Origin of the sequence: Salinicola halophilus, assembly GCF_003206155.1 — a bacterium.
Lineage (GTDB): Bacteria > Pseudomonadota > Gammaproteobacteria > Pseudomonadales > Halomonadaceae > Salinicola > Salinicola halophilus.
This window is the reverse complement of record NZ_PZJV01000001.1, coordinates 1,310,218-1,354,622: the sequence shown is the minus strand read 5'-3', so window position 1 is coordinate 1,354,622 and position 44,405 is coordinate 1,310,218. Positions and strand designations below refer to the sequence as shown.

Sequence of the window (44,405 nt, the reverse complement as noted above, 5' to 3'; positions counted from 1 at the left end):
CCCCTCTGCCCCTCTTTGATGTTGATATCGACCTATGCGCTCCCACTCGTCCAGTTTGGCGGCGAAAAGCGGGGAGAGCGATATGATGCCGGCTTTGCTCACTAGCACGTCGATTACCCTCAGAGGCCCAGCGCGGTCTGGGCATAGGCGGTCGTGCAGGCGCGGTCGCGCATCCGTGCCGACGTCTACTTCATGGGCGTGACAGTCGTGCAAACTACGGTCGGTTTGAACACGGAAGATCTGTGAAAAGCCTACGTGAAGCGAGCGCTAGCCAACGCCAGGATCACGATGGTGGTGGCATGAATCAACGCGAATGGATGGGCGGCTAACTCTTTACCACGTTCACATGCTGCCGGAAAGCGTCAGCAGCCTTGTTCACTGACGTGTCCGTTGACCGAACCAATCCGAAGGTGCGATCGACAGACGGCGACAGCGGAAGTGCGCGAAGCCCTTTCATCTGCTCCGGCAGAAGGGATTCAGGCACCAGCGCAATGCCCATACCTTCTCTTACCAGCGCGCAGGCGCTGTCCCAGCTTTGGACGCTGACGCGAATATCCGTCAGTTCCAGCGAGCGCGAACGGGCGAGACTTTGGGCATGCACCGAGCAACCGCCGGTCGCGAGGATGAACGGTTCATGCACCAGCTCGGAAAGGTCGACTCCCTGGCGAGTCGAGCGACGCGATAGGGGATGCGTTGTCGGCAACAAGGCCACCCAAGCATCACGGCCTAGTACGATGGCGTGGCGCGCCGGTTCGGGGTTGAGCACGACGCCGAAATCGATGTGCTGATGATCGAGCCATTCTTCGACCTCTTCATCGGTGCCTTCCAGCGCCACGACCTCGATATCCGGATACCGCTGGTGAAAACTGCGAAGGATCTTCGGCAGTAGCGTCGAAATGATCGACGGGAAGCTGCCCAGTTTGAGCCGAGCGCTTCCGGGCCCGCCAAGCCTGTTCGCCAGATCGCGGATAGCGCAGTGATGCATGAGCATGTTACGAGCCTGCTCGACCACCTGTTCGCCAAAGGCAGTGACCACCATTTGGCGATGCGAGCGCGAAAAGAGCTTCATGCCCAGATGCTTTTCCAGCTGTGCGAGTGCCTGGCTGGCTCCTGACTGGGTCATGCCGACGTTTTCGGCTGCCTGAGAAATGGTGCCCGTGTCAGCAATGGAGACCACCAAACGCCAGTGGGTAAGGTTCAGCAAAGTAGTAGCTCAGCTAATAGGTTGTCGATGAGGCATTAATTTTACAGTGAATCAGGGCGAGCCACAGACTGAGCCCGTTCGGCCATGGCGCTTATCGAGCCATTTTTCTCACTGTGGATGCCTGCATGAAACTCTATTACGCCCCTGATACCTGCTCGCTATCGCCTCATATCGTCCTGCGGGAGCTGGATTTACCCTTCGAATTGATCCGTGTCGATAACCGCACCAAGCGAACGGAAGACGGGCAGGACTTTCTTGCCATCAATCCCAAGGGCTATGTCGCAGCGCTTGCGCTAGAGGAGGGGGCCATTCTGACCGAGGGGCCGGCCATTCTGCTTTATCTCGTAGATCGGGCCGCACCAACGAACCTTGCGCCCTCCGCGAAAGGGATCGACCGATACCGGCTGCAGGAGTGGTTGGCCTTCATCAATAGCGAAATCCATGCCGGGCTGGCGCCGCTGTTCAATCAGGCGTTACCCGCGGTGGCGCAAGCCCTGTTCCGTGACAAGGTCGCCAAGCGTTTCGACTACGTCGAAAGCGTGCTTCGAAACCAGCCATACCTGATGGGGGAGAGCTTCGGCATTGCGGATGCCTATCTCTATACGGTGCTTGGGTGGTGTCGCTTCTTCGATATCGGCTTGGACGCTTGGCCGTCCATGGCAATTTACTGGCTGCGAATTGGTGAGAGACCTGCGGTTCGTGCCGCCTTGAAAGCCGAAGAGGGGTGACGCGCGATACCTTCGGCATGGAAGAGACGTTCCGGCCCTACATCGAGCGCGGCGAGCTGATGACGCTGCTGGATGACTGGCTGCCGCCTTTCGCCGGCTTCTCGCTCTACTACCCGAGCCGGCGCACCGTCACGCCCAAACTGCGCGCGCTGATCGACCACGTTCGCGACTATCGCTAAGGCGTGAGGCCTCCTGGGCAAGAACGCAAGGTGATCCGTCGGTGCGCTGGCAGGCGGCAATGGCGCCCGCCAGCGCCAACGTTCCCCGTCGTCGTTCAGTCGTAAGAGACGATCTCGACCCAGTTTGCGTTGTCTCCCGTGGCGGCGCTGTCGACCTTCTCCAGCCGGCCGTTCTCGGGATCGATACGGTAGAGCCCCAGTTCGCCGTCGAGCTGGCCGGAGACGACCATGTAGCGCCCGGTGTCGTCGATACGAAAGCCACGGGGCTGGATCTCGACCGGCAGGCTGCGCTGGTAGGTCAGCTCGCCCGTCGCCGGGTCCGCTTCGAAGGTGCTAATGAGGCTGCTGGTGCGCTCCGAGATGTAGACGTAGCGCCCATCCGGGGTGACCTGAATGTCCGCGGCCCAGATGCGTAGGGTCTCGTCACCGTCCGGGATGTCTTCCCGCGGGATGCCGTGGGCCAGATCGAGCGCCTCGGGGACGCCCTCGACGGTGCCCTGGCGCGTCAGCGTGCCGTCGTCGGCATCAATGGCGTAGGTGGTGACGGCGCCGGTGAGTTCGCCGAGCACGTAGAGATGGCGGCCATCCGGGGCGAAGCGGAAATGGCGCGGCCCGGTGCCTTCCGGCGTGTCCACGGTGGCGGGCTCGTTGGCGCTGAGTTCGCCCGAGTCGGCGTCGAAGCGGAACTGGGCGATCCGGTCGTCGCCGAGCACGGGAACGAAGGCGAAGCGGTTGTCCGGCGAGGTCTGGATGGCGTGGGCACGCCGGCCGGTGTCGACGGTCTGTGTCGAATCCCCGGCCACGCCGTCGGCGTCGATGGGGCCGACGCTGACCCTGTCGGCCGAGTAGGAGGCGCCGAGCAGATAGTTGCCGCTCTCGTCGGTATCGATGTAGGCCATGGAAGAGGGCAGTGACCCGCTCCCGTCGCGCGTCAGCTCGCCGCTCTCCGGGTCGACGCGGTAGGTCAGCACGCGGTAGGGCTCGCTGCCGATGCCGGCGTAGAGATGCTGACGGTCCGGGCTGAGTGCCATCGGCATGACCGAGGCTTCCGCCTCGGTGGTGGTCAGCGGCGTCAGCGTCGCGCTGTCGCGGTCGAGCGTATAGCTTGCGATGACGCCGTCGTCGGCGTTGGAGACATAAACGTAGGTCGCCGCCTGGGCGCTCAGACAGGCGGCGAGCAGGGCACTACCCGTGAGGCAGACCGCGGCTCGTGTGATCATCCTTGGCATTGTTCCTCCTTGTTCGGCGATAGCGTGTGGGCCTCTTCGGCGCATGGCGGCGAGACGCCGGGTGGTAACACGGGCAACCGTGAGGCTGCGAGTCAAACTAGGCCGCTGCCCGCCATTCCACAACGCGACCTTAAGCTGAGGACCCTGCCGCGAGAGGCGACCAGTCACGCCGCGCAGCGGTCGATGAACGTGGCTCACGTTGCGGTGAAATTAAATCACTACACCTCATGCAGAGGCTCTGTCATAAAGAGCCCAATGTTTTTCGGTCACCGGCGCGGTAAGCGTCGGTGAGAGAAAGAACCAGACAAAGCGGATCGATTCCTGAAGTGGAGTCGGAATCGATCCCCGTGATCAGGGTGTGCGCCAACGATGAGCCAGGATTTTACGTTTACCGTCCGCAGCGTCGCGTTCGACGAGGACTACCGTCCCGCCGAAGACACGCGTACCACGACCAATTTCGCCAATCTGGCGCGCGGGGAGCGGCGTCGTGAGAATCTGCGCAATGCGCTGACGATGATCGATAACCGCTTCAATAGCCTGGCGCAGTGGGACAACCCGAACGGGGATCGTTACGCACTGGAACTCGAGATCGTCACCGGTGAAGTCCAGGTAGGCGCCGAGGAACGGCAGCATCGGTTTCCGGCCATCGAGGTGCTGAAGACGACGATCGTCGATCAGCAGGCGGGCAAACGCCTCGCGGGCATGGTCGGCAACAACTTCTCCTCCTACGTGCGGGATTACGACTTCAGCGTGCGTCTGGCCGAGCACAATCGAGATCGCGCGGAATTCGGCCTTCCGGAAGGGTTCGGCGATCTCCACGGCCAGCTCTTCAGACGCTTCATCGACTCCGAGGCGTATCGAGGCATCGCCGGCAAGCCGCCGGTCATCTGCCTCAGTGTCTCCAGCAGCAAGCAGTATCGGCGTACCGACAATCACCATCCGGTGCTGGGCGTGGAATACCAAAACGACGACGCCTCATTGACCGACTTCTACTTCGGCAAGATGGGGCTCGAGGTGCGCTATTTCATGCCGCCGAACGGGGTCGCCCCGCTGGCGTTCTATTTCGCCGGCGATCTACTCACCGACTACACGACCCTCGAGCTGATCAGCGCCGTCAGCACGATGGAGTCGTTCCAGAAGATCTATCGGCCCGAGATCTACAACGCCAATTCGCCGGCGGGGCCGTGCTATCGCCCGAGTCTGGAGCACGCGGACTATTCACTGACGCGGGTGGTCTACGACCGGGAAGAGCGTAGCCGGCTGGGCGTCGAGCAGGGGAAGTTCGCCGAAGAACACTTCATCAAGCCCTATCGGCACGTCTTCGAGCGGTGGTCCGCCAACGGCGCCGTCGATCAATCCAGGAACAAGGTCGCGTTTTCATGAAAACATTGTTACCCACGTCGACGGCGGGCAGCCTGCCCAAACCCGCCTGGCTGGCAGAACCCGAAACCCTCTGGTCGCCCTGGAAGCTGGAAGGTGACGCCCTGATCGAGGGCAAGCAGGATGCGCTGCGACTGACGCTGGCCGATCAGCAGCGGGCGGGTATCGATATCGTCAGCGATGGCGAGCAGACCCGCCAACACTTCGTCACCACGTTTATCGAGCACCTGAGCGGCGTCGACTTCGAGAAACGCCAGACGGTGAAGATCCGCGATCGCTACGAGGCGAGCGTGCCCTCGGTCGTGGGGCCGGTGGCGCGTGAAAAACCGGTGTTCGTCGACGACGCCCGGTTCCTGCGCCAGCAGACCGACCGGCCGATCAAATGGGCGCTGCCGGGGCCGATGACCATGGTCGACACGCTTTTCGATGGCCACTACAAGAGCCGCGAAAAGCTCGCCTGGGAATTCGCCCGGATCCTCAACGAGGAAGCCAGGGAGCTGGCGGCCGCCGGCGTCGATATCATTCAGTTCGACGAGCCGGCATTCAACGTCTTCTTCGATGAGGTCAACGACTGGGGCATCGCGGCGCTGGAGCGCGCCATCGAAGGGGTGACGTGCGAGACCGGCGTGCACATCTGCTACGGCTACGGCATCAAGGCCAATAACGACTGGAAGAAGACCCTCGGGTCGGAGTGGCGCCAGTACGAGGAGACGTTCCCCAAGCTGCAGGCGTCCAACATCGATATCGTTTCGCTGGAGTGCCAGAACTCCCACGTGCCGATGGAGCTCATCGAGCTCATCCGTGGCAAGAAGGTCATGGCGGGGGCCATCGACGTGGCGACCCAGACCGTCGAGACGCCGGAAGAGGTCGCCGACACGCTGCGCAAGGCGCTGCAGTTCGTCGACGCCGACAAGCTCTATCCCTGCACCAACTGCGGCATGACGCCGTTGCCCCGGCGTATCGCGAGCGCCAAGCTCGAGGCTCTGAGCGCCGGCGCGGCCATCGTTCGCCGCGAACTCCAGGCAGGCTGAGGCTCGGCAGAAAGCGGGGCCCGACGCGCACCTCGCCGGGCGGGAAGCGTCACGTGCCTGTCGCCGGCTATCTTTCGAGAGGCATCCTTGCGGGGTATCTTTCGAGACGTATCGGGTGCAGGGTGACAGCCTCTCGAGACAGCGCCGGCCCATCGGGCCGGCGCTTTACTGCCTGCCGGAAACCTCGCCATGACCAGCGTCGCCATCTTCGTGGATACCCAGAACGTCTACTACACCGCGCGTGAAGCCTACGGCAGGCACTTCGACTATCGCCGGTTCTGGACCAAGGCGACGGCGGGGCGCGAGGTGCTCACTGCCCGCTGCTACGCCACCGACAAGGGCGACGCCAAGCAGCGCGGCTTCCAGAACACGCTGCGCACGATCGGCTTCGAGGTGAAGTTGAAGCCCTTCATCCAGCGCGCGGACGGCTCCGCCAAGGGTGACTGGGACGTCGGCATCACGCTCGACGCCATTGAATACGCGGCGCGAGCGGACGTCATCGTACTGGTCTCCGGCGACGGCGACTTCGACCTGCTGGCGCAGAAGATTCGCGAGGTGCATGACAAGCGCGTCGAGGTCTACGGCGTGCCCCGGCTCACCGCCAATTCGCTGATTCGGGCGGCGAGCGAGTTCGTGCCCATCGAGGGCGATCTGCTGCTGGGGTGAATCGTTGGCCTGGCCCGGTTGACTCCGCCTGGGCTCGTCACTCGGTTAAGCACTCACCTGGCCCGTATGCGCCGGTGGCCGCCAACGCCATCTGTCTCGCCGCGAAGGCTATCTGTCTCGCCGCAAAGGCCACTACAGCGTCGAGCGAAAGAACTCGGCAACGTGGGCGAATATCTCGTGGCGCTCGACACTCTTTTGCTCCGGCGCGTCACTTCGAGAGACATGCATCGTCCGCGGGCCGTCATCGTCCAGCGCGTTGCGATTGAAGAAGCCGTGCCCCAGGCCTTCGATCAGCCCCAGGGTGGCCGGGTTGTCCGTACGTGAGAGCGCGTCGAACAGTAGCCGGCTTTGCTGCCATGGCACGGCGGTATCGCTCAGGCCGTGCAGAATCAGCATCGGTGGCAGACCGGGTTCCACGTAGGTGATGGGGTTGGCCGCAGCCACGCGGTCCGGCGCCTCCTCGATCGGCGCGCCGATGAATAGCGACTCCATCGAATCGGCATCGGCGCTGAACTTGCCCGGCGGCATCTGGATGGATTCCGGATCATCAGAGGGTGCGCCGTCGGGGTCGCGGAACGCATCCTGCTGCAGAAAGTCGGTCGGGCCGTAGCCATCGACCACCGCTCGCACCTGTTCATCGAACTCGCCGTACTCGTTGCCACGAAATCGCTCGGGGCCAGCGGTGACGGCCAGCGTCGCCAGATGCGCGCCGGCGGAGGAGCCCCATAGCCCGAGCCGCTCGGCGTCAAAGCCGTAGGTGTCGGCGACGGATTTCACCCAGCGAATGGCGGTCTTGACGTCTTCGACCGCCGCCGGGAAGGGCGCCTGACCGGACAGACGGTAATCGATGCTGATCATGGCGAATCCTTCGCGGGCGAAAAAGCGCGACAGATCCGGGGCCAGTTTGCGATCGCCGAATCTCCAGCCACCCCCGTGCAGAAAGAGGATCACCGGTGGCTTGGCATCTCGCTCGGGCAGATAGAGGTCGGCCTCGAGCGCTACCTCGTCGATCGTGGTGTAGGTGACATCCAGCACGGTTTTCACGGGGCACTCCTCGAGAATCGATGCATGTCGTTGCGTTGAACGATGGCCCGGCATCGGTTCATGTCGCCGGTCCGTTGCCCTGGCCCAGCGGCTGCAGATCCAGTTCGTCGAGATGCTCGAGCACGCGGTCGAAACGGAAGGCGGGCGGGTTCAACGGGAACACATGGCCCTCGTAGGGTTCGCCCAGATAGCGAAAGAAGGGCTCGAAGATACCCGGCACCAGCCAGCCGAAGAAGCGGGTGTAGGGGGCATCGAGCCGGTAGGCGTGGACATGATGCGCGGGCACCTGCAGGTAGTCGCCGGGCAAGAGCTTCACCTCCTGACCGTTGACCCACATGGTCATGTGGCCATCCAGACAGAAGAAGTTCTCCGTGTGCTCGCGGTGGTAGTGCGGCGGAATCGCCTCGCCCTTGGGCCCCTCGTTCATGATGGCGATGAATCGATCGCCGCTGGAGGCCTGGGTCTGCAGGAATGAGAACAGCTGTTCGGCGGCGACCAGGCGTTCGCCGGTACCGGCGGCCAGCACATAGGAGATCTTTTCGGTCGGCACCTGATCGTTGGTCACACGTGCCGCGGGTGTATCCGGGATGGTGACCTCGACGAAGGTGACGTCGGCGGCGGCTTCGGCGGCGCGCAGGCGCTCCTCGTCGAGCGAGACGTCGGCGTTCTCCGGTTGAACCGGGCGCGAGAACGCAACGCCCAGGGCCGGGTACATGGCGGCGACGCGTTCGCCGGTGGTCCAGGTCAGAAAGCGGGTGCGCCAGTCGATCAGCGTATGGGCGTAAACCGTACCTGCGGGCACGTAGGCGTAATCGCCCCGGCCGAGCAGGTAGCGCTTGCCGTCGATCAGCAACTCCACGCGACCGTCGAGCACCAGAAAGGCGGCGTCACTCTCGGCATGCGAGTGGGGCGGGAGGTAGGCGTCCTTGCCACCGGTAACGACGGCCGCCTCGAACTGCCCGCCGGACTCCTGCCCGCGAGCGATCAGCGTCACGACCTGGCCGCCCACCCGATAAAATTCACCCTCACCATCGCGCAGCGCGTAGAGCGCTTCGCGACCGGGCAGCGTGCCGTTGGCCAGCAGCGCCGCTTCCGGGCCGGAGACCGGACCTGTGTCTTGCGAGTCGGGGGTAGTGTTCTGAGACATGCCGAAACTCCTCTTGCCGTATTCCGATGATCGCCGGGAGGATAGTCAGCCCGCAGACTTCAGTGAAATAGATTGTTTTGCCATCTGTGATCACTCAGATTGATCGGAACATGCGAGAGAGTGAGCAGGGAGGGGGAGTGGAGTTACGACATCTGCGCTATTTTCTGGCGGTCGCCGAGACGCTGCATTTCGGCCGCGCCGCCGAGCGGCTCAACATCGTTCAGCCGGCGCTCAGCATGCAGATCAAGGCGCTGGAGTCGACGCTGGACGCGCAGCTCTTCAATCGTAACCGCCGTCAGGTCCGGCTGACGGCCGCCGGGCGGGCCCTGGTGCCGGAGGCGCGGCGAATTCTCGAGCAGGTAACGCACGCCGAGGAGGTGATTCGCCAGACGGCGGCCGGCGTCCTCGGCAGCGTACGCCTTGGCTATGCCGCCAGTGCGCTCTACGCGGGCGTCCTCGGTCGCGTCGTGAAAGCGGTTCAGGCGACCTGTCCCGATATCGAACTGCAGGTGAGCGAGCTGCATCCGCACAGTCAGCAGACGGCACTTCGCGAAGACCGTCTGGATGCCACTTTCGGCCCGATGCTCTCCCTGACGCCGGACCCCGAATTCGACCAGCGCCGATTGGCCGCGTTCCCGCTGCGGCTGGCGCTACCCCACGCACACCCGCTGGCCGAGCGCGAGACGCTCACGTCGGAGGACATTCGTCATGAGCGCTTCATTGGCTACGTGGGCGAGCACGACGACGAGGGTGGCTATCTGATGGCGCGAGCGCTGGGGTACTCGCCGGTGATCGGCATGCAGGCGCGAAGTCCGGTAATTGCCCTGGGCCTGGTCGAAGCGGGGCTCGGGGTGACGCTGGTCTCGTCGATCCTCGCGCCCCGCTTTCCAGAGGGGGTGGTCTATCGAACGCTGGCCGACGTCGATCTGGAACTCGATGTCACGCTGATGATGCGACGCAATGAGCCAGGCCCCGCCGTGCTCGCCTTTCGCCGGGTGCTCGACGGGCTACCGTTTGAGATGGACGGGCGGTGACCATGGGCGCTCCGCCATCGGGAGCGCCTGATGCCCGGTTCTATCGATGCACCCAGTCCAGATGTTCGAACGCGCCGCGGGCGTGGTCTTCGCAGAACAGCGCGTGATCGCGGCGCACGCGGTCGGCGGCTTCGGTGGCGAAGTCCACCATGTCCGCCGCGAAGAGCTTGGGCGGACCGATGGCGTCGACGATGGCGGGCTCGATGTCGTAGTCGATCTTGCCGAGTTCGTCGGAGAGGGCGTGCACGGTGGCAAGCACCCGACCGCAGAGGCGGGCGTACTGCTTCCATTCGCTCTTGGAGAGCTCGTCGAGATCGATGTCGTCGCGGAAGGGCGCGCGCTCTCGCGAGAGATAGCTTTTACCTTCGAATTCGACGTGACCGTAGAAGACGTCACCGCGAACCAGATGCACGGCCTGGGCGTGACTGACCCGCTCGGCGAGGGTGTCGACCTCATAGCCGGTGGGCGGTACCAGCCCGGAGAGGGCGGAGCGCCGCGCCTGCTTGTACTCGATGATCAGATCGTCGGTGCCATCGCCTTCGGGGCCTTCGATCAGCACGTAGTAGCGGTCGAGGCCGAGCGAGGCGGTCCCCTGACCGAGCCGGATGGCCACGTCCTTCACCCGCATGGCGGGTTTTCCGCTCTGAGCTTTCTTTTTACCCGGAGCTGACTTTTTACCCATGGTGGCCGCGGCCCCAAGGGCACGGTGCGGCACCTCGATGGCGTTCTCTTCGACCAGCCGGTCGGTGAGCCGCTGGAACGCCTCTCGCCGCGAGGAGATCGGCACCAGCTTCTTCGTCGGTCGAAAACCGCTGCGGGTCTCGTCGAGGTAGTCGTCCATCAGCCATTCGTCGCGGGCTTCGTCGGCGTCTTCGAACAGCTTGCGAATGAGCTTGGGCGCATTGTCGTGACGCATCTCCTCGTCGCGCTCGGTGCCTTCCCGCGATAGCCGCTGCATCTCCTCGACATAGCCTTTCACGAAGTGACGCACGACCTTGGCCTGCTGCTTGCGTTCGAGCTTGCCCTCGGTCTCGGCGGCGATCATGAAGCCGGTGGCGCCGCGCTTGATGTCCCAGGTAAAGGGGGCGTAGTAGGCCTCGTCGAAATCGTTGACCGAGAAGATCGGCACGTTGTCGGCATTGGGCATGACGCCGAAGTTTTCGGGGTGGACGTCGCCGAGCGCGAGCACGGTGGGCATCCAGGCGTCGTCGCCGGCCATGTCGCGATAGAACAGCAGCGCCGTGCCGCGGAAGAAGGAGAACATCGAGCCGGCGAGCTTATCGAACTTGTCGCTGGCCTCCTCGCAGCCCTCGGCGATGCGCGTCTGGTGATCCTCGCGCAGGGTCTGACGCAGATGGCGGCGGCGCTCGTATCCGGACAGCGCCCGCGGGCGCAGCACGAACTCGCCGCTGGCCACCGCCTCGGCCAGGCGCTTGAAGGTCGCGTAGCGCGAGGCGATCTCCGGCGCCGGGGTTTCTGGCGCGGGGGGCTCTGGTGTCGATGCCTGCGACGCCGGTTTTGCCAGCGCCTCGGCGAGTTCGGCCTTGGTCATCGAGGCGCGGCCGGGAATCTCGCGCTGCTGGGCTTCGGCGTAAAGCGTCTTACGGGTGGGTTCGGTTTCTCGTGTCATGGTTACCCCGTGCGTGTCTCATCGGCGGTCGTTATCACAGCGCCCGTGAAGATCAGGATGGCTCAAATGCGAGCGGGGCGCCCATGACTCGCGACCCGGAACGGGAAAGGGCGAGGGCATGACGAAAAAACACCCCGAGGCCAGGCCCCGGGGTGTCGTCGTCTCACGCCCTGCGAAGGGCGATCAGTCCTGCGGTGCGATCCGTTGGACGGCCGATGCGATCAGTTGGACGTCGAAGTGCTCTCGTCGTCCGTCTCCATCGCGTCGGCTTCCGCCGAACTGTCGCCGTCAGCGGCCGAAGTCGCTTCCTGGCTGTCGGCATCGGTGTCGGTATCGGTATCGACGTCCGACGCCGCACTGTCATCGGCATCGATGGAGACGTCGTTACCCGCAGCATCGTCACCGGTCGTGGCGCTATCCGCATCGTCGCCGGTCGTGGCGCTGGCGGGCTCGTTGCCGGCATCGTCGCGAGTGACGCGCCAGATGGCGTTGGTCAGGTCGTCGGCGATGATCACCGAGCCGTCGGGCGCGACTGTGACACCCACCGGCCGGCCACGCGTGGTGTCGTCGCTGGTGAGAAAGCCGGAGACGAAGTCGACCGGGTCGCCCGCGGGCTCGCCGTTCTCGAACGGTACGAAGACGACCTTGTAGCCCACCGGATCGGCGCGGTTCCAGCTGCCGTGCTCGCCGACGAAAACGCCGTCGGTGAACTCGCCGCCCACGGCGTCGTTGGAGAAGGCGATGCCCAGCGGAGCGCGGTGCGAGCCGAGACTATAGTCCGGCGAGATCGCCGACTCGACCAGCGCCGGATTCTCGGGCTTCACTCGGGGATCGACGTGTTGCCCCCAGTAGCTGTAGGGCCAGCCGTAGAAGTCACCGTCCTCGATGGAGGTGAGGTAGTCCGGCACCAGGTGGGGGCCGAGCTCGTCACGCTCGTTGACGACGGCCCAGAGTTCGTCGCTGTCCGGCTGGATGGTCAGCGCGGTGGGGTTACGCACGCCGGTGGCATAGGCGCGGTGCGCACCGGTATCGGGGTCGATCTCCCAGATTTCGGCGCGATCGACTTCCGCTTCCATGCCCCGCTCGGTGATGTTGCTGTTGGACCCGATGCCGACGTAGAGGTGCTCGCCGTCCGCACTGGCCGTCATCGCCTTGGTCCAGTGGTGGTTGATACGCGAGGGCAGCTCCACCACCAGTTCCGGTTCGCCGCTGGCCTCTGTCTGGCCTTCCTGATAGTCGAAGCGGACGAGCGACCCCTGGTTGGCGACATAGAGGTCGTTGTCGATCAGCGCGAGACCGTAGGGGGCATCGAGACCTTCAGCGAACACGGTCTGCTCTTCATAGGTGCCGTCGCCGTCAGCGTCTCGAAGCAGCGACAGTCGATTGCCACCCTTGACCGACGTCTTGCCTTTGGCCTTGATCACACCGGCAACGAAATCCTTGGGCTTGAGCTTGGGGGCGTGGCCGCCGCTGCCTTCCGCTACCAGGATGTCGCCGTTGGGCAGCATCAGCGTCTGCCGCGGAATCTGGAGGTCGGTGGCAATGGCGCTGATGCTGTAGCCATCCGGCACGGTGGGGAGTTCGTCGTTCCAGGGCTCCTGGACCGGCACGCCCATGTTGGGGAGCAGGCCGCGCTGCGGCTCGGGCAGGTCCGGATTGGCACCGTACTGGACTTCGTTGTCCTGAGCGTGGACACCGCCGGCTAGCAGGAGAATCGAAAGCGGGGCGACGTAGCGCATGTGAACAGGCTTCATGAATGACCTCCGGTCTTGCGGCTGGTGAATCCGATCCAGATGGCAGCGAACGACAGAACGGTGACGACGATCGACAGCACCATCCCCGAGGGCATCATGGCCCAGGCGTCGCGAGCGTGGATCAGCGCGTCGATGAACCCGAGTATCCAGGTCACCAGCAGCAGCACGAAGTAGGCTATCGACAGCCCTCGGCTGGCTGCGGGCCGAAAGATCCCGATCAGGGCACAGATCAGCGCGAGTCCGCTGAACACCAGGCCGCCGGCGATCAGCCAGGAGGAGAAGGTCTGCCACTGAATGTTGTAACTCGTGGAGTAGGCGTAGTCGCTCAGCGCCGCCCCCAGAAAGAGCGGAAAGGCACCGGCGAGCAGCATGCCATGGAGCGGATTCGGCCCGCTTCGATACGGTCGTTCGGCAGTCGCGTTCACGACGAACTCCTTAGGCTGATCCATTGAAGAAATGAGAGAAGGCGTCATTCTCCGCCGCCTTCGATTACTGCCTGGATGGCGATTATCGTCTCGGCCGACCTTGGAGGTACCCTGGGGGGCGCCTCGCGCAACGGGACCGAGCCCTACGTTCTACACGCTAAGTTTAGTTGAGTGCCAGAGGTTTACCTCTGTCATTACAGGGGTTTTCTCTCCGAACGCGGCTTTCGCGGTCGAACTCGCAGCCATGCCCGAGGTCCCAGCGAGGGGAAACGACTGACAGGAACGCACCGGTACGTCTCAGCGCTACCCTATTATCGATCCGGCCGGATCGACAAGACGCCGGCCATCGATCGAATCATCCGTCGACCCGGACATTCACCGATCGGTCCATGGCCGATCGCCGGACTTCACCTCTTCCAGGAGCGATCCGTGGCGCATCGCAAACCCGACCTTCCGACCAAGCTATGTCCCGTCTGCGAGCGGCCTTTCGCCTGGCGCAAGAAATGGGCGCGGGACTGGGAGCGTGTGGTCTACTGCTCCGAGCGCTGCCGGCAGCGCTCGGTCGTAGGCGTCGTGAGCGGGGATAAGAGGCGACGTCGAGGGTTTTCTACACATGGGTTGAATCGTTGAACGACGCGGACGGTTAAGCTCCCGGCCCGCGCGCCAGCAGCGACGGCTTGCGCGCCAGCGAGCGCACGCTGGCGCGTGCGAAGCACCGACCGGATCGGCCACGATCCGCCAGGGCATCATCAGAAGGCCCAAGGACACGATAAGAGATTATGAACACTAACGATTCAGGGCGGGCGTGGTGGGTAGCCATGCTCGTCGTCATTGTCGTCATGCTGGCGAGCACCTCGCTGCAGGCGCAGGTCAGAGAGGAGGACGAGGGCAGCTGGTACGCTACCGATGCCATCAATCAGGGGCTTGGCGAGGTGCCCAGCACGGTCAATCTGCGCACGCCCCGCGAAGCGATTCGCAGCTTTCTCGACCTCACCCAAGCCGGTAACTATCCCGACGCGGCCCACGTTCTCAACCTTTCCGATCTCTCTCCGGCGAAGCAGCGCGAGCGCGGTGCGGAGCTTGCGCGCAAACTCTCCGAGGTACTCCGGCGCGGCGAGTGGCTGACCTCGCGCAGCCTCTCCGGACGGCCCGATGGTGCCACCGAGACGGTAACCAAACAGAATACGCAGACCAGCACCGCCCGGCGCAACATCGAACTCGCCTCGCTCAGCGTCGGCAAAGACGCCTATGACATTCGTCTCGGCCGTTACCGGGTGAACGACGAGGAGCCGGTGTGGTTGATCATGCCGGCCAGTGTGTCGCCCATTCCGATGCTCTACACCGAGTACGGCCCCTCGGCGTTCGAGAACTACATCCCCGATCGCTTCAAGAACACCTTCGGCATGCTGCGCATCTGGGAGTGGATCGCCCTGCCGATCGTGCTCTGTTTCGTCGGCCTGATCGGCTGGGCGGTCTACAGCCTGATGGGGCTGCTGGCACGGCTGCTGCCGTCCGGCTCGAGCAGCATCTTCACCGGCCAGATACGCACGCCCCTGGCGCTGATCGCGATGTCGATGACGACGCAGACGCTGCTCGACTACGTGGTGTCGTTCTCGGCGGCGGCGACCACGACCCTACGCGTGATCCTGATGGGAGTACTGGCCTGGGGTGTCGGCACCATCGCCCTGCGGGTGGTGGATACCGTCATGCTGAAAATGATGCGTCGGCTGATGGGCCAGATCGACGATCTCAAGCTCAAGGACGATCGCCGGCTTCTCACGTCGCTCTACGCGCTGCGCCGGGTCATCATTCTGATCACGGTTGCTGTCGTCTCGGTTTACGTACTGGGTCAGGTTCAGCTGTTCGAGACGCTGGGGCTGTCGATTCTCGCCTCCGCGAGCGTGCTGGCGGTACTGGTCGGTGTCGCCGGGCAGGCGGTGCTGGGCAATATCATTTCCTCGTTTCAGCTGTCGCTCGCCAAGCCCATCCGCATCGGCGATCTGGTGATGTTCGAAGGGCAGTGGTGCTACGTCGAGGGCATCTTCTACACCTTCATCCGTCTGCGCGTCTGGAACGAGCGCCGCATCATCGTGCCGGTCATGTATTTCGCCTCCAAACCGTTCGAGAATCTCTCCTCCAAAAACGTCAAGGAGTATCGCAACCTGGAGCTCTCGCTTCACTTGAACGCCGACGTCGCGGTGATCCGCGAGCGCTTCTTCGCCTACGCCAAGGAAGAAGAGAGCGTCATCGAGCATCACAAGCTGCTTTGCTACGTCACCGCGCAGAACGGTACCTCGCAGACGATCACCTGTTATCTGATGACCTCGGACCCGCTGTCGGGGTGGGCGGCGCAGATGAACGTGCTGGAGAAGCTGATGGCGTTCGTGCGCGACAGCCATCCCGACTGGTGGCCGCGCGATGTCATGGTCATCAGCCAGGAGGACATCACCCGGGGGGAAAATCAGCTGGCGTCGAATACATCGGCGCCGGAGGAGACCGGGACGCAGAACCGCGAGCACGGCGAACAGGCGTTCCGTCACGATAACGAAGACGGGGCGTCGAGCAACGCCAACCAGAGCGGTTACGACAACGCCGAGGAGACCGAAGGCGAGCAGGAGCCCGGTCCGACCGACGACGCCGAGCGCCGACGGGACGCCTCCACCGGCCGGCGTGACTCGACCCAAAAGGCACCCGACTGGGACGATAACGACGCCGACAACGGCCAGGATATCGCCCCGTCGCGGCGGTACGCTCACGAAACCGACGAGCCTGACGCGGATGAGCCTGACGCGGAGGAGCCAGATTCCGACGGGCGAGACGCTGACGGGCGTGGAACCGACGAGACTCAGCGCCGACGTCGCCGCGGCGCTGAGGATGATAAAACCTCGGATGAGGATGAAGAGGGTAGGCGCTAGCCGTCAGTCACGTCGCAGACGATTCGGCAGTCGGGGCGGCGACGATGCGAACGTCCCGATAACCGCCGTCAGCGACTGATGTGCAGAGTTCACTCCACTGACAGTCGACGCAGGCAGTGCGGATCTCGTTGGCGCGGAACCCGTCGCGAAGACGGGAGAGCGTGTCGGCGTCCAGCGTGAACGTGTCACCCACGGCAAGCGCTCGCCCGAGCAGCGCGGCGACCTCGTGGCGGGCCGCCGCATCGCGCTCGACCACGCTCGGTTGCCGGCAGTGGGCCGGCGCGCTGGCGGTGGGGGCGAGTAGCGGGGCGCAAATATCGTCCGGCCCCGCGACCAGTCGTATCGGCTCGCCGGCGATGATCCGCCGCGCCAGGGCGTCGTAGTTGGCAACGAACGCTTCGCTGTAACCCCGGCCGACGTAGGTGAGCACGCAGAGCAGATGATGCGCGCGTAGCGCCACGCTCATCGGCGGCCGCGCGCCTGGGTCTGCGCCAGCAGCCGGAGCGTGACGGCGCCGAGCGCGGACTTGAGCAATGCTCCGACCAGAAACGGCACTGTCCCCACCGCGATCGCCGATTCGATCCCCACCAGTGGCATTAGCCAGGCCGTCCCGATCAGCAGGCAGAGCAGGTTGGCAGCCAGCAGGCTGATGCCGGCGAACCAGGGACGATGGCCATCCCAGCCGCGTTCGGCGAGCCAGCCGCAGAGTGCCGCACAGAGCGGAAAGGCCAAGAGATAGCCAGCGCTGGGGCTCATGAAGGCGCTCCAGCCGCTGGCACCCCCGGCCAGTACCGGCAGCCCGACTGCCGCTTCGCCCAGCCAGGCCATGACCGTCAGTGCGCCCAGGCGCCAGCCGTAGAGCGCCCCGATGAGCGTCACCGCCAGCATCTGTAGCGTGACCGGTACCGGCACCATGGGAATCTGAGCATAGGACGAAAGCGTCAAGGCCAGCGTGCCCGCGACGATAGCGCCGAGCTGCCAGGTGCGCGATCGAGACGTCAGGCCCTGGGCGTGGGGCATCGCGAGTGAAGAGAGCATCGCCATCAATCAGTTATCCTTTCTGCTTTTTAAAAGTTGACTGCGCGACTGTAGCGCGTTCGTCGACGGCGATTCAATCGCGCAAAGCCAGCCCCTTGCGCGGACGAACGATCTCCGCGCGAGCGATTACGCGCCGAAACGGTCGGCGTAGATCGTCTGCAGCCAGTCGATGAAGACGCGAACCCGGGGGGCGAGCAGGCGTCGCTGGGGGTAGACGATGTGGATCGGCAGCGCGGGTTTCTGCCAGTCGGCGAGCACCTCCACCAGGCGGCCAGCGGCGAGCTCGTCTTCCAGGCGCAGGCGTGGCAGCTGTATCAGGCCATGCCCCTCGATCGCGGCGGCCATATAGCTCTCGGCATCGTTGACGGTGAGCCAGCCACCGCTGGCAAAGCGGCACAGTTGGCCGTCGATAATCAGATCCAGGGTGCCGTCCGGGGCGCCGTGACCCGACACGAAGCGAACCACGTCATGCTCGGCCAGCGCCGTCGGTGTCTGCGGAACGCCCATCCGATCCAGGTAGCCGGGGCTGGCGCAGATCACCTGCTCGAGCGTGGTCAGGTAGCGGGCGACGAGACTCGAGTCTTCGGACGTGCCGCTGCGCACGGCGCAGTCGACGCCCTCGGCGACGAGGTCGACACGGCGGTCGCCGGTGGTGACGACGACCTCCAGCCGCGGGTAGCGGGCACGGAACTCGGCCAGGCGGGGCAGCACGATGCGCGTGGCGTGGGTGCCGTGCAGCTCTACGCGCACCGTGCCGCGAGGGTCGTCCGCCACGGGCGAGAGCATCGCTTCGGTATCTTCGAGTTCGGCGAGGAGCTCGAGGCAGCGAGCGTAGTAAGTCTCGCCCTCGGGTGTAGGCCGAACCGTGCGCGTCGTTCGCTCCAGCAGTCTGATGGCAAGCCGCGCCTCCAGCTGCTGGATGGCCAGGGTGGCGCTGGCGCGGGGGATGTCGAGCGCATTGGCGGCGCGAGTGAAACTGCCGCTCTCCACGATCCGCGTGAAGAGCGTCATGGCATCGAATCGGTCCATAGGCACTGCTCGCGTGAGGCGAATGCGGGGGCGCGAATCGCGCCGGGTCACTGGCCGAACGTGCCGCCCGCGAGATTGTTCAAGAGTCTGAATGATGTTGTCAGTCTATTCGATTTATCCCGGGGTCGTTGCGGCGGATACTGCTCTCGCTCCTTACAAACCCAATCCAATGAGGCACTGACTCATGACGTCATCGACACGACCATCAGAGCCGGCAAACGACGAACGCCAAGTAGCGCTGATCACCGGCGGTTCGCGCGGTATCGGCCGCGCTATCGCACAGATGCTTTCCGATCAGGGATTCGCCGTGGTGATCAACTACGCCGGCAACGAATCGGCGGCAAAGGAAACGGTGGAAGCGATCGAGGCCAGTGGGGGATGCGCGGAGGCGATTCAGGCCGATATCGCCGATGCCGAGGCGGTAGCGCGGTTATTCGCGTGCACATTCGAGCGCTTTGGCCGACTCGACGTCGTCGTCAACAGCGCCGGCATGATGCAGATGGCCGAGATGACGACCGACAACGTCGAGGTGCTCGACCGAACGCTCGCCACCAACCTGCGCGGCAGCTGGCTGGTCCTGGCCAAGGCGGCGGAAACGCTGACCGCGGGCGGACGCATCATCGCGCTCACCTCGTCGGTCATCGGCAAGTCGTTCCCGGGCTACGGGGCCTACATCGCCAGCAAGGCGGGGGTCGAGGGGCTGGTGCGGGTACTCGCCAACGAGCTGCGCGGCTGCGAGATCACGGTCAATGCGGTAGCGCCGGGTCCGGTGGCGACCGAGCTGTTCTTCAATGGCAAGAGCGAAGAGACGGTGCAGAAGATCGCGGCGATGTCGCCGCTCGAGCGTCTCGGCAAGCCCGAGGAGATCGCCGGCGCGGTCGCGTTCCTCGCCGGCCCGCAGGGCGCCTGGATCAACGGTCAGATCCTGCGTGCCAACGGCGGCATGGTCTAGGCGGACTCGGTGCGAGCGACCCTCTGCCGATCCAGCCGCTCGCGCATTCGGTAGGTATAGGCGACGGCGCCGACCGCCCCGACGAAGTAGATGCCGGTCGCATAGGCGATGTAGCTTTCGAAGGCGTTGACCACCGCCCAGAACACGAAGAACAGGCAGAGAAAGATGGCGACGTCGGTAGGCATCCTGCCGCGGCGCCAGCTTCCCCAGGCGGCCTTGGCAACGGTTGCGATGGTCGCGAGGTACACGAGGGCGCCGATCACGCCGTTGCCGACGAGCAGCGTGACGTAGCTGCTGTGGAAATGCCGCAGGTTGCTGCGTTCCACTACCGCGCCGAGCGTGGTGTTCTCCACCGGGTTGGTGCTCTGCAGCAGCAGCGGGATATGGCTCTTCGGTCCCCAGCCGAACCAGGGCTTCTGTTCGAGTAGCTGCAGCGCGTAGTGCCAGGCGTGGATACGAAAACCGATGCTGGTACTGGGCACCGCGCTCAGATCGCCGCGCAGCACCGCAGCGACGGTACCCTGCTCGGCAGTGATGCGATCGATGATCGGGTCGCCGTAAGTGATGCCCATCAGTAGCGCGACGCTGAGGGTTGCGGCGAGCGCCAGCAGCACGTGGCGGACGCGCAGAGTCCGAAAGGCGTAGCCGCGTCGCCAGACGATCGCCGCCCCGATCACCGCCACCAGTGAAACGACCGCGATGCCGAGCCAGGCCGAGCGCGTCATGCTCACCGTCCAGGCCATCAGCGACCATGCGGCGACCAGCGAAAACGCCACTCTGAGGGCCACTCTCTGGGCCGTTGGACGCTGTGCGCTATCGCGTATCAGACGCGGGGCGAAACAGGCGGTCGCGATCAGTGTCACGCCCGCGCAGACGCCGGCGTGCTGCCAATTCTGAAACCCGAGCGTCGGGCGCTCGCCCGCCGCGAGCAGCGTCGCCAGCATCGTCGGGGACTCGCCGTGAATCAACGAGCCCGCCATCGTCCCCACGATCAGCGTCGAGAGTGCCAGCAGTACCAGGCGGGTGGAGCCCGCCAGTACCCAGGCAATCGGCAGAATCAGAAAGACCTTGGTCAGCCCGCGCATGTCCTTGATCTGCTCGTCGGCGTAGTCGGGAAACAGCGCCATCGCCGGAGGCAGCGTGACGAGCTGAATCAGCAGCCATACCAGCAGCAACAGCCAGAGGGGGTCGATGAAACCGCGCCCGTGCAGGGGCCGCACCGATATCGCAATGAGGTAGACCAGCATCAGCAGCGGCTCGAAACTCCTCGAGAAGTCGAATCCGGCAAGCCAGGTGGCGAGATAGCAGATCAGGGACGCAAACCCGATGATATGGCATCGGCGCATCGCCGCGGGGGTCTGCCAGCTAGGGGGAGTGAGGAGTCCGGGCATGGGGCGTCAGGGGGCGTGAAGCGCTCGTCGTCGGTGGGCGGGGGACTTGGAATGTGGCACCATGTTACCCGCTCGTTAACTGGCCGGATACCGTATGCCTTGCACGCCGGATGTCGATGAAACGGCGGGTCGCGTACGCCAGCTGACGGTGGTCGTTCCGGTCTATCGGCAGTGGACGATGGTCGAGTCGCTTCTCGCGTGCCTGCAGGCGCAGACGCTGGCCCGACACCGGTTTCGGATCGTCCTGGTCGACAACGACCCCGAAGCGTCCGTCGCGTCGCGCACCGATGTCGAGGTCGTGACATGCACCACACCCGGCGCCTACGCCGCGCGTAATGCCGCCATCGACCTCTGGATCGACGAGACCGACTGGTTCGTCTTCACCGACGCGGATTGCCGTCCCGCGGCGGACTGGCTGGCGGTACTGGCCGAGACGATCGATGAGGTCGAAGCGAGCGAGCGAGACTGTCGCTTGATCAGCGGTGACGTCGTCATGACGGCGTCCGGTCCGCGGCCGAACTGGGCGGAGATCTTTGACCTGGTCAAAGGCATTCCGCAGCGTGATTACGCAAGCCAGGGCTTTGCGGCGACCGCCAATCTCGCCGTGTCGGCGGCAGTCTTCCGACGGGTAGGGCGCTTCGACGCGACGGCCTTTTCCGGCGGGGATCGCCAGTTCTGCCTGACCGCGAGCGCCCGGGGCTACTCTTTGCGATATCAGCCGCTCGCCCGGGTTCGACACCCCGCGCGTCGGACGTTCGAGGAGATCCTGCGCAAGGCGCGCCGAGTGAGAGGCGCGCAGCTACGCCGTAGCCGAGGACTCGAACGCTGGGCGCGAATTGCCTATGCCCTCGCGCCGCCCGTACTGCCCATCTCGCGGCTGTGGCGACGGCGCGACCAGCCGAGCCGCTATCGGCTCATCGCCGTGCTGGTGCAGTGCCGGCTGTGGGTCAGGGAAGGGCCGGAGATAGTCAGAATTCTCAAAGGCGGAACGGCGGAGAGACGCTGATTCGCCGGGACGTCAAGATTTGCCAAGGAAGGAGTCCGCCATGCTGGCGATCGAAAAAGCGCTATTTGTCAGTCTCTGCAGCGGCCTCTCTAGCGGCTACCGCTGGCGCGGCAAGCTCACCGAGCCGGTGGCCGATGAGAAGCTGCCGTCGACCGTACTGCTGGACGCCCGTCAGCTGGCCGAACTCGAAGCGCTCTATCGTCAGGAAGACGACGATGCCGTGGTTATCGTTCGTAGCCTGGAAGCGCGTGCCGACGCGGTGCTCGCCGAGCCCATCTTGAGCGTCACCGACAAGACGGGAGTGTCAGAAGAGGGCGAGGCCAACGACTATCGAAGCCTCGCTAAGTACTGGTGGCCCAATCCCGACTCGGATAATGGGCTGCCTTACGTACGCCGAGACGGCGAGGTCAATCCGGACTGCTACGACGAGCGCTACGATGCTCGGCGCTTGATCGATATGGCAGAATCGCTCCAGGTGCTATCGCTCGCGACTTGGTTCACCCGCAAGGATGCCTATCGAGAGCGCGCCGTCGCCCAGCTCGAGGCGTGGTTCGCCGACACCGAGACCCGTCAGTCGCCGCATTTTCGATATGCTCAGACGATTCCCGGTCACAGCGATCTACGATCGCCAGGGCTGATCGAAGCGCGCCATCTCATCTACGTCACCGAGGCCGTGCTCCTGCTCGAAAGTGCCAGTGCGCTGCCGGCAACGCTGTCGGCGACGCTCAGGGAGTGGTTCGGGGCGCTCTTGCGCTGGTTTCGCGAGCAGGACAAAGGCATCGGTGCCGGACGTGCACACAACAACATCGCCCTCTGGTACGACCTCCAGTGCTTGGCGTACGCCTGGTTCGTGGGTGACGAAGCGCTGGCGCGCTATATCGTCACCGATGTTGCCGTCGTTCGTCGTCACGATCAGATCGATCTCGACGGCTCGCTACCCGCTGAACTCGACCGCGCCAACCCGCTGGACTATGTCACCTTCACCGTGGCGGCGATGTCACAACTCTCACGCTATGGCGATGCGATGGGTGTACCGATCTGGCATCAGACCGACGGCGACGGTCGCAGCTTTCAACGCGCCCACGACTGGCTGCTGCAGCAAGCTCAAGCCCAAGAGAGTCGTGAGGCCGGGCAACGGCTTCTCGTGCAGAGCGGCGCCGAGATGTCGTCGACGCAAGATGCCGCTTCATCTCTCGCCTCGAGCCTGACCCAGGACGGCGGCGACGATCTCGTACTCCAGCTCGGGCTGTTGAACCGGCTCAACGAAGCCCGCCGACGAATGCTCGAGGCGCGGGACGTGGAAAGCCGACGCCAGACGACCCGAATTTCGGAGCTGGAGCGAGAGCTTGCCAGCCGTGACAAACAACTGAAGACGTTGAAGCAGGGAAAGGAAGCGCAGCGCGATATGGAAAACGACAAGCAGATGAATGCTCGCCTCGAGTGGCTCGAGAAAGAGCTGGTGCGGGCTCGAGAAGCGCGGATCAAGGAGCTTCATGACGTTATCGAACGCCAGCAGGTTCAGGCGCGTGACGTGGAGAAACAGCGCGAACTGCAGCAGAAGGTCAAAGAGCACAAAGAGAAGCTTTCCGCCCTCGAGTCTCGCTTCAACGACGCGCGGCGGCAGTTCGACACGCAGCTAGCGGAAACGAGCGATGCCAAACGGGCGCTAGCCGATGAGAATGCGCGTCTCGTCAGCGAACTCAAGCAGCAGCAGTCCGAGAACCAAAAGTTCAAAGACGAGAACCAGAAACTCAAAGAGAAGCAAAGCACTGAGAGCGAGAAATCCAAAGCGCGCGAGAAGCGCTTGAACGAGTTGCTCAAGAGTAATGAGCGCGAGATGGAAAAGCTGCTCAAGGCCTTCCGCGAACGCCCGAAAACCGTTACGACCGACGACGCCAAGTCTCGCGAAGAGATCAAGAAACTCAAGCAGGAGCTGCGTAGCCATCAGCGCAAGATTGGTCGCCTACAGGAGACCGCCGATCGCCAGCGCTCGCGAGCGGACTATTTCAAGGAGCGCAGCGACAAGATTCTCAGTAGCCGCTCCTGGCGCCTCACCGGCGCGCTTCGCAAGCTGACCGGGGGCGGTTCGGGAAAAAAGCGCTGACCCGAACGGGGGCGTCAGCGAATGACACTTTTGTTCGGGAACCCGATCCGCCGCCGGTTACGTCGACTCCCGCCGCCGCCGAATCGGCCAACGTTCCGCGCGCTTCACAACGGGATAGCGGGATGTCAATGCGTGTGGAGGCGTCGCAGGGAGCCGCCTCCGCGCCAACTTCAAAGCCGGCGTCGACCACCGGGTCGGCGCGCGTCGTCCTCTATCGGATTCTGGATGAAAGCACGCTCGATGGGGTCGAGACTCACAGCATTATCGAGACGCTGAACGCAGTGCTCACCAGTGATGCGACGTCATCGCAGGTTCCCAGACACTGGGTGGTCGGGCGATTCGGTAGCGACGCCCTGCATGATGCCTGTATCGATGCGCTCGATCAGGCTGGCGCTCGCTGGATCGAGGCTGGAGAGAGTGCCGAGCGCTGTACGGTGACCGAGTCGGGGCGCTTCGTGCCCGACCCGCGTCTGCTGCGGCTACTCGACGTGCATGCCGATAGCGGGCCGCAGTGGCTGATGCCCTGGCCGTGGCACTGTGCGCTTCCCGCTTCAGCGGAGCGCGACCTACTGCAGGATCTTGAAAATCCCGTAGGCCGCGATGTTCGTTTTGCCTTTCTGCGTCGTCACGACGGGGGGGCGGAAGGAACGCAGGAGCCCGATTTCGCCTACGCCGGCATGCTACTGCCCGTGCTGGCGCGCGAGGGAATCGCCGAGTGCTCGCTGGTCGATGTCGACGCCTCGATGAGTCGGCGCGCCGGCTGGGCGCTAGCGGGTGCGAGCCTCGACAAGCTGCGCGCGGGCGGCGCGGAATCGTTCCCTGCGCCGGCGTTTCATATCGGCATTTGTCTGCGAGCGAAAGCGTGTACGCATGACTGGCCACTGACCTGCCGCAACCTCGAACGAACCCTGGAAAACCTATCGCGTCAGCGCGGCAAAACGTTTCGCGTCTGGATCGCCGTCCACGAGCGGCCCGAGATTCGAACCTTCGGCCTCGACATCGAGTATGTGGTCGTCGATTTTCCGCCGCCGATTCGTGAGGACGGGACGTTCGGTAACGATAAGCGGCGCAAGCGCAATGCGATCGGTGACGCGTTGCGAGCCTTCGCGACTTCCGGGTTCTACTACCTGCAGCTCGATGCCGACGATCTGATCGACGTATCACTGGTTCAGGCCACGCTCGTGGACGACAACCGCCGCGGCTATCTCATCCAGAGCGGCTACATCTACGACATGCAGCAGCGAAGGGCGGCACGCTGTGACGATGCGACGGTGCCATTCTGGCGCCAGTGTGGCTCGAGCGCGGTGCTCTACTTCGAACCCGACGATCTCAGACGCGGAGAAGACGACGAGAGCTACTTCGAGCGTCAGCGCTTCCACGAGCAGTTCGCGTCGCTTGCCGAACAGAGAGGGCGTGAGCTTGCTCCTTGGGTCGACGATATGGCGCTCTATCTCGTCAATCACGGTGAGAATCATTGGTCGGCCTATCGCTATGAAGCGGAAGGTCGAGCGGACAGTAAAAGTAAATTCGTTCATCGGCACCGGCTGGTCGCTAAAGCGGAGATCGAGATGCTCTCTCTTCGTTACCCCGAGCTGGGGAGGGGCGCGACCCGCGCCGATGAACCCGACAGGGAAGTCACGACATCATGAGTGAGAGTTCGAAGAAACACTCGGCGCTCGACGCCGTCTGGATAGCGCTAGAGGCGGAAAACACCCAGCGCATCGAACAGCTCGAAAGTCGCTTGGAGGGGGCAGGCCAGCCCGGCAGCAAGCCGGCGACGTCGCTGGCGCAGGAACTCAGCACGCAGGCGCGAAAGCTCGAGGGTCTCGACAGGGAGTTCGCCAAAACGGCGCGTCGGTTCGAGCGCCGCTTCGAGGCCATCTCGATGATGGATCGTGAGCCACCGCGGGTTGAGCAATTGAAGGCCCATTACGCGGCTAGCGATCTCGCACGCCAGCCGGACGACTTCGTGCTCTATCGAATCATCGGCAACGACCTCTACCCACGCCATCGTAAAGGGCAGTCACGGGATAACCTCCGCTTCATTCTGGAGAACGAGAATGAGCTCGAGGGCTGCAAGAAGCGCTGGGTGGTCAACCGCATCGCCGATCCCGCCGAGGAGAAAGCGATCCTCGAGCTACTCGCCGCCCATGATCAGCAGTGGATCCACATCCCGTTCTCCGCCGAGGAGTATCGCCAGATCCCGCTCGATTTCGATTGTCTGCCGTCGCCCGGTTACTTGGCCAGCGCTGAGTTCGCCAAGCTCGGGCCGGAGCAGCGCCAGCGACTGCTGACCGCACTCTACCGGTTCAAGAACAACTACGTTATGAACAACAACGGCGCGCGTAACAGTGCGCTCGAGGCGGGGGTCACCGAAGCCAAGTGGGTACTGCCATGGGATGGCAACTGCTTTCTTACGCCGCGAGCGTGGAAGCGCATTGTCGAGGACGTGCGCGAACGTCCGTGGCTCGCCTACTACGCCGTACCCATGACACGCGTGCTCGACAATCAGCGCCTCGTCGACGACCACTTCGAACCCGAGGCCGTCGAAGAGCCTCAGCTAATTTTTCGCCAGGATGCCGGCGAGCGATTCAACGAGGCGTTCTGTTACGGGCGTCGGCCCAAGGTCGAGCTGTTTTGGCGCCTGGGTATTCCCGGCAAGTGGGATCGCTGGAAGGACGACGCCTGGGAGCAGCCGCGTCGCGAGCCGGGGTCAGAAGCGGGGCAGTTCGGCGTTGCCGGCTGGGTCGCCAGGCTCTATTCCGGTATGGGGAGCCTCGAGAAGGACAATCAGGCGAGTTTCAAACAGCGTGGCCTGGCGCGACAGGAGGCCATCGTCTCCACACTGCAGTGGCTCGATCGCTGCGAGCGTCCGGAGACGAGCGACAGCGAGCGTTTCGGCGTCATCGATCGCGAAACGCTCGACGACGAAGCACGTCAGTATGTAGCCGGCGACAATGGACTGCTGCAGCGCCGCGTGGATCATCTGCTGCTCGAGGCCGAGGAAGCGCTACAGCGCGGTCCTTTCAGCGTGATCGACAAAACGACGCTGCCACCCAGCGGTGACCGCCAGGACTACTGGCATCCCGCGCCCTACTGGTGGCCCAATCCCGACACATCGGATGGACTTCCCTACATACGACGTGATGGCGAACGCGTGCCTGGCACCCGCATGTACGAACCCGATAGCGAGAAATACGACCGCACGCGGGTTCAGCGCCTGTTCGATGACGGCCTGACGCTGGCGCTGGCCTGGCGCTTCACCGGCGATGACCGCTACGCGGATCACGCGATTCGCAGTTTGCGGACTTTCTTCATAACCCCTGAAACGCGTATGAATCCTCATCTGCAGTTCGCGCAGGTGCGTCTGGGCCACAAGAAGAATCAGGGGATGAGTACCGGCATCATCGAGTTCAAGGATTTCTACTTCTATCTCGATGCGATTCGTCTGCTCATCACCTCGCCGGCGTTGACCCACGGCGACCTCGAAGCCTTTCGCGCCTGGCTGACCGACTATCTCGAGTGGCTGCTGACCTCGGCGCAGGGCATGAAGGAGTGTCAGGCGGGCAACAACCACGGAACCTATTACGACCTTCAAGTCGCCGCAGTTTCGGCATTCTTGCAGCGTCAGGACGTACTCTACGAGACGCTGCTGCGCGCGCAGTCGCGTATTGCATGCCAGATCGCGCCCGACGGCTCGCAGCCCGAGGAGCTGACGCGTACCACGACGGCACACTACTGCTGCTACAACCTGCAAGGGTGGATGCATCTCGTCGAGCTGGCTAGTAAGTGGGGAGTAGATCTGTGGAACGCGACGTTCCAAAAGGGCGGCTCTTTATCACAAGCCGTTCAATGGCTGATGTCGCTGACCCAAATTGACTGGCCTTTCACTCAGGTCGATGAGTTCGACAGAGATCGGTTCTATCCCATCTATTTTATGGCCAGAAGCCGCGGCTTCGAGAGATGTTCCAATTTGGAAGAAGAGAGGCTGGCGGTAAAGTCGCTGTTCTATCCGCACGATGGTGTGATGCCTTACTGGAATGTAACGCTCGCCGGACGGCTAAGCGGCCACGACCGCAACGACGACAACCGCAAAGGTCGATTGGATAATGATCCTCAAGGCGCCGTTCGACACTATGTCTTCATGCGATTCGGTGTCGGGGTCTTCGATGAAAACTGGCTGCAGCACCGACTGGGTTTGCTGGAGGCAGTGGCTCTCCCCTCGCTGAGAAAACAGAAAGACGTGTCGTTCAAGCTGATAGTGCAAGTCGACCGTCGACTGCCTAGCCGCTACCTAGAAGTGGTTCGGGCCGGGATATCGGCGTTACCCGATGCTGAAATTCGCTATCTCGATCTGCATATCGATAAGTCGAGAGATGCAAGAGACGCGGTTTCCAAGGACAAGGGCGAGGCAGGCGACATCATCATCGCGACCCGGCTAGACGATGACGACGCTCTGACGGAGAACTCGCTGGCACAGGTTCAGCGCGTCGCCAGAGAATTGATATCAGCGGGCGTCCAGCGAGGTGCGATCGCTATTCGGTCGGGTTATCGCTGGTTGCCGGTCAAGGAAAAAGCCATCCCGATAGAGCATCCCGCGCTGGGTATTGGTCTCTCTTTTGTTTTCAGACGCCATGACTGGATCGATCTATTCCAAAACCATATGACAGTCACCGAGCGGTTCCACGAAAAACGAGGCGAGCTGGTCTATCTAGAGCGCGAAGAAGCTCGATGGCTCTACACGATCCACCGTTTGGCGGACACCTCGGTCTACGGGCGAATCGAGGAACTCTCGCGTAACGCGACGGCTGTTCCGACGACTCCGGCTTTTCTGCAAGAATTCAATATTGACGAAGGGTCGTTGAAACGCTGGGCCGAGCTCGAGGATCGCTACGAGCTGATCTGGGGAGAGAAAATCACTGTCGGTCTGAAGCGAATCGAAAGACAGATATTGACCTTACGTCAGGAGTTGTCGCGTCAGGGAGTCGTCTCCAATGAGGCGCTGGAAGACCTCTACCAGCAGCGACAAGAGCTAACGAGTCGACTCACTCGTGACATCCGACTCGAGGAGGCCACGCCTAGAACGGAGATTGGAAAAGAGACGTTTTGATGACTGATCTAGCGCGATTGGGAAGATCCGAAGCGGCGTTCGAGATCGCTATCGTACCCAGCAGTGCGGCACATGGCTTATGCCTGCGCTACGGGTTCTTCTTGAGCGACTGCTCAAGTACTTACGGCGGGTAGGATGCATAAAAAACTGGCAAGGATGCTGAGCGAGCGGCTCAAAAAGCGCTACCGGATGGCGTGGCGGCTCTACGAGAAACGCAATCGGCCGACACCGGCCGACCGTGGCGCGCCGCCACGCCCGGCTCAGGTCGAGGCTCCTGTGACCGAGCGACTCGGCGAGGATGGCGTGCAGCACGATGGGGCGGGAGCGCCGCGTTTTGTGCTCTATCGCATCATCGGCAACGATCTTGAGCCACGCCATGCCCGCGGCCAGTCGCGGGCGAATCTGCGTTTCATTCTGGAGAACGAGCCGTCGCTGGACGGGTGCGAAAAGCGCTTCATCGTCAACCGTATCGTCAATTCGCAAGAGCATGCGGCGATCATCGAGCTGCTGGAGTCTTACGGGCAGACCTATATCGATATCCCGTTCGTGCTGTCGACCTATGCCGCAACGCCGTGGGATTTCGAAGGCTTGCCGTCGGCGGGGTTCACGCGCTCGGAGGATTTTCAGGCGCTGAGCGAGGCGGAACGCGGCCGCGTGATGATGCGCCTGTATCGCTTTCGCAATCTCTACGTCATGAACAACAACGGCGCGCGCAATGTCGCTCTCGACGAGGGGCGCGAGATCGCCGACTGGGTGCTGCCATGGGACGGTAACTGCTTCGTCACGGCCTCGGCTTGGGCCGACATCCGCCGCGACATCACCGCTCACGCCGATCGGCGCTATCACGTCGTGCCCATGGCGCGAATCACCGACAACCAGCAGCTACTCGACGACGGCTTTGCGCCCGCGGCGGCGGAAGAGCCGCAGATCGCGTTTCGTCACGATGCGGGCGAGCGTTTCGACGAGCGCCATCCGTACGGCCGCCGGCCCAAGGTCGAACTGCTCTGGCGTCTCGGTGTGCCGGGGCGGTGGGATCGCTGGAAGATCGAGCCCTGGGATCTCGAGTGCCCGCCGTATGCCGCCGAAGCTGGCCAGTTCGGGACTGCGGGCTGGATCGCACGACTCGAGTCAGGCCAGTCGCATCTCGAGGTCGGGGCAAGCCGGGGGCTGGTCGATCGTGGTGTGGCGCGCGTCGAGGCCGTCACGGGGCTGCTGGATCGTCTCGATGCGCAGTGGATCGCTTCGCACCAGACTGGGCGAGCGCCACTTTTCTATGCCGAGGAGGCGCTCGGTGCCAGGGCTCGGCTCGGCACCGACACGCTGCTTTTCGAGCAGGCAAACGCTGCTTTGGAGCGTGGGCCATACTCGGTAGTCGACAAAACGACGCTCGCCCCGAGCGGCGATCCGCACGATTACTGGCATCCGGCCCCCTACTACTGGCCGAGCCCGATTCTGCCCCGATGGCTGCCCTTCCTGCCGCGAGATGGGGTTCGGGTACCGGGTACGGTGCTTTACGCCGCCGAGAGCGATCAGTACGACCGAACTCGGCTCCAGCGGCTGTTCGACGATGTCACGACGTGCGCCCTGGCATGGGCGCGCGGCGGTGATCTGCACTATGCCGAGCACGCGGCCACGCTGGTGCGCGTCTGGTTCATTACTCCCGAGACGCGGATGAACCCGCATCTGAACTATGCCCAGGTTCGCCAGGGACATAACGGCAATCGTGGCAGCAAGTCAGGCATCATCGAGATGAAGGATCTCTATTTTCTGCTCGATGCCGTGCGCCTGCTCGAACGTGCCGAGATGTTCGACGCTGAGGAGAGGGCGGCACTGCGATCCTGGCTCGTAACTTATTTGGCGTGGCTCAGGGAGAGTCCTCAAGGGAAGGCGGAGCGGTGCTCGGTGAACAATCACGGCACCTACTACGATCTTCAGGTGGCGGCGATCGCGTCGTTTCTGGAGAATCATGCGCTCGTCTCCACGACGCTGCGCGATAGCCGCGAGCGAATCCTCGAGCAGTTCGATCCCAGCGGTGCGCAGCCGGAGGAACTCAAGCGCACGACCACCGCCCATTACTGCTGCTTCAATCTGCAGGGATGGGTCTATCTCGCGCTGCTGGCCGAACGTCACGGGCAGGATATTTGGCATTTTCGCGATGCCGAAGGTCGTGGACTCGAGCGGGCGTTCGAGTGGCTACTGGCGTTCGAGGGCGAAACTTGGCCCTGGCGTCAGATCGATGCTTTCGACGCTCAGCGTTTTCAGCCGCTACGTGCCGCTCATGATTACGCCTATCGAGGGGCCAAGGGCGGTCACTATCCCGGTGCCATTCGTCTATTTCATCCTCACGATGGTATTCGCCCGTGGTGGTTTCTGGGCCAAGAAGGGCAAAGTGCCGCCGGGTCGAAGCAGGACGAGACGAGTTTATGAACCTCTTTCGCGCCAGCGGGCGCCATCTGAGCTGGTTCGTCAGTGTTTGGCGCCAACTCCTACGCCATACGCCGTTCGCCGCGCCAATGACGGCGGGAATGCTGCTAGTCTCTCAGCTGGCACAGGTGGTCGCGTTTCTACTGCCGCTGAAAGTTATCCTGCTGCTGGGCGGCAACGGTATTCCACGCTATTTCCAGGGTTTCGTGACGATGGAAACCCGCTCGCTGTGGATTGTGCTGCTCTGCGCCGGCGCCGTGGCGCTCTTTGCGCTATCGCAGCTGATGGACTGGCTGGCGGATCGTCAGAGCCGCCGGGGCGCTCTGGTAGTGCTCGACAACGCGCGCAAGATCACGCTGATCAACGATCAGGACGCCGGCGTGCGCGAGCAGTATCGACGGCTCTGCGAAGTGATGGCGGAAGGTGCGACGGTCATCGTTGGGTTCGGCGTTGGGCTCTGGCTCTTTCCGACACTGTTCGGGTTTCTCGCACTGGTGGTGATCGGCATGAGTCTGACGACGTTGGGTGTGGCGTCGATCGGCAATACGGATCGTCGCCATCGCACCGAGCGCTGGCTCGCTGCCAATAGCAAAGGGTTGCTGCGGGTCCTCGGCTCCTCGGGTTTTCTGCTCGGCTTTCTGTTTCTGGTGTTCGAGTTCTACCGGCTCCCGCAGCTGAATCTGCTGATCGCCATCGTCAGCCTGATTCTAAGCCGGCGCATCTTTCAAGCACTGACCAATTTCGTCAACGGCCAGATTCGACTGGCCGAACATCGTCGGCGGGTCGATGCCTTCTTCTTTCATGAGAAACAGCTCGAGAGCGACGCGCCCAAGGGCGGGGTGCGTTTCTGGACCCTGTTCGCGCCGGCAACGAGACTCGCCCGGAGTCGCGAGTGGCTTGCGTCGCGAGGCGAGCGCAACCTGCCCGGCGCCTCACTCTGGTGGGATGGGGGGCAGGGTAACGTTGCCTGGTTCGCTTTGAGCGATACCGTGGACGGCCCCTGTCGCATCCTCGAGAAGGTGCATTTTCGCAAGGAGCACGCGCAGGCCGCTCATGAAGCATACTTGCTCGACCGTGTGGATTTGGCGGCACTCGATGCGCCGAAACTGCTCGATCAGGGACAGTATGAGGAGTTCGTCTGGCTGCAGCTTCGCTGTAACGGGGCGAACAAGGTGCCTCGCGAGCAGTGGGGAGAGACGTATCGCCGGGTACTGTTCGATCTCTGGAGCTACGTCCCACCGGAAGCGGTCGTCGACAGCTATCTTCGCTCCCAGCCGCCGCTCTGGGTCAGACTCGATGCAGCGCTGATCGAGCGGGTACGACTGGCCGCGGAATGCAAGACTGAAGCGACGCTCGTCGAGACGTTCCTGGCGCGGCTGTCGGACATGCAGGCACGCCTGCGCTTCATGCCGCTTCACGTCTACAATCCGGACCTCAACGACCGCAGCGTCGTGCTCGATGATCGCGGCGCTCCCTGCGTTCTCTGCTGGGGGCGCTGGTCACTCGAGCCCATAGGTGTCGGTGCGCCACCGCGCTATATCGCACAGGCCAAGGCGAGCGGTCTCATCGAGTCGCTGCGTCGCCGGCGCAAAATACCGGCGCGAGTGACGGATGCGGACTTTCTGCTGGCGGCCTGGCTTCATGACCTCGAGCGACTCATCTTGCGCCAGCAGTATCGGAGAGCGCTGATTCGAATGCGTGAGATCCTGCGCGATGCACTACCGGACGCGGCGCGCCACGACGAGATTGCACCGTCGGAGGCCCCATGAAGACCTTGCTGGTAGCGAGCTTCGGAGGGCATCTCGTGCAACTCGAGCGACTGGCGGACCACCTTTCGCTCGACGAACGACAGTGGGTGACGACCCGGCCTGACGCCATGGCACAGTCCCACGAGACGATTCCGGATTTCAATAAGACGACCCTGTGGCGGGCATTGCCGTGCGCGTTCGCGATCGTCGGACTGTTGCGGCGATTTCGCTGCGAGGCGGCTATCAGCACTGGTGCCGCGCCGGGTTTGCTCTGTCTGCTGCTCGCTCGGCTTGGGGGCGCGCGCACGATCTGGATCGACAGCGTCGCCAACGTCGAGCGGCTGTCGCTGTCCGGACGCGTCGCCTCGCGCCTATGCCACCTGACGCTCACGCAGTGGCCGGAGCTGGCGGACGGGCGCCGCGTGACCTATCTAGGGAGCGTGCTTTGATCTTCCTGACGGCTGGCGGACAGCTGCCCTTCGACCGGCTGGCGGCACTGGCGATGGCGTGTGCCAACGCGCTGCCGGAAGAGTCGGTAATCTATCAGGCCGGGCCGGGGGGAGAAGCCTGGTTCGCGCAGCGTGCTGCCCCCAGCAATTTGACGGTAGAGGCGTTCATGACGGCGTCGAGCCATCGCGCGCTGCTGGACGAGGCGCGATGGACCATCACCCATGCCGGTATGGGCAGCATCCTCCATCTGCTTGAGCGCGCCCGGCCGATGCTGATCTTCCCTCGACTGCAGCGCCACGGCGAGCATCGCAGCGACCATCAGCTGGCTACCGCACAGGCGCTGCACAAGCGCTACGGTCTAGCGTTCTATACCGACGCCGAGGCGTTGGTCTCGCGACTTGGCGACGCGCCGCCAAGGGGCGATAACAGCGACACCCGGGAACTCATGGAGCGACGACGGCAATCGTTCGGTCGACGACTGCAGGGTGTACTGAACGACTGGGAACGTTGAAGCGAACGGCACTTGGCGTTTGACCGGCTTTACGGTTCCAAAGCCAGTGCCGAAGAGTGGGCCGTTTACAAGGAAAGGTGGGCAGAGTGGCACGAGACAGGGAGTATCCGCCGCGGTGAGCCAGAGAAACTTTTTACTGCTTTGCATTTCGTTAATGGACATCGCCGCACTGGTGGTGTCCGGCGTTCTGATCTACAGCTTTCGCTTCGACACCTTCAGTCTGCACGAGCGCTATCAGTGGGCGATTCAGGTCATCGCCATCATCCTGATCCTGGTCGGCGTGCTCATCGACGCCTATGGCAACTGGCGGGTGAAACGGCTGGGACGGATTCTGGCCGATCAGGTGATCATCTGGACGATGACTGCCGTCGCCTCGGCCTCGATCATCTACTTCATTCACGCGGCCGAGCGCTACTCTCGTCTCTGGCTGGCACTTACCTTCGTACTATCGTTCGTCATCAGCGCACTGGGACGAGTCGCGCTGCGTACGGCGATGGGGCGGTTTCGGATCAAGGGACGCAATCGCTGTCGCGTCTTCATGATCGGCCCGGGCAAGACACTACTGAACGTGACCCGACACATGCGCCGCGAGCAGAGCGCGGGCTTTTCGGTGAGTGGCGTGCAGCGGCTGGCGAGAACGCCGAGCCCGCAGGAGCTCGAGTCGATCGCTCGTCGTGTCGCCGCCTCCGGCTCGCAGGAGGTCTGGATCTGCATGCCGCTGAACATGGGCAACGCGATCAAGGCGATCATGCACGCGCTGCGACACCAGACAGTGGAGATCCGCTTCTTTCCCGAATTTTCGGATCTGCCCATCCTCAACCACAAGGTGAGCGAAGTCGTCGGGCTCTATGCCATCGACCTCAGTGTCAGCCCCATGACGGGACAGGCGCGTTTCACCAAGCGACTCGAGGATCTCGTGATTGGCACGTTGATCGCGATCTGTATCTCGCCGTTCTGCCTGATGATCGCGATCGCGATCAAGTGCTCGTCCCGTGGGCCGATCCTGTTCAAGCAGTATCGCACCGGCATCAACGGCAAGCGTTTCAAGGTCTACAAGTTTCGCTCGATGAAGCTCGGGGCCAGCGAAGGCAGCCTCATGCAGGCGCGGCGACACGATCCCCGCTTCACGCGAATCGGAGCGTTCTTGCGTCGCACGTCGCTCGACGAGCTGCCGCAGTTCTACAACGTGCTGCAGGGGCGCATGTCGATCGTGGGGCCTCGCCCCCACGCGCTCTCCCACAACGAGTACTACAAAGAGCTCGTCGAGTCCTATATGCAGCGTCACAAGGTCAAGCCGGGGATCACCGGCTGGGCGCAGGTCAGCGGCTATCGCGGCGAGACCGACACCATCGAGAAGATGCAGAAGCGCGTGCAGTACGATCTCTGGTATCTCGAGAACTGGTCACTGAAGCTCGATCTCAAGATCATCTTCTTGACCGCGGTCAAAGGCTTCTTCGGCAAGAACGTTTACTAAGGCCGCCAGGCGAACGATGCCAAACGAATGCGGCCCGAGCGCCCGAGCCGTGACCGGCTGCGAGGCGAATGAAGAATCAAGATGGGATGGAAGATGAGTAACGAAAAGGATGACAACGTCGCGGCGCTCGAAGCGCTGATTGCTCGCAGTCGCCAGACGCGCGAGTCGATCATCGAGGACAAATCAGCCAAGCACGATACGTCTACTACGCCGGCGAGCAGTGCCGCCTCGAAGAGCTCGGCCGCCGTGAAGAATTCGGATCGAGAAGGGCTTTATCAGCGCCTGTTGAGGCAACAGAAGTTGATCGAACAGCTGAAGCGAGAGCTCGACCGCACGCCGAGAGCTACCGAGCCCGGCAAGGCGTCGCCGACTGGTGATGCCGCTGCACCGGCCGGAACGTCAAGCAATGGCAAGACGTCGAAGGGGGGGGAGCCGAATGCCACGAAGCGTGAGGTCGAAGGGCTTCAGCGACGCCTGGCACGGAGTCAGAAAGAGGTCGAGGAGCTGCGCCGCAAACAGCGCACCATTCTGGCCAGTCGCTCCTGGCGACTGACGGCGCCGCTTCGGGGCGCCGCGGTCATGCTGGGTGGCAAGCGGCGCCTGCAGAACCAGCGCCAGGCGCTGCATCGTCTCGACGAGAACACCGAGCCGACCGGAGAGACGTCGGTGCGGGCGGAGCGCAGTCACGATCTCAAGGAGAAAAAGAAGCACGCCCGCAAGCGCGTCACCCACGCGCGCGTGCATCTGTATACGCTAGGCTTCGTCGAGCGCGGTGTCGCCGAACTCAAGCTGCTGACCGAAGACCGGGTCAACGCTTTCATGGCGCCATGGGCCGAATGGGAGCTCGCACTCTGGTACGCCTCGCACCCCGACGCCGAAAGCAAGCGCCAAGCGCTCGAACACATCCGCCGTTATCGCCAGCATGACTTTGAACTGTTCAACGAATCGGCGATCGCCATCGTCGAGGCGGAGTGTCTGGAGACGGTGGGAGAGCGCGACAAGGGAATCGCGTTGCTCGAGGGGCTTCGTTCCACTCGACTCAATGGCGACGTGCTGCTGGGGCTGGCCAACCTCTACGAGAACGACGGCAAGCTCACGACGATCAATCGGTGTCTCGAGGCATTCGGCATCGAGCGCATCCACTTCGCACCGGACAACGGTCGCGCGCTCTACGACCGCATTCTGGTCGAGGGCTGCGAGACGCTCCCCGACCCGCTCGGTGAGCTGCCGCGGGTGACCGTGATCGTGCCGGTCTACAATGCCGAATCGACGGTCGATCAGGCGATGGAGTCGCTACTCAATCAGACCTGGCCCAACCTCGAAGTCATCGTCGCCGACGACTGCAGTACCGATGCGACCGTCGCGCGAGTGAAAGAGTACGAGAGCCGATTCGAGCGGCTCGTGGTCATTCGCAACGACGAGAACTCGGGGCCCTACGTCGCACGCAACAACGCGCTCAATATCGCCACCGGCGATTTCGTCACTTGCCACGATGCCGACGACTGGTCGCATCCGCGCAAGATCGAGCATCAGGCGCGTCATCTCGTCGAGTCACCCGAGGTCTTCGCCAATACCTCGCAGCAGGCGAGAGCGTTCGAGGATCTGCGCTTTCACCGGCGGGGCAACAAGGGCTATTACATTCAGTTCAACCTCTCCTCGTTGATGTTCCGGCGCGCTCAGGCGCTCGAGGCCATCGGCTACTGGGATGCTGTGCGCTTCGCTGGGGACTCCGAATATCTGGCACGCATCAAGAAAGCGTTCGATCCGGAAGCGCTGGTGCATCTGGATACCGGGCCGCTGTCGTTTCAGCGTCAATCGGCGGACTCGCTCACCAGCGCCAAGGGCTCGGGCTACAACGGCTACAAGTATGGCGCCAGGGCCGCCTATGAAGAGTTTCATCGAGCGTGGTACGACCGCCCGGTGGATCTCTACGACGACCCCGACAAGGCGCAGCGCCACTTCTTCATTCCGGGGTCGATGCGACCGAAAAAGCCAGAGGCGCGTCACTTCGACGTCATTCTCGCCTCCGATTTCCGTCTTTCCGGCGGCACCACCTCGTCGAACGCCGAGGAGATCAAGGCCAATCATGCGCTCGGTCTCAAGACGGCGATCGTCCAGATCTCGTGTTACGGACTGCGCATCGACCGGCGTATGGAGCCCAAGATTCGCGAGCTCGTCGAAGCGGGGCAGGCAGAGCTCATCGTTTTCGGTGAAAGCGTGAGCTGCGAGGTGCTGGTGATTCGCCAGCCCTGGGTACTCCAGGACCGTCAGGCGTGGCTGCCGGAGATTCGCCCGCGGGCCGTGCGTGTCATCGTCAACCAGCCGCCCAATCGCGACTACGGCGACGAAAACGCCATGCTCTACAACATTCCCCGCTGTCGCGAGAATGCGCTGCACTACTTCGGCACCAGTGGCGTCTGGCATCCGATCGGGCCACTGGTACGCGAGACGTTACTGACTCATCACCGTGGCGATCTCGAGGGCATCGAACTCAGCGATCACGACTGGCCCAACATCATCGATGTCGATGAGTGGTGCCGTGAGACACGGCCGGCGCCGCACGCGAAGATTCGGCTTTGCCGACTATCGCGGGATCACGTGCTCAAGTGGCCGGCAACGCTCGACTCACTAACGCAGGTTTACCCCACCGATGAAGCCTTCGAAGTCCACGTTCTCGGCGGTGCCGAGACGGTTGCGCAGATGATGGGCGGTCAGCTTCCCGAGAACTGGCAAGTGCTGGCGTTCGGCGCAGAGCACCCACGGGACTTCCTCGCCCGCCATGATGTCTTCGTCTACTACACGCATCCCGACTGGGTGGAAGCGTTCGGGCGGGTGATCTTCGAGGCGATGGCCGTCGGGGTGCCGGTCTTTCTGCCTTGGCAGTTCGAGCCGCTGTTCGGCGAGGCCGCGATCTACGCCGAGCCGCAGGAGCTCCAGGGGCGCGTGAAGGCGCTGATGGCCGACCCCGAGGCCTACTCGCGTCAGGTGGATACCGCACACGCCTACGTGCGAGAGCACTTTGGCTACAAGGCTCATGCCAAGCGGATCGAGGCGGTTCGATCTGCACTGCCGCCGGTATCGACCGATGCCGACACTCATCAGTCACCGGTGCGCTAGCGCGCCCCGGCACCGTTGCCGTTCGCCCGTTATCGAGGCGAGTGAAAAGGAGTCACCATGTATCCCGAGGGACTGTTCGTACTGACGTCCGCTAGCCAGTCGCAGACGCCGAACCGTCTGCTGGGTAGCGTCTTCTATCGCGAGAGCGTGATTCTCGGCAACGACGGGCTCGCCGAATATCTGCACCACCATCCCGAGGCCGACGTACGCGAGTTTTCCGAGGGGCGATTCATCCTGGTGAGAAACGTGCGCGGCAAAGTGACCGTCAAAACGGATGATCTCGCCCAGGACACCGTCTACTACTTTTCCGATACGTCGCGGAGCGCGCCTTACTGGGTGATCTCCAATTCAATGCTCGCGCTGGCGCGCCAGTTGCGATACGACGGATTCTCCCCGAGCTTTCACGAGGCCGCTACACTTGGTTTCTTCGCGGGGAATCAATCGCTCTGGGGCGGCCAGCCGCTGTCGTCGAACATGCTGATCGACGGCGTGCGCTTCATTCCCGCCGGTCGGTATCTGGAAATCGAACCGGGCGGCTTGCCTCGAGTGGTGCGCTCGCCGTCGCGCGGCGCGTCAGGCGAGGGCTACGCCGAAGGGCTCGTCAACTACGTGCGCGACATCCAGGGACGGGTCAAGGCGCTGACGGAGCAAGGCTATCGATTCAATCTGGGTCTATCCGGCGGTATCGATAGTCGTATGAACTTCGCGCTAATGCGGCCGTTCTTACAACCTGAGCGAGTCCGCGTGCACAGCAACCAGAATCGCTCGGAGGATTACGAAGTCGTTCGTCAGATACAGCAACACTTCGACTTTCCCATCGATGGGTTCGCCTCGCGTCAGGGACGTAACTCTGGGCAGGACAATGTGATGACCTGGATGTCCGGCGTACTGGGAGCCTACCTGCCGCTGCGCATGCCAATGCGCGATCGCAATATCTCGCACACCTTCAATGTCCATGGCGGTAACTTCCGCGCCGGTATCTATCATATCCAGCCGCTGGAGAAGCGGGCGAAGAATTTGGCGCGACACTTCCCGTCGAAAGACAAGGCGGCGTTGGTAGAGCGAGAATTCTACGGCTTCTTCGACAGTATCGATGTCGACGTGCAAGATCCGATCGCCCTGGATCATCACTACATCAACACGCGCGCCCGGTTTCACTACGGCCTTAACTGGTATCGTCAGCTCGATCAGCCGCTGTTCACTCCGCATCTCTCGAGGCGGCTCTTTGACCTCTATCATCGATTGACGCCGCAGGAGCAGGAGGGCGAGAAGCTGATTTTCGACGTACTGTCGCTGACCGACCCGTCGCTGATCAATTTTCCTTTCGATTCGCCGCAGAAAGGATTTTCACAGGCAGTGCGAGAACAGCGTTCGCCGCTGTCACCCCGTGATCTAGCGGCCGTCGATCTGCCCGACTTTCGCGTCTACGGAACGCTAGCGCGGGCCGAGCCTGGCGAGGATCATCCCGATGCCGAAACGGAATTTCTGGCGATGGTGGACGAGAAAGTCGTGCAGCATGCGACACGACTCAAAGACAGCGGTCCGATGCTCGACGCCGCGATCGAAGAAGTCGAAAAACACGCACGCCTTAGCGGCACACGAGCATCTCACCGCTATGCTGCGCTGATCGTCACGCTGGGAGAGTTTGCCAACATTCTGGGTAAGTCACCGCGACTGTAACGACCTAAGCATGATGGGCAAGCGACCGCGTTGGCAGTTAGGGCTAGCGCGAGTATGTAAGGCCCAGTAGCGTCTTGAGGCGGCGACGAACCCCACCTCGGGGGGCGGGAGGGAAGACTTCGTTGAGATCGAGTTGGGGGAACGTTTCGCGCAGCGCGTTCAATCGCGCCTTGTCACGAATGGGGGCTCTGGCCACGTAGTTGCTCTTGCCGTCTTTCTGTTGGCGATAGACCGTCCAGTCGTTCTCCCCGTGGTCGATGACATAAACCGCCATCGGTTCATCGAAAGGCATCAATGCACGTCCAGCGTCGCGGGCGACATCGGCATAATCCTTGTGATTGAGAAAGCGACTGTAATAGCGACTGCTGTCGCCCTTGTACTGTGGCAGGTCATCGGGTGTGAAGTGGATCACGGCACAGGAGCCACAGTAGCGCCAGAAGGGGTGCGTTTGCGGGTCGCAGGCACGACATTGTCCGGTCGCGGCGTTGTAGATGTACCCCTTCTCGAGCAGATAACCGCGCCGGTTGTCATCGCCGAGCACCGTCTCCACTAGGCGTGGATGAACCAGATCGTCGGCGTCCAACGGCATGAAATAGGCGTCGTTTTCCATTTCGTTAGCAAGCTCGATACCCAGCCGATGCTTCTTCTTGTGCTTGTCGCTTCGCGTTCGGCCATTGTCATCGATAGGGACTGGAAAACCCGCCTTGATGAAGCGAATGTCGAGGCCACGCGTATCGACATTGGGGATGTCATGACATGAGACCAGGACACGAAAGCTCTGGCAGGTTTGACGTGAAAGGCTATCCAGTGTTTTTGCGAAATTATGACAGACGCAAGTCCAGTCCAGCGCGGTGGCCTTTGCCCGGAGCGGGATCCCGAAGAAAAAAGGGGGCGAATCCCACGATGAGGATGAGGGGGGTGGGTTGCTGCGGGTTTGTGACATTCGCTGCTCTGGAAAAACGATAAGAATGCTGAAAGCGTGCCGCCGAGTGGAGGAAGAGTATCGTTCTCTCGCCGATGGAAATCATCTCAGCGTAGGTAAAGAATTGTTGGTGAGGCTGAAGATAGTAACAATCATACCGACTGTCTCGGTCCCTTTTCTTAAGCCGGTATTAATCACGCGTGGTGAATCGACAACGACTTCATCCGCGGGCGAAGGCGCCATGTGATAGGTCCCGGCTCGACGGGCAGCGCGTCGAGGGGGATTCGATATCGTGACGGCTGATCTGCCGTCGGCGACGCGAGACAAACGGCGGTCGATGATTTTTCATTAACCCGCTACCTTTCAGGTCACACACCGACGACGGTCGGTATACGATCTCGCATTCGATTCAGGAGAGAGCATGAGCGATTACACGCCTCCCAAGGTCTGGGAACCCAAAGAGAGCGGCGGCAAGTTCGCCAAGACCAATCGCCCCGTGGCCGGCCCGACGCACGACAAGGCGCTGCCGGTCGGCAAGCATCCGTTCCAGGTCTATTCGCTCGCCACCCCTAACGGGGTCAAGGTCGGGGTGATGTTCGAGGAGCTGCTGGCGCTGGGCAAGGAGGCCGAGTACGACGCCTGGCTGATCAACATCGGCGACGGCGATCAGTTCGGCAGTGGCTTCGTGGAGATCAACCCGAACTCCAAGATTCCGGCGATGGTGGATCACACCGGCGGTGAGCCGCTGCGCGTGTTCGAGTCCGGCTCGATTCTCGTCCATCTCGCCGAGAAGTTCGGTGCCTTCCTGCCGAGCGATCCCGCCAAGCGCGTGGAGACGATGAACTGGCTGTTCTGGCAGATGGGCAGCGCGCCCTATCTCGGCGGCGGTTTCGGGCACTTCTACGCCTATGCGCCGGTCAGCATCGAGTACGCCATCGACCGCTTCACCATGGAGACCAAGCGTCAGCTCGACGTGCTGGATCGACGCCTGGCCGAGACCGAGTTCCTCGCCGGCGACGAGTACACCATCGCCGACATCGCGACCTGGTCCTGGTACGGCCAGCTGGTGCTGGGCCGTCTCTACGACGCCGCCGAGTTCCTGCAGGTCGAGAGCTACACCCACGTGATGCGCTGGGCCAAGCAGATCGATGCCCGCCCGGCGGTGCAGCGCGGGCGCATGGTCAATCGCACCTTCGGCGAGCCGCAGACGCAGCTTCACGAGCGCCACGACGCCAGCGACTTCGACACCAAGACGCAGGACAAGATCGGCTGAACCTTGCCGACAGAGTCGAGCCCGGCTTCGCGCCGGGCTTTTTCGTTTTCGGGGCCAAAACGGTGATAATGCGCCGATGGCGTGAACGACGCTGACTTCTCCAGTCGATCGACAGGGCACAGGTATGCAATCACTGCTTCGAGGCTATCTCGACTCCTCTCTCATTCTTCGCGTCACCATCGCGCTGGTTCTCGGCGTGGCAGTCGGGCTGATCGGCGGCGACAGCGTCGCGGCGTGGCTTGCGCCCTTCGGCGATCTGCTGCTGCGACTGCTGCAGTTTCTGATCGTGCCGATCGTGCTGTTCACGCTGATCGTGGGGATCAATCAGGCCGAGCTCGGCCGCATGGGGCGCATCGGCGGCAAGGTGTTCCTCTACTACGTCGCGACGTCGGCGATCGCCATCGTGGTGGGCCTGGTGGTGGCGAGCTGGCTCGAGCCGGGCAGCGGCCTGGCGCCGCCAGCGAATGCGACTTTCGATGTGCCGGACAACCCGGGGCTCGTCAGCGTGGTGCTGTCGATCGTGCCGGAAAACATCGTCGCCGCCTTCGCCCAGCCCAATCTGCTGGGCATCATCTTTACCGCCTTCGTCTTCGGCATCGCGCTGTTGAAGCTGCGCCAGAGCGATGCACAGTCGGCGATGGCCGAGAAGCTCTTCGGCGTGATCGAGGGGCTGAACGCGGTGACCATGAAGGTGATGGCGGGGGTACTGCAGTACGTGCCGATCGGGGTGTTCGCGATCGTCGCCGGCACGGTCGCCGAACAGGGGCTCGATACCATTCTCTCGCTCGGCAACATGGTGGTCGTGCTCTATCTCGCCCTGGCCGTGCACCTGGTCGTCTACTGCGTGCTGATGAAGCTCTTCGGCGTACGTCTCGGCGCTTTCTTTCGCGAAGCACGCACGCCGATGGCGACCGCCTTCGCCACCCAGAGCAGTACCGGCACGCTACCGCTCACCCTCAATGCCGCCCAGCGTCTGGGGCTTTCGCGGCCGCTCTACGCCTTCAGTCTGCCGCTCGGCGCCACCGTCAACATGGACGGCGCGGCAATCCGCATCGCCATCTCCGCCGTCTTCGCCGCCAACGTCGCCGGCATCCCGCTGGATCTGGCGAGCATGGTGCAGATCGTGTTGATCGGTACGCTCACCTCCATCGGCACGGCAGGCGTGCCCGGCGCCGGCATCGTGATGATCGCCACGGTCTTCGCTCAGGTGGGTCTGCCCATCGAGACGGTCGCCATGCTCACCGCCATCGATGCGCTGGTGGGGATGGGCTGCACCGCGCTCAACGTCACCGGCGACCTCACCGGCACGGCGATCATCGCGCAGAGCGAGCGAGAGCCGGACGCGGCGCCCGAGCCGCGCAAGGCCGACACCGGCCGAGCCTGAGGGCAGAGCGACCGAGGCGCGGAGATCTGAGCGTGGAGACGAGAGCGTGGAGATGGGAGGAGAGACGATGAAACGGGAGACGCAGACCGACTGTCTGATCATCGGCGGTGGCAGCATGGGACTGGCCGCGGCGGACTGGCTGGCGGAGCACGCCGATGTATCGGTCAACGTGCTCGACGCCTACAGCCCGCCCCACGACCAGGGTGCTCACCACGGCGAGACGCGCCTGATCCGGCTGGCCTACGGTGAGGGGGCAGGGTACGTGCCGCTGGCGGTACGGTCGCTCGAGCGCTGGCGCGCGCTGGAAGCGGCGACCGGCGAGCCGCTGTTTCTGCCCACCGGCATCACCAACATCGGCCCTGCCACGGCGCCGTTCGTGCGCCAGGTCTCGGCCAGCGCCGACGCCCACGGGCTGTCGCTGGAAGT

At 63.1% G+C, this 44,405-nt stretch carries 35 protein-coding genes (1 of these 35 running past the window's edge); 23 read left to right on the top strand and 12 right to left on the bottom strand.

Annotation, left to right across the window (positions count from 1 at the left end):
* Window positions 1-325 precede the first annotated feature (325 nt).
* Window positions 326-1,204 (bottom strand): LysR family transcriptional regulator, encoded by an 879-nt coding sequence (locus DOM33_RS06130; RefSeq protein ID WP_110666765.1) that lies wholly within the window; start codon window positions 1,202-1,204, stop codon window positions 326-328.
* 125 nt (window positions 1,205-1,329) lie between these two features.
* On the opposite strand from DOM33_RS06130, the gene gstA reads away from it, so the two are divergent.
* Together gstA and DOM33_RS06120 are read left to right on the top strand one after the other, a co-directional pair.
* Window positions 1,330-1,932, top strand: coding sequence for a glutathione transferase GstA (gene gstA / locus DOM33_RS06125; protein WP_110666763.1), 603 nt, complete (start codon window positions 1,330-1,332; stop codon window positions 1,930-1,932).
* Window positions 1,933-1,949: 17 nt separating this feature from the next.
* Complete coding sequence (locus DOM33_RS06120; RefSeq protein ID WP_204352616.1) at window positions 1,950-2,111, top strand: type 2 periplasmic-binding domain-containing protein; 162 nt, start codon at window positions 1,950-1,952, stop codon at window positions 2,109-2,111.
* Window positions 2,112-2,206: 95 nt separating this feature from the next.
* Here the strand turns inward: DOM33_RS06120 and DOM33_RS06115 are convergent, their stop codons facing one another.
* Window positions 2,207-3,331: a lactonase family protein gene (locus DOM33_RS06115; protein WP_162617915.1), complete on the bottom strand. Its 1,125-nt coding sequence runs from the start codon at window positions 3,329-3,331 to the stop codon at window positions 2,207-2,209.
* A 378-nt stretch (window positions 3,332-3,709) separates the two neighbouring features.
* On the opposite strand from DOM33_RS06115, the gene DOM33_RS06110 reads away from it, so the two are divergent.
* The 3 genes from DOM33_RS06110 to DOM33_RS06100 all read left to right on the top strand — a co-directional run bounded on the left by DOM33_RS06110 (window position 3,710) and on the right by DOM33_RS06100 (window position 6,417).
* On the top strand, window positions 3,710-4,723 hold the full coding sequence (locus DOM33_RS06110; protein ID WP_110666760.1) for a DUF1852 domain-containing protein: 1,014 nt from the start codon (window positions 3,710-3,712) through the stop codon (window positions 4,721-4,723).
* Window positions 4,720-5,751 (top strand): methionine synthase, encoded by a 1,032-nt coding sequence (locus DOM33_RS06105; RefSeq protein ID WP_110666758.1) that lies wholly within the window; start codon window positions 4,720-4,722, stop codon window positions 5,749-5,751. Before DOM33_RS06110 ends, DOM33_RS06105 begins: the two co-directional genes overlap by 4 nt.
* A 189-nt stretch (window positions 5,752-5,940) precedes the next feature.
* Window positions 5,941-6,417, top strand: coding sequence for a LabA-like NYN domain-containing protein (locus tag DOM33_RS06100; RefSeq protein ID WP_110666756.1), 477 nt, complete (start codon window positions 5,941-5,943; stop codon window positions 6,415-6,417).
* A gap of 132 nt (window positions 6,418-6,549) precedes the next feature.
* On the opposite strand, the gene DOM33_RS06095 is transcribed toward DOM33_RS06100, so the two are convergent.
* Both DOM33_RS06095 and DOM33_RS06090 read right to left on the bottom strand, forming a co-directional pair.
* Entirely contained in the window at window positions 6,550-7,461 is a 912-nt protein-coding gene (locus DOM33_RS06095) for an alpha/beta hydrolase (protein WP_162617914.1), read from the bottom strand.
* Between the two features lie 58 nt (window positions 7,462-7,519).
* Window positions 7,520-8,608: a quercetin 2,3-dioxygenase gene (locus tag DOM33_RS06090; protein WP_110666752.1), complete on the bottom strand. Its 1,089-nt coding sequence runs from the start codon at window positions 8,606-8,608 to the stop codon at window positions 7,520-7,522.
* A gap of 137 nt (window positions 8,609-8,745) precedes the next feature.
* On the opposite strand from DOM33_RS06090, the gene DOM33_RS06085 reads away from it, so the two are divergent.
* Window positions 8,746-9,642: a LysR substrate-binding domain-containing protein gene (locus DOM33_RS06085; protein ID WP_162617913.1), complete on the top strand. Its 897-nt coding sequence runs from the start codon at window positions 8,746-8,748 to the stop codon at window positions 9,640-9,642.
* A gap of 40 nt (window positions 9,643-9,682) precedes the next feature.
* On the opposite strand, the gene DOM33_RS06080 is transcribed toward DOM33_RS06085, so the two are convergent.
* From DOM33_RS06080 to DOM33_RS06070, 3 genes are all read right to left on the bottom strand, one after another.
* Entirely contained in the window at window positions 9,683-11,272 is a 1,590-nt protein-coding gene (locus DOM33_RS06080) for a DUF2252 domain-containing protein (RefSeq protein ID WP_110666749.1), read from the bottom strand.
* Between the two features lie 221 nt (window positions 11,273-11,493).
* Window positions 11,494-13,026, bottom strand: coding sequence for a PQQ-dependent sugar dehydrogenase (locus DOM33_RS06075; protein WP_110666748.1), 1,533 nt, complete (start codon window positions 13,024-13,026; stop codon window positions 11,494-11,496).
* On the bottom strand, window positions 13,023-13,451 hold the full coding sequence (locus DOM33_RS06070; protein WP_110666746.1) for a DUF2231 domain-containing protein: 429 nt from the start codon (window positions 13,449-13,451) through the stop codon (window positions 13,023-13,025). The genes DOM33_RS06075 and DOM33_RS06070 overlap by 4 nt, the downstream gene beginning before the upstream one ends.
* 171 nt (window positions 13,452-13,622) lie before the next feature.
* On the opposite strand from DOM33_RS06070, the gene DOM33_RS16430 reads away from it, so the two are divergent.
* Entirely contained in the window at window positions 13,623-14,081 is a 459-nt protein-coding gene (locus DOM33_RS16430) for a DUF2256 domain-containing protein (RefSeq protein WP_338053831.1), read from the top strand.
* 188 nt (window positions 14,082-14,269) lie between these two features.
* Window positions 14,270-16,366, top strand: coding sequence for a mechanosensitive ion channel domain-containing protein (locus tag DOM33_RS06060; protein ID WP_338053830.1), 2,097 nt, complete (start codon window positions 14,270-14,272; stop codon window positions 16,364-16,366).
* Between the two features lie 7 nt (window positions 16,367-16,373).
* Here DOM33_RS06060 and DOM33_RS06055 read toward each other — a convergent pair whose 3' ends face one another.
* The 3 genes from DOM33_RS06055 to DOM33_RS06045 form a co-directional block, all read right to left on the bottom strand.
* Window positions 16,374-16,832: a DUF1284 domain-containing protein gene (locus tag DOM33_RS06055; protein ID WP_110666740.1), complete on the bottom strand. Its 459-nt coding sequence runs from the start codon at window positions 16,830-16,832 to the stop codon at window positions 16,374-16,376.
* Entirely contained in the window at window positions 16,829-17,410 is a 582-nt protein-coding gene (locus DOM33_RS06050; protein ID WP_110666738.1) for a biotin transporter BioY, read from the bottom strand. The genes DOM33_RS06055 and DOM33_RS06050 overlap by 4 nt, the downstream gene beginning before the upstream one ends.
* A gap of 120 nt (window positions 17,411-17,530) precedes the next feature.
* A complete protein-coding gene (locus DOM33_RS06045) occupies window positions 17,531-18,433 on the bottom strand; it encodes a LysR family transcriptional regulator (RefSeq protein ID WP_110666736.1) in 903 nt (300 codons plus the stop codon).
* A 184-nt stretch (window positions 18,434-18,617) separates the two neighbouring features.
* On the opposite strand from DOM33_RS06045, the gene DOM33_RS06040 reads away from it, so the two are divergent.
* Window positions 18,618-19,385: an SDR family oxidoreductase gene (locus tag DOM33_RS06040; protein ID WP_110666734.1), complete on the top strand. Its 768-nt coding sequence runs from the start codon at window positions 18,618-18,620 to the stop codon at window positions 19,383-19,385.
* Here the strand turns inward: DOM33_RS06040 and DOM33_RS06035 are convergent.
* Window positions 19,382-20,776 (bottom strand): O-antigen ligase family protein, encoded by a 1,395-nt coding sequence (locus tag DOM33_RS06035; RefSeq protein WP_110666732.1) that lies wholly within the window; start codon window positions 20,774-20,776, stop codon window positions 19,382-19,384. The two genes, DOM33_RS06040 and DOM33_RS06035, sit on opposite strands and share 4 nt — an antisense overlap.
* Before the next feature lie 94 nt (window positions 20,777-20,870).
* On the opposite strand from DOM33_RS06035, the gene DOM33_RS06030 reads away from it, so the two are divergent.
* From DOM33_RS06030 to DOM33_RS05980, 11 genes are all read left to right on the top strand, one after another.
* A complete protein-coding gene (locus DOM33_RS06030) occupies window positions 20,871-21,782 on the top strand; it encodes a glycosyltransferase family 2 protein (protein ID WP_110666730.1) in 912 nt (303 codons plus the stop codon).
* A 40-nt stretch (window positions 21,783-21,822) separates the two neighbouring features.
* Window positions 21,823-23,886, top strand: coding sequence for an alginate lyase family protein (locus DOM33_RS06025; RefSeq protein WP_110666728.1), 2,064 nt, complete (start codon window positions 21,823-21,825; stop codon window positions 23,884-23,886).
* Between the two features lie 122 nt (window positions 23,887-24,008).
* Window positions 24,009-25,535 (top strand): hypothetical protein, encoded by a 1,527-nt coding sequence (locus DOM33_RS06020; RefSeq protein ID WP_162617912.1) that lies wholly within the window; start codon window positions 24,009-24,011, stop codon window positions 25,533-25,535.
* Window positions 25,532-28,996 carry an alginate lyase family protein gene (locus tag DOM33_RS06015; RefSeq protein ID WP_110666724.1) on the top strand — a complete coding sequence of 1,155 codons (3,465 nt, stop codon included), beginning with the start codon at window positions 25,532-25,534 and terminating at the stop codon, window positions 28,994-28,996. Before DOM33_RS06020 ends, DOM33_RS06015 begins: the two co-directional genes overlap by 4 nt.
* Before the next feature lie 135 nt (window positions 28,997-29,131).
* The gene (locus tag DOM33_RS06010) at window positions 29,132-31,423 is read left to right on the top strand and encodes an alginate lyase family protein (RefSeq protein ID WP_204352615.1); all 2,292 of its coding nucleotides are present in this window, start codon (window positions 29,132-29,134) and stop codon (window positions 31,421-31,423) included.
* Entirely contained in the window at window positions 31,420-33,189 is a 1,770-nt protein-coding gene (locus DOM33_RS06005; RefSeq protein WP_110666722.1) for a hypothetical protein, read from the top strand. Before DOM33_RS06010 ends, DOM33_RS06005 begins: the two co-directional genes overlap by 4 nt.
* The gene (locus DOM33_RS06000; RefSeq protein ID WP_110666720.1) at window positions 33,186-33,617 is read left to right on the top strand and encodes a glycosyltransferase family protein; all 432 of its coding nucleotides are present in this window, start codon (window positions 33,186-33,188) and stop codon (window positions 33,615-33,617) included. The genes DOM33_RS06005 and DOM33_RS06000 overlap by 4 nt, the downstream gene beginning before the upstream one ends.
* Complete coding sequence (locus DOM33_RS05995; RefSeq protein ID WP_162617911.1) at window positions 33,614-34,129, top strand: glycosyltransferase; 516 nt, start codon at window positions 33,614-33,616, stop codon at window positions 34,127-34,129. The genes DOM33_RS06000 and DOM33_RS05995 overlap by 4 nt, the downstream gene beginning before the upstream one ends.
* A 154-nt stretch (window positions 34,130-34,283) precedes the next feature.
* Window positions 34,284-35,603, top strand: coding sequence for an undecaprenyl-phosphate glucose phosphotransferase (locus DOM33_RS05990; protein WP_110666710.1), 1,320 nt, complete (start codon window positions 34,284-34,286; stop codon window positions 35,601-35,603).
* 93 nt (window positions 35,604-35,696) lie between these two features.
* Entirely contained in the window at window positions 35,697-38,720 is a 3,024-nt protein-coding gene (locus DOM33_RS05985) for a glycosyltransferase (RefSeq protein ID WP_162617910.1), read from the top strand.
* Between the two features lie 57 nt (window positions 38,721-38,777).
* Entirely contained in the window at window positions 38,778-40,400 is a 1,623-nt protein-coding gene (locus DOM33_RS05980) for a hypothetical protein (RefSeq protein WP_110666706.1), read from the top strand.
* A gap of 43 nt (window positions 40,401-40,443) precedes the next feature.
* Here DOM33_RS05980 and DOM33_RS16150 read toward each other — a convergent pair whose 3' ends face one another.
* The gene (locus tag DOM33_RS16150) at window positions 40,444-41,343 is read right to left on the bottom strand and encodes a hypothetical protein (protein WP_162617909.1); all 900 of its coding nucleotides are present in this window, start codon (window positions 41,341-41,343) and stop codon (window positions 40,444-40,446) included.
* Between the two features lie 400 nt (window positions 41,344-41,743).
* Here DOM33_RS16150 and yghU point away from each other — a divergent pair, with 400 nt between their 5' ends.
* The 3 genes from yghU to solA form a co-directional block, all read left to right on the top strand.
* On the top strand, window positions 41,744-42,595 hold the full coding sequence (yghU, locus tag DOM33_RS05970; protein WP_110666702.1) for a glutathione-dependent disulfide-bond oxidoreductase: 852 nt from the start codon (window positions 41,744-41,746) through the stop codon (window positions 42,593-42,595).
* 124 nt (window positions 42,596-42,719) lie between these two features.
* Window positions 42,720-43,979: a dicarboxylate/amino acid:cation symporter gene (locus tag DOM33_RS05965; protein ID WP_110666700.1), complete on the top strand. Its 1,260-nt coding sequence runs from the start codon at window positions 42,720-42,722 to the stop codon at window positions 43,977-43,979.
* A 67-nt stretch (window positions 43,980-44,046) separates the two neighbouring features.
* A protein-coding gene (solA, locus tag DOM33_RS05960) for an N-methyl-L-tryptophan oxidase (RefSeq protein ID WP_162617908.1) crosses the window boundary here: on the top strand, window positions 44,047-44,405 show its 5' end (the start). 787 nt of this gene lie beyond the right edge of the window; 359 of the gene's 1,146 nt are visible here — the first part of the coding sequence; the start codon lies at window positions 44,047-44,049; its stop codon lies off the right edge, out of view.

What these genes read in the sequence shown, in the direction of transcription:
- gstA (WP_110666763.1), top strand. Translation starts at nt 1,330, where the DNA reads ATGAAACTCTATTACGCCCCTGATACCTGCTCGCTATCGCCTCATATC.
- DOM33_RS06120 (WP_204352616.1), top strand. Translation starts at nt 1,950, where the DNA reads ATGGAAGAGACGTTCCGGCCCTACATCGAGCGCGGCGAGCTGATGACG.
- DOM33_RS06115 (WP_162617915.1), bottom strand. Translation starts at nt 3,331, where the DNA reads ATGATCACACGAGCCGCGGTCTGCCTCACGGGTAGTGCCCTGCTCGCC.
- DOM33_RS06110 (WP_110666760.1), top strand. Translation starts at nt 3,710, where the DNA reads ATGAGCCAGGATTTTACGTTTACCGTCCGCAGCGTCGCGTTCGACGAG.
- DOM33_RS06105 (WP_110666758.1), top strand. Translation starts at nt 4,720, where the DNA reads ATGAAAACATTGTTACCCACGTCGACGGCGGGCAGCCTGCCCAAACCC.
- DOM33_RS06100 (WP_110666756.1), top strand. Translation starts at nt 5,941, where the DNA reads ATGACCAGCGTCGCCATCTTCGTGGATACCCAGAACGTCTACTACACC.
- DOM33_RS06090 (WP_110666752.1), bottom strand. Translation starts at nt 8,608, where the DNA reads ATGTCTCAGAACACTACCCCCGACTCGCAAGACACAGGTCCGGTCTCC.
- DOM33_RS06080 (WP_110666749.1), bottom strand. Translation starts at nt 11,272, where the DNA reads ATGACACGAGAAACCGAACCCACCCGTAAGACGCTTTACGCCGAAGCC.
- DOM33_RS06075 (WP_110666748.1), bottom strand. Translation starts at nt 13,026, where the DNA reads ATGAAGCCTGTTCACATGCGCTACGTCGCCCCGCTTTCGATTCTCCTG.
- DOM33_RS06060 (WP_338053830.1), top strand. Translation starts at nt 14,270, where the DNA reads ATGCTCGTCGTCATTGTCGTCATGCTGGCGAGCACCTCGCTGCAGGCG.
- DOM33_RS06055 (WP_110666740.1), bottom strand. Translation starts at nt 16,832, where the DNA reads ATGAGCGTGGCGCTACGCGCGCATCATCTGCTCTGCGTGCTCACCTAC.
- DOM33_RS06050 (WP_110666738.1), bottom strand. Translation starts at nt 17,410, where the DNA reads ATGGCGATGCTCTCTTCACTCGCGATGCCCCACGCCCAGGGCCTGACG.
- DOM33_RS06045 (WP_110666736.1), bottom strand. Translation starts at nt 18,433, where the DNA reads ATGGACCGATTCGATGCCATGACGCTCTTCACGCGGATCGTGGAGAGC.
- DOM33_RS06040 (WP_110666734.1), top strand. Translation starts at nt 18,618, where the DNA reads ATGACGTCATCGACACGACCATCAGAGCCGGCAAACGACGAACGCCAA.
- DOM33_RS06035 (WP_110666732.1), bottom strand. Translation starts at nt 20,776, where the DNA reads ATGCCCGGACTCCTCACTCCCCCTAGCTGGCAGACCCCCGCGGCGATG.
- DOM33_RS06030 (WP_110666730.1), top strand. Translation starts at nt 20,871, where the DNA reads ATGCCTTGCACGCCGGATGTCGATGAAACGGCGGGTCGCGTACGCCAG.
- DOM33_RS06025 (WP_110666728.1), top strand. Translation starts at nt 21,823, where the DNA reads ATGCTGGCGATCGAAAAAGCGCTATTTGTCAGTCTCTGCAGCGGCCTC.
- DOM33_RS06020 (WP_162617912.1), top strand. Translation starts at nt 24,009, where the DNA reads ATGTCAATGCGTGTGGAGGCGTCGCAGGGAGCCGCCTCCGCGCCAACT.
- DOM33_RS06015 (WP_110666724.1), top strand. Translation starts at nt 25,532, where the DNA reads ATGAGTGAGAGTTCGAAGAAACACTCGGCGCTCGACGCCGTCTGGATA.
- DOM33_RS06010 (WP_204352615.1), top strand. Translation starts at nt 29,132, where the DNA reads ATGCATAAAAAACTGGCAAGGATGCTGAGCGAGCGGCTCAAAAAGCGC.
- DOM33_RS06005 (WP_110666722.1), top strand. Translation starts at nt 31,420, where the DNA reads ATGAACCTCTTTCGCGCCAGCGGGCGCCATCTGAGCTGGTTCGTCAGT.
- DOM33_RS06000 (WP_110666720.1), top strand. Translation starts at nt 33,186, where the DNA reads ATGAAGACCTTGCTGGTAGCGAGCTTCGGAGGGCATCTCGTGCAACTC.
- DOM33_RS05990 (WP_110666710.1), top strand. Translation starts at nt 34,284, where the DNA reads ATGGACATCGCCGCACTGGTGGTGTCCGGCGTTCTGATCTACAGCTTT.
- DOM33_RS05985 (WP_162617910.1), top strand. Translation starts at nt 35,697, where the DNA reads ATGAGTAACGAAAAGGATGACAACGTCGCGGCGCTCGAAGCGCTGATT.
- DOM33_RS05980 (WP_110666706.1), top strand. Translation starts at nt 38,778, where the DNA reads ATGTATCCCGAGGGACTGTTCGTACTGACGTCCGCTAGCCAGTCGCAG.
- DOM33_RS16150 (WP_162617909.1), bottom strand. Translation starts at nt 41,343, where the DNA reads ATGTCACAAACCCGCAGCAACCCACCCCCCTCATCCTCATCGTGGGAT.
- yghU (WP_110666702.1), top strand. Translation starts at nt 41,744, where the DNA reads ATGAGCGATTACACGCCTCCCAAGGTCTGGGAACCCAAAGAGAGCGGC.
- DOM33_RS05965 (WP_110666700.1), top strand. Translation starts at nt 42,720, where the DNA reads ATGCAATCACTGCTTCGAGGCTATCTCGACTCCTCTCTCATTCTTCGC.